The organism is Faecalimonas sp., from assembly GCA_029264305.1.
Classification (GTDB): Bacteria; Bacillota; Clostridia; order Lachnospirales; family Lachnospiraceae; genus Faecalimonas.
This window is the reverse complement of sequence record JARICA010000015.1, coordinates 1-57,671: the sequence shown is the minus strand read 5'-3', so window position 1 is coordinate 57,671 and position 57,671 is coordinate 1. Positions and strand designations below refer to the sequence as shown.

Below are 57,671 nucleotides of genomic sequence, written 5' to 3'. Positions count from 1 at the left end.
TCATTGGATTGGTATGGAACCATTTATGGACGAATTTAAATCAATTGGATTAGATGCGGTAGTAGGAAGTGTTGGTAATGGATCTACATTGCGTCTAATTAGTGATATTCCAAATGTAAAATATACAGAGGGACGTTTCCTTCCATATTTCTTCCCAGATACATTCCATGAGGGTGGAGATCCAGTGAAAGAAGCAAAAGTAAACTGGGTAACAGCACGTCGTGCTATTTTAAGAAAACCAATCGATAGAATCGGATACGGCGGATATTTGAAACTTGCACTTCAGTTCCCAGAATTTATTGATTATGTAGAAAGTGTATGTGATGAATTCCGTACATTATACGAAAATATCAAAGGAACAACACCATACTGTGTAAAAACAGTTGCTGTATTAAACAGTTGGGGAAAAATGAGAGCATGGGGAAATCACATGGTTCATCATGCTTTATATCAAAAACAAAACTATTCTTATGCAGGAATTATTGAGACACTTTCAGGTGCTCCATTTGATGTGAAATTTATTAGTTTTGATGATATTAAAGAAAATCCTGCAATTTTAGATGATATTGATGTAGTAATTAATGTAGGTGATGCGTATACTGCGCATAGTGGTGGAGCAAACTGGATTGATGAAACTGTTGTAACAGCTATTAAGAAATTTATTTATAATGGTGGTGGATTTATCGGTGTAGGTGAACCAACAGCATATCAATGGGAGGGTCGTTTCTTCCAGCTTGCAAATGCACTTGGAGTAGAAAAAGAGAACGGATTTAACTTAAACACAGATAAATATAACTGGGATGAACATGATCACTTTATTAAAGAAGATTGTACAAAAGATATCGACTTTGGTGAAGGAGAAAAGAATATCTTTGCATTAGATGGAACAACTATTTTAAGACAGATTGACAAAGAAGTACAGTTAGCTGTAAATGAATTTGGAAAAGGACGTTGTGTATATATCAGTGGACTTCCATATAGTTTTGAAAATAGTAGACTTTTATACCGTTCAATTATTTGGTCTTCACACGATGAAGAAAACTTACATAAATGGTTCAGTTCAAACTTCAATGTAGAAGTACATGCATATGTGAAAAATGGTAAATATTGTGTAGTAAATAATACATATGAACCACAGAGCACAACTGTTTATAAAGGAGACGGAACAAGTTTCGATTTAGATTTAGATGCAAATGAAATCATTTGGTATGAAATTTAAATAAGATAAAAAAAGTATTAGCGTGCAATTTCTATTGCACGCTAATACTTTTTTGTGTATTTAATTTTCTGCCAGTGCTTTAACTGAAGAAACATATTCTGAAGGGGTCATTCCAGTGATTTTTTTGAACTGCCTTGAAAAATAATGGATAGATGAATACCCCAAAGATTCAGAAATTTGTGTGAAGTTCATAAAATCAGTACGCATCATTTGTTTGGCAGCGTCTATTTTCATATGAGAAAAATATTCGATTACACCAAGTCCCGTTTTTTGTTGGAAAATTTTCTGTAATTGAGAACGGCCAACCATATTTTCTTTACATAATTGATCAATTGTTAGTCGAGAACTCAAGTGGTTTTCCATATATTCTAAAACTCGATTAAAAATTTCTGAGCTACCTTTTGATGCCATTGTTTTAGGAAATGAAGGTGCATTGGAATGTTGTGAACATCTAAGTAAATGAAGAAGAAAATGTTCCAACTGTATTCGAATCAATTGTTCTGAACCGATTGGCTGTTCTTCTTTTTTTGTCATTTCTGTTAGATACGGATCATCTAATCTACAGTTGAATAACAGTTTAGCTTCTTTAATGATATCCCCTAAAAGTGATTTCCCAATATCGTCTACAGTTAAAATTCGTTCTTTAAAGAAGTTCATGGCAGGGCTATCACAAGAAAAAGAGATAACAACAAGATTAGGCGCAGAACTTCCGGTTGCTTGTAGGCGATGGAATTCATTTGGTTTATGAAAAGCAATTTCTCTTTTCTTTAAGCGGGTATGAATAGTATCCATGTAAATATCAATTTCTCCTTTATCTACGAATACAAATTCCCAGAAATCATGTGATTCTCCAGCAAAAGAGAAGTCACTCATATACTCAAAATAGTGTATAGTAAATATATTTTCAATTGAAATGGTATCTTTGAGACTAACGCTTTTATAACTCATTTGTATACCCTCCGTTTTAGTGTAGATAAGATGCTAAGTGTTTAAAGATTTTCGGTATTCATTAGGAGATAAACCAGTTTCTTTGCGGAACACTTGAGAAAAATATGATTGGGATGAGAAACCGACTACAGAGGCAACTTTTGCAATAGGATAATTTGTTGTATTCAATAAATGCTTTGCTTCGGAAATCCTTTTTTCAATCAGATAATTGATAGGAGAAATTCCCTTATAGTGCTTAAAAGCATGTACAAGATAATACTTATTCAGATAAGTTAAATCGCTTAGTGTCTGTAGAGTAATGTCATCCATAAAATGTTCATCTAGATATTGTTCGATAAATCGGCATTCTTTTGTAATCTTTTTTGTTGGCGAAACGGAAAGTGTTGTTTGTGTTTTACGCATAATTGTCCAAATTAAAATTTCCAAAAGATTTTGACAAATAGATTCAAAATTTTCTTCTTTTCTTTGTACCTCATGTAATAAGGCCTTTAAATAAAAATAGACTTCTTCTCTATTATGTAGAAAATTGTGAATGCTATAATCAAATTTATCTTCGGTTTTGAATTGAAGACCGTTTATCCCAAGTACGATATATTCTAAAGGGGTGCCGTTTTTACCAGATTCAGTATGTGAAACATTGGGGTTCACAATAACTAAATCGTTTTCTTTAACTGGAAAACTTTGGTTTTCGATGATAAAGTTTCCAGAACCATGTGTTACAAAAAATAATTCTGTGAAATGGTGGGTGTGGACAATGCTATGCCAATCACTTCCATAACGTGCTTCTGTGATGTATAGTAGTCGAGCGTCAATTTTTTCTAAGGCTTTTTCTTCAAGACGATAGTTTTGATTGCTCATGTAGTACCCTCCTTTGCTACATAATTATATCGGGTTTTCAAAAAAAATTCAACAAAGGAATTGATACGCCAATTCGAAAATACCACATCCAATCATAACTGAAACGGGTTGTAATTTTGTTTTTCTAAGAAGAATAAGTGCCACAAGAAAAATTAATGTTCCACGGATGCTAAAATCCGTTTTGTTTGGAAAGAAAACAGAAAGTAAAATGGCAAGTCCTGCTATTGCAATCATAGAGACAACAACAGGGCGAAGGGTGCTTAAAATGTTTTGCATTATAGTTACATTACGGTATTTTATATATAATTTCGCCAGGAAAGTTACAATAATACAGGAAGGTAGAATACAGCCTAAAGTTGCACATAAAGCACCAAAAACTCCACCTACTTGTGTTCCTACAAAGGTTGCAGAGTTAATGGCAATTGGTCCTGGGGTCATTTCAGCAATAGTAACAAGATCGGAAAATTGACTTATTGTCAACCAATGGTATTTTTCAACAACTTGAGATTGAATTAATGACATAGCAGCATATCCACCACCAAAACTAAAAGCTCCAATTTGTAGATAACTGAAAAAAAGTTGAAGATAAATCATTATTGTTTCTCCTTTCTTGCAGTAAATATTGTTTTGCATACAGAAAACAGTATGCAGATAAAAATGATAAAAATAATATTGATTTTAAAATAATAATTGGCAATAAATGCACTGATCATAATAAAAATAGGAAGAAACTGTTTCCCTTTTACAATTCCGTATCCCATGTCCCATACAACAGAAACAATAACTGCCCCAACACCAGAGCGCATACCTGTAAGAAGGGATTGAACAATAGTATTGCTTTGGAATATGGTGTAAAATCCAGAAATAATTGAGATAATAATAAAAGGCGGAATAATCGCTCCAAGTATAGCAAGACCTACACCAGCGAGTCCGCAAAGTTTATAACCAACAACAATAGCACCATTTACGGCAACTGCTCCCGGTGAAGATTGGGCAATAGAAATTAAGTCCATCATTTCTGTTTCATCAATCCAATGAAGTTCATCTACAAATTTATTTTTCATTAAAGAGACGATGACGTAGCCTCCACCAAAAGTGAATGTACTTAAATATAAAGTGGAAAAAAATAATTTTTTTAAAATTTGTTTTTTTGTGAATTTATGTTCCATATATTTACAACCTCCTCATTCACATAGTATAATCTGATGCAAAACATAATTCAAATAATATTATTATATGTAAATGATAAGTAAAATGATATAAGGAGAAATTATGACACTTAGACATTTAAGGATTTTTATTACAGTTTATCAAAAAGAAAGTATTACAGGGGCAGCAGGACTTTTACATATGACACAACCAGCAGTAAGTCTTGCAATTAAAGAATTGGAAAACCATTATCAAATAAGACTGTTTGATCGCATAGGAAAACGGATTTATACGACAGCACAAGGAAAATGGTTATATGAGTATGCACTTCATATTGTTTCTTTGTTTGATGAAATGGAGGAAAGAGTAAAAACATGGAACGATAAGGGAGAATTGAGAATTGGATCAAGTATTACCATTGGAAATTTCATATTGCCGAAACTCGTATGTGAGTTTCAAAAACAATATCCAGAAATAGAAGTAAATGTATTTGTTCATAATACAGATACGGTAGAAAGAAAACTTTTAGATAATCAGATTGACTTTGCGCTAGTAGAGGGAAAAAATAATTATGAACAATTAAGAAGTGAACGTTTGATGGATGATCCACTTTGCTTTATTTGTTCGCCTAAGAGTGAATTAGCACAAAAGTCAAATGTGTCCTTGAAAGAATTAGAAAGATATCCGATGATTTTAAGAGAAAAAGGTAGTGCGGTTAGAGATGTAATTGATGAAAGTATGGGATATTATCAGGTGAACTATAAGGTAATATGGGAAAGTGTGAGTACACAAGCGATTACCCGTGCGGTTTCTCAAAATTTAGGAATTTCTATCCTTCCTTATTTACTTGTGAAGGACGATTTAAAACAAAAAGTAGTCTCTCTTGTGGAGGTTTCAGATTTTTCTATTTCAAGAGAGTTTTCTATTATTTATCACAAAAATAAATATTTTACACCAATGATAAAAGAGTTTATTAGATTATGCCGAAAAGAAATTCCAGATAAAATATAGAAAAGAAGGTGAAAAAATGAAGTATATATCATTCTTAATTAAACCGGCATCATCTCTGTGTAATCTGCGTTGTCCATATTGTTTTTATGAAGATGTAAGTAAAATGCGAGAAAAGAAAAGTTATGGGAAAATGGATGAGGAAGTCATGAAGATTCTCGTTTTGCGAGCTATAGAAGAAACAGAGGAAGATGCAACGTTAGTTTTTGCCTTTCAAGGTGGCGAACCGATGCTTGCTGGAATAGAATATTATAAAAAATTTGTGGAACTTGTAAGAGAGAAAAAGGGAAGTAGAAAAGTGCAATATGCTCTACAGACAAATGGAACATTGATTGATGAAGAATGGGCGAGATTTTTCTGGCAAGAGAAATTTCTTGTAGGGATTTCGTTAGACGGATATGAATCGAATACAAACCGATTCCGTGTGGATGAAAGTGGAAATGGAATGTATGAAAAGATTATAAGAGGAATCAATTTATTGAAAAAATATAAGGTGGAACATAATATTTTATCAGTAATTACTTCTCAGTTGGCAAAACATACCAAGGCTTATTATAAATTTTTGAAAAGTCAGAAGTTTTCTTATGTGCAATGTATCCCCTGTCTTGGGGAGTTGAATAGGGAAACAAAATGGCAATTAAGACCGGAAGAATATGCTGAGTTCTATAAAAAGTTGTACCGTCTTTGGCTTGCGGATTATTTGGCAGGTGAATATATGAGTATCACTTTATTTGATAATTTATTATTAATGTTGTCTGATAGACCGCCACAACAGTGTGGAATGCTTGGATTTTGTACTGCGCAATGTGTAGTAGAATCAGATGGAAGTGTATATCCATGTGATTTCTATGTGTTAGATTCGTATAAATGTGGAAATATAAAAAATGATCGTTTGGAAGAAATATTGAAAAGTGACCAAATGTTTCGATTTATAAAAGAGGAGAAGCACATTCCTACGGTTTGTAAAACGTGTCCATTTTGGAAAATATGTAGAGGTGGATGTAAACGACAAAACAGTGCTTTTTTAAGAGAAAATTGGTGTGGGCACCGAGAATTTTTAACAGAAGCATATCCAACTTTAATAAAGATTGCAAGAAGTATTTGTTAAATAAAAATAAAAGCAAATATATCCACATATTATTTTGTGGATATATTTGCAAAAAGTGTTGAGATTTATAAGAAAGAAAGGGAATTAACCGGAGTACAATTTGTCTGTAATGAAATTCCATCGCTATATCCTTCTTCACGATTTTTTAATTCCTGTATTAAAAGATTGCGAAGATAACTGATACGTTCTTGGTAATCGTCTTCCCCAATTAAATTGTGTTCTTCCCGGGGATCCTTCTTCAAATCAAAATATTGTTCAATGTTCTTCTCGCTGTACCAAATAAATTTATCTGTTTTTGTCACAATAAAGTGGCTTGATAATCCAGAATGGAAACTATGTTCACCATGTAAATATTCCCTATCGTTTTTATCTTTTCCTTTAATTTCAGGAACGAGAGAGAAACCATCTACACCTTCAGGAATTGGAATGTTCGCAAAATCTAAAATCGTCGGCATAATATCTCGTAATTCTACTAAAGTGTCACTTCGGAAAGGGATTGTATTACAAACATTTTTTCCAACATGAATAAGGAGCGGAATATGGCTACTACCTTCATATGCAAATACTTTTCGGTATAAGTGATGATCAAAAAGTAATTCTCCATGATCTGCTAAAAATAGAATAATGGTATTTTCGTATTCTCCGCTTTCCATAAGAGAAGAAATAAGTCGTCCGATTTGATGGTCCACATGAGTAATACAAGCATAATATCCTGCCATTGCATTGTGAATTTGTTCTTCATCATTACAACCAAAAATAGAATCTTTGCGATAACCAAATTTCTCAGTCATCTCAATATTATCCCAATCGCTGTAGGCTGGTTTGCGTAAGTCCTTATCTTTGTATAAATCAAAATAAGAAGCAGGTGCGTCAAATGGTTGGTGAGGACGCACATAAGAACTCATAAGAAAAAATGGACGAGTTCTATCACGTGTTTCTAAAAAACGAATACTTTCTTCTGTAACCCAGTTTGTTGGATGGAAGCGTTCTTCGTAAATCCAAGGATGTGTAACCCAAGAGTTACATTCAGGCCCACTGGCGTTAAAGTCTGCTTTTGTACCAAGAATGTTTTTTAAATCTCTTAGATAGTCATCTGTAATTTCTTGATGTTCATAATGAGGAATAGAACTATTTCGATAATATCCTAGATAACCGTCATGTAAACGAAGTCCTTGAAAACCACAATGTTTTCTTGAAGGATGTACATGCATTTTTCCAATGCATTGTGTTTGGTATCCATTTGCACTCATTTCTTCAGCAAGCATATGTTCGTAATTCCAATCAATTCCATCTTCATATCCGACACGTCCATGATGTTCTTGACTTTTTCCAGTAAATAGGGCAACACGTGCAGGAATGCAACTTGGACAAGAAGAATATGCGTGATCAAAAAATGCTCCTTCTGAGGCAAGTGTATCTAAATAAGGTGTTTTTACATCTGGGTGACCTGCGTAAGATAAACAATCTCCCCGGAATTGATCACACATCAAAAGTAAAATATTAGGCTGGTTCATAATATACCCCTTTCAGATTTCTATTATATAAGATTTTATATAGAATATAATAAAACGATAAAAAATAAAAGGCAAGATACTTTCTATACTTGATTTTATAGAAAGAAAATTTTTACATTGAAAGAATAAAATTGAAATTGAAAGAAAACAGAGTCAAAATCAAGGCTGATTTTTTATAAATTTAGTGTTTTATATATCCGATAGCAATATATATAAAAAGAAAGACAAGATTGCTATAGAAAAAGTGACGGAAGTGGTGTAATATAATGATTAGAAAATGAACAGAATTAACAAAAGGAGGAAGTTAATTATGAAAATGAAAAAAGTGACAGCACTTTTACTTTCAGTTGCCATGATTGCTACATTAGCAGTAGGATGTGGTAGCAAAGACAACAAAGATGCTAATAAGGATGGAAAAAAAGTTCTTAAAGTAGCAGCATTCGAAGGTGGTAACGGAGCACAAATTTGGAAAAATATTGAAAAGGCTTTCGAGGAAGAAAACAAAGATGTTGATGTAGAATTACACCTTTCTTCTGAATTAGACAAAGACTTAACAAAAGACATTAAAAATGGTAAAGTACCTGATGTTGTATACTACAATTTAGGACAGCAAAGCGGTTTCACAGAAACAATGTTGAAAGAAAAAGCAATCGCTGACATTTCTGATGTATTTGATGATGAATTAAAAGGAAAATTAGTTGCTGGTATTACAGAAAATGCTGCAGCACAGCCATATGGTGATGGTAAAATCTACTTAGCACCAATTATGTACACACCAACAGGTTTATGGTATAACAAAGATTTATTTGAAGGACCAAATAAAAAATATGATCTTCCAACAACTTGGGATGAATTCTTCGCACTTGGAGATAAAGCAAAAGCTGATGGAATTTCATTATTCACATATCCACAATCAGGATACTTTGATGCAACAATGTACCAGATGTTAGCACAGGCTGGTGGAATTGATTTCTACAACAAAGCTGTAAACTATGACAAAGATACATGGACATCAGAAGCAGGTAAAAAAGTAACTGATACAGTTGCAAAACTTGCTCAGCCAAAATATCTTCAAGCTGACACAGTTGCAAATGCAAATGCAGATGGTGGTTTCAAAATCAACCAGCAGAATGTAATCGACGGAAAAGCATTATTTATGCCAAATGGTAACTGGGTAATCGGTGAAATGGCTAACTCTACTCCTAAAGATTTCAAATGGAGCATGATGGCACCACCTAAATTCAGTGCAAATGATGAAAAACACTTCATTTACACATTTACAGAACAAATGTGGGTACCAGCAGAAGCAGAAAACATGGACTTAGCGAAAAAATTTGTTAAATTTATGTATTCAGATAAAGTTGTTGACTTAATGATTGCAAATGAAACAACAAACAAAGAAACAGGTGAAAAATCAGCAGCACCAATCGTAGCACCAGTTGTTGGAGCATCTGACAAATTACCTGCAGGAACAATTAAAGATACTTATACATTAGCAAACTCTGAAGGATATGAAACAGTATCAGGAGCATGGGCAACAACAAAACCAATCGAAGGTTTTGACATGAAAGCTACAGTATATGGAAAAATCGATGCTTTAAATTCAGGAGAAATGAAAGCAGCAGATTACAACAAATTATTAGTTGATACATGGAAAAAATTAGCAGAAAACGTAGAATAATTAATCGAGATAGTTATAGTTAGTTATTACAAACGGTGAGTTGTTATGACTCACCGTTTTTTAAAGGAGAAGGATAAGACCTATGAATAGAAAACGCTCAGAAAGACGATTTATCTTTGCTTGTTTGGCTCCAGCTACGATTTTATTAGTTCTTTTTATCTTTATTCCGACAATTGATGTATTTCGTATGTCTATGTACCGTATGGGTGGTATTACGAATAAAAAAGAATTTATCGGATTTGAGAACTTTAAAACTTTGATGGGAGACAAAAGCTTTTTGCAAGCTATGCAAAATACGATTTTAGTTATCGTACTTGTAATGCTTTGTACAATTATACTTGCTGTTTTATTTGCGGCATTGTTAAATAGAGGAACATTTAAAGGAAAGAATTTCTTCCGAATTATTTTCTATATTCCAAATATTTTGTCGATTGTTGTTATTGCGGGTATTTTTGGAGCTATTTATAATCCAAGCACAGGTTTATTAAATACATTTTTGGAAGCAATTCATTTAGATGGATTAACACATAAATGGATGGCAGAACCAAATGTTGTTATTTATTCCGTAATTTTTGCACTTGTGTGGCAGGCAATCGGATATTATATGGTTATGTATATGGCAAGTATGGCTGCAATTCCACCGGATTATTATGAAGCAGCATCACTTGACGGAGCTACAGAATTACAAATGTTCTTTAAAATTACATTTCCATTAATTTGGAGTAATATCCGTACAACATTAACATTCTATATTATTAGTACAATTAACTTAAGTTTCTTATTTGTACAAATTATGACAAATGGTGGACCAAATGGAAACACAGAAGTAGGATTAAACTATATGTATAAACAAGCATATGGTAACGGTGCATATGGTTATGGTATGGCGATCGGTGTAGTTATTTTCTTATTCTCCTTCGTTTTAGCTGGAATTGTGAATAAGATTACTGACCGTGAAGTATACGAATTTTAGGAAGGGAGAGCAAAAATGGGAAAGAAGAATAGAAAACCAACCAGTTTTATCTATAAATTATTTATCTATGTGGCTCTCTTTGCGTTAGCAATTTCAATTATTATACCGGTTGCATGGGTGTTTATGGCGAGTTTGAAACAGAACTCAGAATTTATCGGAGCAAATGTTAGTCCGTGGGCATTGCCAAAAGAATTTTTCTTTAAAAACTTTGTTGTTGCATTTAGAGATGCAAATATGGGAACATTTTTCTTGAACTCTGTAATTGTTACAGCGTTAGCATTGATTTTACTTCTTGTATTAGCATTGCCTGCATCTTACGCACTTTCAAGATTTAACTTTAGAGGAAAGAAAATTTTGAACATGGGATTTATGGCTGGTTTATTTGTAAATATCAGTTATATCGTAATTCCAATTTTCTTAATGTTAAGTGAAGTAGATAAAGCATTAGGAATGGAATTCCTTTTAAACAATCGTTTTGTATTAGCGTTAGTTTATGCATCTAGTGCATTGCCATTTACAGTATATCTATTAAGTGGATATTTCCAGACATTGCCAAAAGGATTTGAGGAAGCAGCTTACATAGATGGATGTGGATACTTTAAAACAATGGTTAAAATTATGATTCCAATGGCAAAACCAAGTATTATTACAGTTATTTTATTTAACTTCTTATCATTTTGGAATGAATATATCATTGCCTATACATTAATGGATGGAAATGATACATTAGCTATGGGATTGAAAAACTTAATGGCGGTTGAAAAAACAGCAACAAACTATGGTATTATGTATGCAGGACTTGTTATTGTTATGTTACCAACATTAATTTTATATATTGCAGTTCAGAAACGATTGACAGAGGGTATGACTCTTGGTGGATTGAAAGGTTAGGAGGTAAAAGTAATGAAAAATTCAGTGAGAAATATTATCATGTGTATTGTTTTTGTTATTTCCTTAGCCTTAATTATTATTGGCCAGAGAAATATTTCGGTTTCGGGATTGATGATGGAAGTAGTCGGTCTTATCGGACTTTTAACACTTTTATTTGTTTACAATCACAGATATAAATAAAGGAAAAGAGGTATTGCTAATTAAGCGATACCTCTTTTCTTTATAGGGCGAAAAGAGGACGATTGTACAAAGATAGGGAAAAATCACCTAAAGATTTATGAATTGAGTTGATATAAAATAATAGATAGTATAAAATATAGTTATAAGTAAAGTGATGGAGGCAGAAAGATGGAAAAACCAGTATTAGTAATTATGGCGGCTGGAATGGGGAGCCGTTACGGTGGATTAAAACAAATTGATCCAGTAGATGAACAGGGACATATCATTATGGATTTCTCAATTTTTGATGCGAAAAGAGCTGGATTTGAGAAGGTTGTATTTATTATCAAGAAAGAAAATGAAGTTGATTTCAAAGAGGTAATTGGAAAACGTATGTCTAAACATATGGAAGTTGCATATGCATTCCAAGATTTGAATAATCTTCCAGAAGGATTTGAAGTTCCAGAAGGACGTGTGAAACCATGGGGAACAGCACATGCTGTATTAAGTGCGATTAATGAGATTAACGGACCATTTGCAGTTATCAATGCAGATGATTATTATGGAAGAGATGCATTCCAAAGCATTTATGATTACTTATCGACACACCAAGATGATGATAAATATCGTTATACTATGGTTGGATATGAATTACAAAATACAGTTACAGATAATGGACATGTTGCAAGAGGAATCTGTCAGGTAAGTGCAGACGGAAGACTTGAAGGTATTCAGGAAAGAACACGTATCGAAAAACGTGATGGGAAAATTGCATTTACAGAAGATGAAGGAGAAACATGGACATATGTACCTGGAGAAACACTTGTATCTATGAATATGTGGGGATTTACAAGAAGTATTTTAGAAGAGATTCAAGTAGGGTTCCCAGCATTTTTAGAAAAGGGACTTGCTGAAAATCCAATGAAATGTGAATATTTCCTTCCTACAGTGGTAGATAACTTAGAAAAAGCAGGACGTGCTGAAGTAAGTGTATTATCTTCTAAAGATAAATGGTTTGGTGTAACTTATAAGGAAGATAAACCAGTTGTAGTAGAAGCAATTAGAAAAATGAAAGAAGACGGATTGTATCCAGAAAAATTGTGGGGAGAAGAATAATGGCAGTAGAAATAAATCAAGGACAAAGAGAAGCAATTGAAAGCTATCAGTTTGCAGGAGAACTAATAGATGTAAGAACATATGGAAGTGGTCATATTAATGATACATATTTAGTTACATTAAAAGAAGATGACAATGAGAAAAAAGTTATTCTTCAAAGAATGAACAAAAATATTTTTACAAAACCTGTTGAATTGATGGAAAATGTTTTGGGTGTAACTTCTTATTTAAGAGAGCGTATTATTGAAAATGGTGGAGATCCAGAAAGAGAAACTTTGAATGTAATTCCTACAAAAGAAGGAAAGGCATATTTTGTAGATTCAGAAGGTGAATATTGGAGAGCATATAAATTTATTACAGGTGCGACAAGTTATGATGCAGTAGAAACACCAGAAGATTTTTATCAAAGTGCAGTTTCTTTTGGAAACTTCCAACGTTTATTGGCAGAATATCCAGCTGAAACACTTCACGAAACAATTGAAGGTTTTCATGACACAAAAGCACGTTTTGCTGTATTTAAAAAAGCAGTAGAAAATGATGTTTGTGGTCGAGCAGCATCTGTAAAGAAAGAAATTGATTTTGTTCTTGCACATGAAGATGTGGCGAATGTGTTTGGTGATATGCTTGCAAAAGGAGAACTTCCTCTTCGTGTAACGCATAATGATACAAAATTAAATAATATTATGATTGATGATGAAACAAGAAAAGGTATCTGTGTAATTGATTTAGACACAGTTATGCCAGGACTTGCCATGAATGATTTTGGTGATTCTATCCGTTTCGGTGCAAGTACAGCTGCAGAAGATGAACAAGATTTAAGTAAAGTTAATTGTGATATGGGATTATTTGAAATTTATACAAAAGGATATATTGAAGGCTGTGGAGGACGTTTAACACAAAAAGAAATCGAAATGCTTCCAATGGGCGCAAAAGTTATGACATTTGAATGTGGAATGCGTTTCTTGACAGATTATCTAGAAGGAGATCATTATTTCAAAATCCATCGTGAAGGACATAATTTGGATCGTTGCCGTACTCAATTTAAACTTGTGGAAGATATGGAAGCAAAATGGGATACAATGCAGTCGATTGTAAAAAAATATAGTAACTAATTATATAACATTTAAAATATAGGAGGTAAAAATATGAAAATTTTAGTAACTGGTGGAGCTGGATATATCGGTAGCCATACATGCATTGAGTTAATTAAAGCAGGATACGATGTTGTTGTTGTTGATAATTTATGCAATTCATGTGCAGAAGCTTTAAATCGTGTAGAAAAAATCGTAGGAAAAGAAATTAAATTTTATGAAGCAGATATTCGCGATGCAAAAGCAATGGACGATATCTTTGCTAAAGAAAATATCGATGCAGTTATTCATTTTGCAGGATTAAAAGCAGTAGGCGAATCTGTTCAAAAACCATTAGAATATTATGATAACAATATTGCAGGTACATTAGTACTTTGTGATGCAATGAGAAAAGCAGGAGTAAAAAATATTATTTTTAGTTCTTCTGCAACTGTATATGGAGATCCTGAATTTGTTCCAATTACAGAGGAATGCCCAAAAGGACAATGTACAAATCCATATGGATGGACAAAATCAATGTTAGAGCAAATTTTAACAGATTTCCATACAGCAGATCCTGAATGGAATGTTGTATTACTTCGTTATTTCAACCCAGTTGGAGCACACAAGAGTGGAACAATTGGAGAAGATCCAAAAGGTATTCCAAACAATTTAATGCCATACATTACTCAAGTAGCAGTTGGTAAATTAGAATGCTTAGGCGTATTTGGTAATGACTATGATACACATGATGGAACTGGTGTGAGAGATTATATTCACGTAGTAGATCTTGCAGCAGGACATGTAAAAGCATTAAAGAAAATTGAAGAAAAAGCAGGTGTATGCGTTTACAATTTAGGAACAGGAAACGGATATTCAGTACTTGATATGGTAAAAGCATTTGGTAAGGCTTGTGGAAAAGAAATTAAATATGAAATCAAACCACGTAGAGCGGGAGATATTGCTACTTGTTATGCTGATCCTACTAAAGCAAAAGAAGAATTAGGTTGGGAAGCAGAACATGGATTAGATGAAATGTGTGAAGATTCTTGGAGATGGCAGTCAAATAATCCAAACGGATACGAAGGCTAAGAACCAGTTAAAAATAGATTGTGTTTTATTAAACACAGTCTATTTTTTTATTTCTTTAAAATTATGAGAAAGGGTGGTATAATAAAGTATCATATTGGATTTTATAGAGGGTAGGTATATGAAGAAAGAAATTCAGTTTAAAGGACAATTACGATTGTATATGCAATGGCCAGCTATTATGATGATTTTACTTATTGCGATGAATGTTTGGATTTATCAAATTGATAAAAAAGCTGGGTTTGTAATGACGGCATTTGTTTTAATTTATGGAGTGATTGTAGGAATATTATATTTTTACAATAAGTCATTACTTTTGTCAGAATTGGTAGAGTTTGCAGGACAATATGGAGCAATTCAGAATGTACTACTAAAGGAATTATCAATACCATATGTTATTCTTTTGGAAGATGGGAACATTATTTGGGTCAATGAACAATTTTCAGACTTAATGGGAAATCGAAGAGAAAATTATTTAAGTAAATACATTCCTGATTTAAATAGGGGATTATTTCCAGCAAAAGTAGGAGAAAAGACAAAGACAGAAATTTTTTACGGAGATAGAGATTATGAAGTGGAGTTCTCTAAGATTTCTGTGCAAGATTTCAATGAGGCGGAACCGCTTGTAGAAATTCCAAAAGGAAAAGAATATTTTATTACGGCATGTTTTAGAGATATTACAGAGTTAAAAACATACATTCGAGAGAATGAAAAACAACGACTTGTTTCTGGGTTGATTTATATTGACAATTACGATGAGATTATGGATAGTGTTGAGGAAGTAAGACAAAGTCTTTTGGTAGCATTGATTGATCGTAAAATTAACCAATATATTGCGAATGTAGATGGAATTGCAAAGAAATTGGAGAAAGATAAGTATTTTATTGTTATTAAAAAACATTTCTTTGAGCAAATGAAAGAAGATCGTTTTTCAATTTTAGAAGATGCCAAAAATGTAAATGTTGGAAATGATGTTCCGGCAACGCTTAGTATGGGATTTGGACTTAGTAATGATACGTATGCGCAAAGTTATAATTATGCTCGTGTTTCCATCGATCTTGCTCTTGCAAGAGGAGGAGATCAGGCAGTAGTTAAATCTTCAGAAGGAATTGAGTATTTTGGTGGGAAAAGAGAACAAACATCTAAGAATACACGAGTGAAAGCACGTGTTAAAGCAGAGGCACTTCGTGAATTTATTGCTGCAAAAGATTGTGTTATTATTATGGGACATAAAATTGGAGATGTGGATTCATTTGGTGCGGGAATTGGTATTTATCGAGCAGTAACAGAGATGGGGAAAGAAGCGCATATTGTTATTAATGATATTACACGATCTGTGCGTCCTCTTTATGAATCTTTTACAAAAAATCCGGCTTATCCAAAGGACATGTTTCTTACTTCTAAAAATGTAGAAGATTATGTAGATAATAACACGATGGTAGTTGTTGTAGACACGAATAAACGAGAACTGGTAGAGTGCGAAGATTTACTTGATTGGGCAAAAATGATAGTTGTTTTGGATCATCATAGACAGGGCAGTGACGTGATTGAAGGGGCGGTTCTTTCTTATATTGAACCGTATGCTTCCTCATCCTGTGAAATGGTTGCAGAAATTCTACAATATATTGTAGATGATGTAAAACTTCCATCTATGGAGGCAAGTAGTTTGTATGCAGGAATTATGATTGATACCAATAATTTCATGAATCGTGCAGGTGTTCGTACATTTGAGGCGGCTGCATTCTTAAGACGATGTGGAGCGGATATTACATTTATTAGAAAGATGTTCCGTGAGGATATAGAAACATATCGTGCAAAAGCAGGAATAATAAGTAATGCAGAAGTATATAGAGATATTTATGCCATTGCACGTGGTGAAAATATGAAAATTGATAGCCCGACAATTATCGGAGCACAGGCAGCAAATGAATTGCTTGATATTGGAAAAGTAAAGGCATCGTTTGTTTTGACAAATTATAATGGAAAGATTTATGTTAGTGCAAGGTCTATAGATGAGGTAAATGTGCAGATTATAATGGAAAGAATTGGCGGTGGTGGTCACATGAATACCGCTGGAGCGCAGTTTGCACATACAGATATGGATAGGGCTGTTGATGTATTGAAAGAAACTATTGATGTAATGATTGAAGAAGGAGATATTTAAAATGAAAGTAATATTATTAGAAGATGTAAAATCACTTGGAAAAAAAGGTCAAATTGTAAATGTAAATGATGGATATGCAAGAAATTTTATTTTGCCAAAGAAATTAGGATTAGAAGCTACAAGTAAAAATTTAAATGATTTAAAATTGCAGAATGCAAATAAAGAAAAACTTGCACAGGAAGCATTGGAAGCAGCACAGGAACTAGCGAAAAAGATTGAGGCAGGAAAGATTGTTGTTCCAATCAAAGTTGGTGAAGGTGGAAGAACATTCGGTTCTGTTTCTACAAAAGAGATTGCAATTGAAGTAAAGAAACAGATGGGATACGATATTGATAAAAAGAAAATTCAGTTGAAAGATGCGATTAAAACTTTGGGCACACATATTGTTCCAGTTAAATTACATCAGAAAGTAGTTGCAGAATTAAAAGTAAATGTAACAGAAGGCTAGGAGGAAGATCCCATGGATGAGGCACTCATCAAAAGAGTTTTGCCACATAGCGTAGAGGCAGAACAATCCGTTGTCGGTGCGATGTTGATGGATAAAGATGCAATTATGACAGCAGCAGAGATTGTTAGCGGTGAAGATTTTTATCAAACAGCATATGGAGTTGTTTTTGACGCGATTGTAGAATTGTTTAATGAGGGAAAACCGGTAGATTTGATTACTTTGCAAGAGCGATTGAAAGAAAAAGATGTTCCTGCAGAAATTAGTAGTTTAGAGTTTGTAAGAGATTTGGTGACAGCAGTTCCGACTTCGGCAAATATAAAATATTATGCAGAAATTGTATCTGAAAAATCAATGTTGCGGAGATTGATTAAATTAAATGAAGAAATTGCAAATACTTGTTATTTAGCAAAAGAACCCCTGGAAGCAGTTCTTGAAATGACGGAAAAAAAGGTGTTTGAACTTGTACAAAAAAGAAATTCTGGTGATTTTGTTCCAATTAAACAGGTTGTTTTAAATGCCCTAGAGAGAATTGAGAAGGCATCTAAAAATAAAGGTACGGTTACAGGTATTCCTACAGGATTTTTGGATTTAGACTATAAAACTTCGGGATTACAACCATCAGATTTGATTTTAGTAGCTGCTAGACCATCTATGGGGAAAACAGCGTTTGTACTTAATATTGCACAGCATGTTGCATTTAAAGAAAATAAATCTGTTGCCATTTTCAGTTTGGAAATGTCTAAGGAACAGTTAGTTAACCGTTTGTTTTCTCTTGAATCTCAAGTGGATGCACAATTGTTAAGGACAGGAAATTTAAAAGATTCAGATTGGGAGAAATTAATTGAAGGTGCTGGAATTATCGGAAAATCAAATTTAATTATTGATGATACTCCAGGTATTTCTATTTCTGAGTTGAGATCCAAATGTAGGAAATATAAATTAGAAAAAGGTTTAGATATTATTATCATTGACTACTTGCAGTTAATGACTGGTCGTGTAGGTGGTAGAAGTGAGTCTAGGCAGCAAGAAATTTCGGAGATTTCTCGTTCTTTAAAAGGGTTAGCAAGAGAACTAAATGTTCCTGTTATTGCTTTATCTCAGTTGAGCCGTGCAGTAGAACAAAGACCCGATCATAGACCAATGATGTCAGATTTGCGAGAATCTGGAGCGATTGAACAAGATGCCGATGTTGTCATGTTTATTTATCGTGATGACTATTATAATAAAGATACTGAAATGAAGAATGTGGCAGAAATTATTATTGCTAAACAGAGAAATGGTCCGATTGGTACAGTTAATTTAACATGGTTACCAAATTATACAAAATTTGCAAATTATTTGAAAAAAGAATAAAGGGAACTCCTGATGATTTCATCAGGAGTTTTTGTATTTTATATAGCGTAGAATGAAAAAGAAAAGTGGCATTATTACTAAAAAAATAGAGTGGTTTAGTATAGAAGAAAAGATAAAATGTATATTTTCATAATAGAATAACACTAAAAGACGTTGATTTGTATAATATGCATAAATCAAATTGAATTTAACTGGTGAAAAAGCACAAAAATAAGATGATAATACAAAAAAATCAGTGAAAAATGCAAATAATAAATTTTGGAACAGAGATATACTTAACATAGTATTTCAAAAAATATAAAAAAGGAAGGCAAAAATATGAAAAGGAAAAGTTTGAAAAAGGTTTTAGCAGGGATGTGTGCACTTGCGTTAACTGCAACTTCTATTCCGTTTTCGATGCAGACAGAGGCAAAAGAAGCACCAGTGAACAAAAGCAAATTACGTCTTTGGTATGATGAACCTGCGTCAGAAGGAAAGAATATCCTAAGTGGTGGTAGCTTTGGTACTACACCAGAAGATAACACATGGCAACAGCAGACACTCCCAATCGGAAATAGTTTTATGGGAGCAAATGTTTACGGGGAAATCGGTCAAGAAAGATTAACATTCAATCAGAAAACACTTTGGAATGGTGGACCAAGTACTCAAAGACCAAATTATAAGGGTGGAAATAAAGAAAAGGCAGACAATGGAAAGAAAATGTCTGATGTTTATAAGGAAATTATAGATTTATATAAAAAAGGTCAAGATGAAGAAGCAAATAAACTTGCAAGTAAGTTAGTCGGAGAAGAAGCGGGTTATGGTGCATATCAGTCTTGGGGAGATATCTATGTTGATTTTGGATTTAAGAAAGAGCAAGTTAAAAACTACAATAGAGATTTAAATCTAGAAAATGCAGTAGCATCAGTTGATTTTGATTATAACAATACTAAGATGCATAGAGAATATTTTGTCAGTTATCCAGATAATGTAATGGCAATGAAATTCACAGCAAGCGGGAATGAAAAATTGAATTTTGATATTTCTTTTCCAATTGATAATGCAGAAGATGTAGTGAAGAACAAATTAGGTAAAGATGTTCAAACAACGGTAAAAGATAACACTATTACAGTTGCTGGTGAAATGCAGGACAATCAGTTGAAATTAAATGGAAAAGTAAAAGTAGAAGCGAAAGATGGAAAAGTAGAAGAAAAGGGTAAAGATAAACTTCAAGTTTCCAATGCTTCAGAAGCAATTGTGTATGTTTCTGCTGATACAGATTACAAAAATGTTTATCCAAAATACCGTACAGGTGAAACAACAGAACAATTAGATGCCAGTGTACAAAAAGTGATTGATCAAGCAAGTAAAAAAGGATATGAAAAAGTAAAAGAAGATCATATTGCTGATTACTCAAAAATCTTTTCACGTGTACAGTTAGACTTAGGACAAAATGTACCAAGTAAAACAACAGATGTTTTATTAAGTGATTACAAAGCAAAGAAAAATACAGAAGCAGAAAATCGTGCATTAGAAGTATTGTTGTTCCAATATGGAAGATATTTAACAATTTCTTCATCACGAAATGGAGATTTACCAGCTAACTTACAAGGAGTATGGCAAAATCGTGTAGGTGATGCTAATAGAGTTCCATGGGGGTCAGATTATCATATGAATGTAAATTTACAGATGAATTATTGGCCAACATACTCTACAAACATGGCAGAATGTGCTACACCATTGGTAGATTATATTAATTCTCTTGTTGAACCAGGTAAAGTTACAGCAAAAACATATTTTGGTGTGGAGAAGGGTGGATTTACAGCCCATACACAGAATACACCATTTGGTTGGACTTGTCCGGGATGGAATTTTAGTTGGGGATGGTCTCCAGCGGCACTTCCTTGGATTTTACAGAACTGTTGGGAATACTATGAATATACAGGTGATGTAAAATATATGGAAGAACATATTTATCCAATGTTAAAAGAGGCAGCTCTTTTATATGATCAAATTTTAATTGAGGATAAAAAGACAGGAAGACTTGTTTCAGCACCAGCATATTCTCCAGAACATGGACCAATTACAGCAGGAAATACATATGAACAATCTTTGATTTGGCAGTTATATGAAGATGTTTCTACAGCAGCTGAAATCTTAGGAAAAGATGAAGCGAAAGTAAAAGAATGGCGTGAAAGACAAGCAAAATTAAAACCAATTGAAATTGGTGATAGTGGACAGATTAAAGAATGGTATACAGAAACAACTTTAGGAAGTATGGGTTCAAAAGGACATAGACATATGTCACATTTATTAGGACTTTTCCCTGGAGATTTGATTTCTGTGGATAATGCAGAATATATGGATGCTGCAATCGTATCACTTAAAGAAAGAGGAGATACAAGTACAGGCTGGGGAATGGGCCAGAGAATAAATGCGTGGGCTAGAACAGGGAATGGAAATCAGGCACATAAATTAATTCAAAACTTATTCCGTGATGGTATTTATCCAAACCTTTGGGACAGTCATGCACCATTCCAGATTGATGGAAACTTTGGTATGACATCAGGTGTAGCAGAGATGTTATTGCAGAGCAATATGGGCTATATTAATATGCTTCCATCATTACCAGATGTATGGGCAAACGGAAGTGTTCAAGGGCTTGTTGCACGTGGTAATTTTGAAGTAAACATGAAATGGGCAAATAAAAATGTAACAGAAGCAACAATTTTATCTAAAAATGGTGGAAAAGCAACTGTTCAAGTGAAAAATGCTTCATTAGCAACTGTTTTAGATGAGAATGGAAAAGTAGTAGAAGTAAAACCAATTTCAGCAGATAGAATTTCTTTTGACACAACAAAAGGTCACAAATATACAATTAAAAATATTCCAGCAGGTGTAGAAATGCCTACAGGACTTACTGCAGAAAGAGTAGATGCGAATAACGTAAATCTAACTTGGGATGAAGCAAAAGCAGAAGGAAGAACATTTAATGTATATCGTAAAGTAGAAAACGGTGATGTACAGTTAATTGCAAGCAATGTAAAGACAAATTCTTATAAAGATATTACTGCAGATAAAAAACTTGGGGAAATGAAATATCAAATTACAGCAGTAGTAGCAGGACAAGAATCAAAGAAAACAGAGTTTGTTTTAGTAAATGATATGAGTGATATGGCAGGTATGATTGATGATAGAGATAGTCGTATACAATATCATGGGGCATGGGCAAATTGGGATGAAAATGTAAATCACAATGGCACAATTAAATACTTAGAAACACCACAAGGTGGAGAAACAGCTTCTCTTACATTTGTTGGAACAGGAATCGAAGTGATTACTTGTACAAACCACGATAGAGGAAAAATCGAAGTATTTATTGATGGTAAATCACATGGAGAAGTAGATACATATAGTGCGTCAACAGAACGTAAGAAAACGGTATTTACAAAAGATAATTTATCTAAAACTCCTGAAAAGCATACAATTGTTTTAAAAGTATTAAATAAGAGTAGCCAAGGCGAAGGAAAACGTACAAAAGTAGAATTAGATGCATTCAATGTATTAGATCGTACAACTGCAAAACCTTCTTCTGTGAAAGTATCTACAGTAGCTGGTATTACAACTGTAGGAAAAGCAAACAGTACTGTACAAATGAAAGCAGAAGTTTTACCAAAAGAAGTGAAAGATCAGAGTGTAACATGGACATCTTCAGATGACTCTATTGCAACAGTAAATGAAGCTGGTCTTGTGACAGTGAAAGATAAAAATGGTGAAGTTAAAATTAAAGCAGTGTCAAAAGCGGATAAGACAAAATCTGGAGAAATGACATTAAAAGTAGCCATTAAGAAAGACAATGAAGTTCAGGAAACAATTGTAGAAGATGGAACAAAGACCGGAGATAAAGGAACTAGAAATGATAAAATAACATGGCATGGAAATTGGTCTACATGGGCTGGAGAAGCTGATCGACATCATGGTGGAACGAAAACAGAATGTGGAGAGGAAAATGCATATTTTGAATATACCTTTAATGGAACAGGAATTGAAGTGTATGTTCAAAAACATACTTCTTGGGGAAGTTTAGAAGTATTTATTGATGGTCAAAGTCAAGGAATAAAATCTTTAGAAGGTTCTGCAAATGGTGATGACCAACAATTATTATTTAAAAAGATGGATTTGAATCAAGGCTCACATAAGATAAAATGTGTAGTGAAATCAAGAAATGGTAAGAAACAAGTTAATCTTGATTATTTAAAAGTTTTATCTTCTACAGAAGGTGTTAAAGTAGATAAAGCTCAATTACAAGATACAATTACAAAAGCTTCAAAACTTTCTGAATCAGCTTATGCACAAGATAAATGGACAACATTTAAAAAAGTGTACGATGAAGCTGTGAAAGTTATGAATAAAGATGATGCAACACAAGAAGTAGTTAATAAAGCACAAAAAGATTTAGAAACAGCAATTACAACATTAGGAAAAGCACAAGCTCCTGTTGTAAATGATGAAAAAGGAAAAGCGATTCTTGTTGAATCAAAACTAGTAGCATTAGAATGGGATGCTGTTCGAGGTGCAACTTCTTACGAAATCGTAGATGCAGAACACAATGTAAAAGTAGAATCTACAGATACATTTATAAAAGTAAAAGGATTGAAACCAGGAACAACATATAACTTCAAGATTTACGCAGTAAATGAGGGCGGAAAATCAGCAAAAGCAATTGAAGTCAATCATGTGACAACAACAGACCCAAATGCAGACAATACACTTCCTTCAGTAACAGATATTGTAAAAACAATTTCTGGAAAAGATAGTGTAAAATTAACATGGAAAGCACCAGCAGCTACAGAAGTGGCAGGTTATATCGTATATGTAGATGGTGTGAAAAAAGGAACAACAGATAAAGAAGAATTTACTTTAGCCGGACTTGAAAAAGACAAAACATATGTTGTAAAAATTATTGCATTTGATAACAAAGGACATCAGTCACTTCCAGCACAGTTTGCCTTTGTGTTTAGTGAAGAAAAGGCAGATCAGGTAATCGTAAGTGTAACAGAACCTGAAAGTTTAACAGTAGAAAAGGGAACCGCATTTGCTCAATTAAATTTACCAAAGACAGTTATGGTGCAGTTGGAATCAGGATTAGACAAAGAACTTTCAGTGAAATGGGAAAAAGGCGATTATAATAGCGATGAAAATGGAACTTACACACTACATGGAGTATTAGAGTTAAAAGATGGTGTGATCAATCCAAATGATGTTTCTACTACAATCAAAGTAATTGTAAAATCGGAAACGATTACTCCTCCAAATCCTGATGGAAATGGAGATAACAATGGTGGAAATAATAATGGCGGAGATCATGACAATGGAAACCATGACGGAAATACGAGTGGAAATAATAACGGAACTGTAAATGGAAATGGCAGTCAGAATAGTAATCAGAATAGTTCTGTAAAAACAGGCGATACAGCACCTATTGTATTATGGGGAATCATTGGATTGTGTGCTATTACAGGTATAGGGATTATTATTAGAAGAAGAAAAATGAAATAATAACTTAATAAGAAAACGGGGAGGTAACAAATGTTATCTCCCCGTTTTTTAGATTTCGCCGACACCAAGAAGACGACGAAATTTTCTGGTTGCAGAAGATTTTCCAGCTTCTTTTCGCAAGGTTTGTTGTTGTCGAATAAGTGAATCTAATTTTTTGAAACGTTCTTCTTCTTGTCGTTCTTTTGCTTCTAGAAGAAAACTGATTTCTTTTGAGACTTTTTCGCTGACAGCTTTTGTAACAGAGGCTTCTAATGCTTTGTTATTTTGTTCAAGGATATGTTGAAAAGCTTGTCCAAGAAGAGTTTGTAATTGCTCATGTTTATGGTCTTGTACAATTTGAGCCTTGGAAACAGTCATTTCCGTCTGCTCCTTTGTCTGCGCCATTTTCTGTTCTTTTAGACGAAGAATATCAGGTATCATATTTTTTAAATCTTTTAAAAACATTCCTTGTGCCTTTAGTTCTTTGATACAACGGAATAGTTGTATGTTCTCTTCTGTATAGTACCGGTGTCCCATTTCTGTACGTCCAATAGGTAATTCCAACTCTTCTTCCCAATAACGCAAAACATGTGTTTCTACGTTGACACGTTTAGACGCTTCAGAAATCATATAATGGACTTCGCCCATACAATCGCCTCCTAAGTTGTTTTATATCGTTTTAATACATCTTAATCATACCATAGAATATGGTATGAGATGAAAAGTTTTGACCGCAAGTTTTGACAATATTCGAGAATATAAAAAATAAAAAGAGTATAGTGAAACGAATCTAGTTTCACTATACTCTTTTAGACTGATGTCCAATATATAATGTGTTATTATTGAGCAGAGATTGCTCCTGTTGGACACTGTGCTGCACAAGCACCACAGTCTACACAAGCGTCAGCATCGATTTCGTAGTGTTCAGCACCCTGAGAGATTGCTCCTACTGGGCATTCTGCTTCACAAGAACCGCAGCTTACACATTCATCACTAATTACGTGTGCCATAGTATGTATCCTCCTTTTTGATCTGGTAAAAATGGTTCTACCATTTATAAGATTTATTCTAATACAAAATAACAAAAGATACAAGAGCATTTATGCTCTGAATTTAGTACATGTTTTCTGTTTTCCCTTTTTTGTAAGCAGAAAGAATAATATTTTTAGCAGCAGCAGCTTCTTCCTTTGTTGCTTCTCGAGTATCTTTTAAAGGATAATCCATGCCTAAATTTTCATATTTTACTTTGCCCATAGAATGATATGGAAGAACATCAAGTGCTTTTACATTATTTAATGTACTTATAAACTTGCCTAAACGTTCTAAATATTCTTGATAAAGTGTAATTCCTGGAACAACAACATGACGAATCCACACAGGAATATTTTTTTCATCTAGATATTTTGCAAAAGCAAGAATATTTTTATTCGATTGTCCAGTCAGAGTTCTATGTTTTTCATCATCAATGTGTTTGATGTCAAGCATGATTAAATCAGTTAGTCCAAGAAGAATATTTAATTTATTCATGAAAATTTTGTTATGTGGTTGAAACATAATTCCTGAAGAGTCAATACAAGTATGCACACCATCTTTTTTTAACTGGGTAAATAACTCAATTAGGAAATCCATCTGCATCATTGGTTCACCACCAGTAACAGTTACTCCGCCATTTCGGTAAAAAGGTCTATTGGTATAAAAACCTTCTAATACTTCTTCGACAGTAAGTTGTTTACCTACATTAACTTTCCAAGTATCTGGATTATGGCAATACTGACATCTCATAGGACATCCTTGAAGAAAGACAACATAGCGAATTCCAGGACCATCAACTGTTCCACAACTTTCTATAGAGTGTATATAACCTTTTGTCATAATAAAACCCCCTTTTATATACAGGCACTAATGAAAAACCGGACAAATCCTCATGAAAGCATGAAGTTGCCCGGTTTGATTCATATCTGAACTTTATTGTCTACATACCTTCGTGGAATGTACGTGAAATAACGTCGTCCTGTTGTTCTTTTGTTAATTTGATAAAGTTTACTGCGTATCCAGAAACACGAACTGTTAACTGTGGGTAGTTTTCTGGGTGTTTCTGAGCGTCTAACAATGTTTCTCTAGTAAAAACATTTACATTTAAGTGATGTCCACCTTGTTCTACATAACCGTCTAACATATTTACTAAGTTATCGATTTGCTGTTGATTTACTGCCATAGTGATTTCCTCCTATATTGTTTTATTCTTATTCGTTATCAATACTTTCCATGATGTTTGGAATGTTACAAGCTTGATTTCCGCATTCTTCGATTCTGTCAATGTCAAGATCTCCTGCAAAAATCTGATCTTCTTTTCCTAATGCTCCAGGAATAATAGAGAATGTATTTGAAATACCATCCTGAGCGTGTCTGAAAGGAATTTTAGCAACTGATGCAAGTGAAGCTAATGCTCCGTGAGAATCACGACCGTGCATTGGGTTTGCTCCTGGTGCTAATGGTTCTCCCATTTTTCTTCCGTCAGGTGTGTTACCTGTTTTCTTACCATATACTACATTAGAAGTAATTGTTAAAATAGAAGTTGTTGGAACACCGTGACGATATGTGTGGTGTTTTCTTACTTTGTCCATAAATGTACGAACAATTTCAACTGCGATTTCATCAACACGGTCATCATTGTTTCCGTATTTAGGGAAATCTCCTTCTACATTGTAATCTACTACTAATCCATCTTCATCTCTTACAGGTGTTACTTTTGCATATTTAATAGCACTTAAAGAGTCAGCAACTACTGAAAGTCCAGCGATACCTGTAGCAAAGTAACGTTTAACGTCTCTATCATGAAGAGCCATTTGAAGTCTTTCGTAAGAATATTTATCATGCATATAGTGAATGATATTTAATGTATTTACATAAAGTCCTGCTAACCATTCCATCATATCATCAAATTTTGACATTACATCATCATAATCAAGTACATCGCCTTCTACTGCACGGTATTTAGGTCCAACCTGAATTTTAAGTTTTTCATCAATACCACCGTTGATAGCGTATAATAAACATTTTGCAAGGTTAGCACGTGCTCCGAAGAACTGCATTTCTTTACCAACTCTCATTGAAGATACACAACAAGCAATTGCGTAGTCATCACCGTGAGTAGGACGCATTAAGTCATCATTTTCATATTGAATAGAAGATGATTTGATTGACATTTTAGCACAGTATTCTTTGAATGCGTGTGGTAAACGTGTTGACCAAAGAACTGTTAAGTTTGGTTCTGGAGCAGTTCCTAAGTTATCTAGTGTGTGTAAGTAACGGAATGATGTCTTTGTAACAAGTGGACGTCCGTCAACACCAACACCACCAAGAGATTCTGTTACCCATGTTGGGTCACCTGAGAATAATGCATTATATTCAGGTGTACGTGCAAATTTAACAAGACGTAATTTCATAATAAAGTGGTCAATGTATTCCTGAGCTTGTTCTTCTGTAATTAATCCTCTGTCTAAGTCACGTTGAATATAGATATCAAGGAATGTAGATGTACGTCCAAGACTCATAGCAGCACCGTTTTGTTCTTTAACTGCTGCAAGGTATCCAAAGTATAACCACTGGATAGCTTCTTTTGCGTTTGAAGCAGGTTTTGTGATATCATATCCGTAAATTTCACCTAATTTAGCTAATTCGCCAAGTGCTCTAATTTGTTCAGATAATTCTTCGCGAAGACGGATATTATCTCCTGTCATTCTTACTAAAGAAGTTGCTAATTGTTGTTTTTTGTCTTCGATTAACCAATCTGTTCCGTATAATGCAACACGACGGTAGTCACCGATGATACGTCCACGTCCGTAAGCATCTGGAAGACCTGTGATAATAGCAGATTTTCTTGCAAGTCTCATTTCTGGTGTGTAAGCGTCAAATACACCCTGATTGTGTGTTTTTCTGTATTCTGTAAAGATTTTTACGATTTCAGGATCTACTTCGTATCCGTTTTCATGACAAGCATTCTGTGCCATACGAATACCACCAAATGGCTGAAGAGAACGTTTGAAAGGTTTGTCTGTCTGGAAACCAACGATTTGCTCTAAATCTTTGTTTAAGTATCCAGGTCCATGAGAAGTAATTGTAGATACGATTTTTGTATCCATATCTAATACTCCACCTGCTTCACGTTCCTGTTTAGAAAGGTCCATTACTTGAGCCCAAAGTTTTGTAGTTGCTTCTGTTGGTCCAGCTAAGAAAGAATCATCTCCTTCATATGGAGTGTAGTTCTCCTGAATAAAGTTGCGGACATTTACAGATGTACGATTCCAACGGCCAGGTTTAAAACCGTCCCAACTAGAATTCCAGTTTTTTTCCATTTTAAAAATCCTCCTAAATTGTGTTTGCTTTATAATGCTACTAGAGAAGTGTACATATACACTAGTCTTTAGTTTGTTAAAATATTCACTACGCCTAAATTATAAGGAAAAAAGGGGCAACCGTCAATAGTATAAAGGTGGTTAGATTGTACTAAATTGAATACAGTATACAAGTTGAGAAGGTTTTGGATAAGTAATTTATAAAATTAAGAAAAAATTTATTCTTTTTTCACAAAATTAGTGTATAGTAACAGTATCAAAAATAATGTGAAATAATTAGGAGTGTATAAAAAAGATGAAAAGAAAGTTACAAGTGCTTTTAAGTTTAGTTTGCACTGCGGTATTGTTTTCTTCATGTGCTTCATCGGATACACAGAAAGAAAATATCGTATTAAAAGATGGTGAAAAGCAAATAAATGAAAGACAAGGAAATCTTGATGTTTTAAATCCAATTGCGTATAGTGATGTATCAGGAATCAAACTTGAACCAGGTTCTTACATATCTATAATAGGAAAGAGTAGCGATAGTGAATTTTGGAATGAAGTAAAAAAAGGAGCCGAAAAGGCAGAAGAAGATTTGAATAATGCCTTAGGATATAAGGGTGAAGATAAAATTAAAGTGAATTATAGTGGTTCTGCCAAAGGTGAGAATATCGAGGAGCAGATTAATATTTTAGATGAAGAGTTGGCTAGAAATCCGGTTGCAGTTGGAATTGCGATTATTGATTCCACAGCTTGTGAAGTACAGTTTGACTTAGCGGCAGAAAATGGGATTCCAATTGTTGCTTTTGATTCGGGAAGTGATTATAAGAATATCCAAGCAATGACTTCAGCTAATAACAGCGAAATAGGGAAAATGGGAGCTACAAAATTAGCATCTATAGTAGATGATGCGGGAGATGTGGCATTGTTTGTACATGATAAGGAATCTACAAGTGCAAAACAACGTGAACAAGGATTTTTAAATGAATTAAAAGAGAATCATCCGAATATAAAAGTGCCTCTTGTATATCATTTAGATGATTTGGAAGAAGTGTCAAAAGTGATTGCTGCTGAAAGAAACAAGAATAAAATGGAGGGAGGAAAAGATGTCCTTCCAGAAGAAATAACACAGACAGAAGCCATTCGCTATATGATGAAGAAAAATCCAAATATTAAAGGTGCTTTTTCTACGAATGTTACGGTGAATGAAGAGTTGCTAAAGGCGTTACAAAAAGATAATGAGTTAAAAATTGTTTCTGTAGATGGTGGAGAAAATCAATTAAAAGCATTGAAAGATGAAAGAGTAAGTGGACTAATTGTGCAGAATCCATATGGAATGGGATATGCTACAGTTATTTCAGCAGCAAGAGCATCTCTTGGTATGGGAAACCAAGCATACATTGATTCTGGATTTATATGGGTAACAAAAGATAATATGGGTAAGAAATCTATTAAGAAAATGTTATATTAAAAGTCAGGGGGATAATTTATATCTCCCTGACTTTTACTTTTTGGAAAGCGAAAAAATAAATTCTGTTCCAACACCTTCTGTACTAATGACATTAATGCTTTCTCCATGAGCATTGATAATTTCTTTTACAATTGCAAGGCCAAGTCCTGTCCCTTTTTTGTCCTTCCCACGGGATAAATCAGTTTTATAAAATCGTTCCCAAATTTGCGAGATACATTTTTTAGGGATGCCAATCCCTGTATCTTTTACAGAGATAAAGACTTTTCCCCCATGTTCAGTTGTTTCTATATAAATATTCGATTCGCAAGTACTAAATTTGACTGCATTATCCAGTAAATTGTATAAAACTTGTTGAATTTTTCTTTTGTCTGCGTAAACCAAAAGTGTTTTGGAAGCAAATAAAAGTTCAATGGAAATTTTCTTTGTGGTACATCTTCCTTCAAAAGAAACTGCAGTAGTGCGAATGATTTCATGGATATCAAAAGAAGATTTATCTAAGAGAAGTTCCTTTGTATCAAATTCATTTAGAGTAAGTAAATCTTGTGTCAAATCTGTTAAACGCTCTGTTTCGAATAAAATAATATTTAAATATTTTTCGTACATTTCTATTGGAATTGTTCCATCTGCAATTGCATTAACATATCCCTTGATAGATGTGAGTGGAGAACGGAAATCATGAGAAACATTTGCAATAAATTTTTTCTGATAATTGTTCATATCTTTTAATTGACTTGACATATAGTTGAGTGATGCAGATAGATATCCGATTTCATCATTTGTGTTAATATGTATTTCGTGTTCCAAATTTCCAGATGCATATTGTTTGGCTGCCTCTGTAATTTTACGTAATGGACAGTAAATAAAAAAGTGTAGTCCCAACAAAATTGAAAAGGATAAAATATAAATTACTAATAAAGTAATGTATCCAATATTTAACATAGAATTTTTATCTTTGATTAAATCAGAATAAGGTTTGTGGATTAAAATATATCCTTTTGTATAAAAGCCTTGTGTAATTGGGGCAATAACCGTAATCATTTCTTCTGGAAAAGAATGGTGGTAATCTCCAATAAGGTACTGATCACTACCTGCTTCTGCAGGATTGAAATTTTCAATTTTTGCAGAAATAGGACTAGATGGGTTGAGTTGTGATGAAAGAAGGATTTCTCCAGTTGGGTTTGTAACCCAGACATCGGCATTTAAGTAAGTGTTCATTCCATCTAGTTGAATTTGTGTATCATTTAGAGATAATGTGTTTGTGAAAAATCCAGGTAAATAGTCTTTTCCCATTAGATTAGCCTCTTTATATAATTCACCGCCGATTTGTTTTTCTAAATTTGCAGTAAGAAGAGTAGAACCTAAGGTGGCTACAGTAAAAATGCTTAGGAAACCAAATGCAATATAAATTAAAATAAATTTTAGATAAAGTGTACTACGCATGCTATTTAACCTCGAATTTATAACCGATTCCCCAAACTGTTCCGAGACTCCAAGTAGGATGGTCTTTTATTTTGGCGCGTAAGCGTTTTATATGTACATCTACGGTTCGAGTATCGCCGACATAATCATATCCCCAAATTTGATCTAGTAATTGTTCGCGAGTGAAAACTTGATTTGGAGATGAAGCAAGGAAAAATAATAACTCCAATTCTTTTGGTGGCATTTCTACAGGAATATTGTCAACAGTTACAGAATAATTTGTTAAATTGATTTCGATTCCAGGATAAGAAACACATTTTCCTTTATCTGCTGTAGTAACCTCCGGCTTAATAGGTTGATAACGTCGTAGAACGGCTTTTACTCTTGCGACTAATTCTTTGGCATCGAATGGTTTGATCATATAATCATCAGCCCCAAGCTCTAAACCAAGTACTTTATCAAAAACTTCACCTTTTGCAGATAACATAATAATTGGTGTGTTAGATTTTGCGCGAATTTCACGACAAACTTGATAACCATCGATACCTGGAAGCATAAGATCGAGTAAAATTAAATTTGGCTGATAAGTCTCGAAAGCAGTTAGAGCATCTTCTCCATCATGAACCATCATTGTGTTGAAACATTCTTTTGTTAGATAGAGAGAAATTAGTTCTGCAATATTCTCATCATCGTCAACAATTAGAATTTTTTGTTTATTCACCATATATATCTCTCCTTTTCTTTTATTTAAATTCAACGATAGTTACACCTGCATCCCCTTCGCCAAAAGCACCAAGACGATAGGATTTTACATATTTCAGACGTTTTAGATAATTGTGTACTGCCTGACGTAACGCACCTGTTCCTTTCCCGTGTACAATTCGTACAGGGCTTAAGTGAGCAAGATAAGCGTCATCTAAATATTTATCCAATTCTGCAATTGCTTCGTCAACAGTTTTTCCGAGTAATTTGATTTCCGGACTAACTGAAAGTGATTTTTGCATTTTCATTTTACCGTTTGATGTTCTGCGCATTTGTTTTGCAGTAATTGTCATTGGTTCTTCAATGATTTCTAAGTCAGAAATATTTACTTGAGAGCGAAGAATACCCATTTGTACAAATAGATTTCCTTTGGCATCTGGAAGAGAACTAACTGTTCCAGTTAAGTTCATACTTAAGACTTTTACAGATTCTCCAAGTTTAAAATCACTTGGTTTATGTTGTTTCTTCGGTTTTCTTGGCTGTAAAGAGGTTTTTTCCTGTGTTTTGGAAATCTTTTTTCGAAGACGTTCTCGTTCTCGTTCCATTTCGGAAACAGAAATATTTTCTTTTCCAAATTTGCGGAAGTTTTTCATTGTTTCATCGGCAACCTCTTTTGCTTCGCGTAAAATAACATTTGCTTTTTCGTTTGCTTCGCGAAGAATACGCTCTTTTTGTTCATCTAAGCGGACTTGTTTTTTCTCCACACGAGATTTTAGTTGTTGGATTTCTAGTTTATACGAGGCAATTTCAGCTCGTTCTTTTTCAATTGTTTTTCTACTTTCCTCAAGATCAGAAAGTAAATCTTCAAAGGATTCGTCGTGTTCTGATAATTGCAATTTAGCTTCATCAATAATGTAATCTGGTAGTCCAAGTTTTTTTGATATAGCAAAAGCATTACTTTTTCCCGGAATACCGATTAGGAGTCGATAGGTTGGTCGTAGCGTTTCCACATCAAATTCACAGCAGGCATTTTCTACTCCTTCTGTAGAAAGAGCGAATACTTTTAACTCACTATAATGCGTTGTTGCCATTGTACGAATACCTCGTTGGTGTAAATGAGAAAGTATAGCGGTTGCTAAAGCTGCTCCTTCTGTTGGATCAGTTCCTGCGCCTAATTCATCAAATAAAACAAGAGAATGTTCGTCTACATCTTGCAAAAAGGATACGATATTTGTCATATGAGATGAAAATGTACTAAGACTTTGCTCAATACTTTGTTCATCTCCAATATCTGCATAAACTTCATGGAATACAGCAAGCTCAGAGCGATCCAATGCAGGAATATGAAGACCTGCTTGTCCCATTAAAGTAAATAATCCAACTGTTTTTAGAGAAACTGTTTTTCCGCCTGTATTTGGTCCAGTGATGATTAGTAAATCGAAAGTATCTCCCAAAGTTAATGTAATGGGAACGACTTTTTTCTTATCTAAAAGGGGATGGCGACCTTCGCGGATGTGAATATATCCTCTTGTGTTGAAAAGTGGTTTACTAGCATTCATAGATAATGCGAGCATTCCTTTTGCAAAAATAAAATCTAATTCTGTAAGAATAGAGAAATTCGTTCGCAATTCTTGTACATATTCTCCAGTTTCATTGCTTAGTCTTGCAAGGATTACTTGAATTTCTTCTTGTTCTTTTCCATATAATTCTTTTAAATCATTATTTAATTTGACAATAGCCATAGGTTCGATAAAAAGTGTAGAGCCAGTAGAAGATTGGTCATGAATCATACCAGGAACTTGACTTCTGTATTCCGCTTTTATAGGAATACAATACCGGTCCCCACGCATTGTAATAAGAGAATCTTGCAAATAAGATTTTAATGAGCCATTAACAAGTGAATTCAATGTAGAGTGGACACGTTCGTTTAGTAATTGAATGCTTTTACGGATATGCTTCAAAGTACTGCTGGCATCATCACTGATTTCATACTCTCCTAAAATGCAACGAGAAATTTCGTTTGATAAAATGCTTAATGGTTCTAATTGATTGAAATAAGGATCAAGGCAATCTTCTGAATCATCAACAGTATCATGACGACCAAAGGATTTTACTTTATTTGTTACTTGTAGAAGTTTAGCGATGTGTAAAAGTTCATTACAAGTTAAAACACCACCGACTTCTAGACGCATTAGAGAATCTTCTATTGGATAACAACCGCTAAAAGAGATACGTCCTTTTTTAACAATTCTTGTAAAGGCAGACGCCGTCTGCTCTTGTGCTAACTGAATATCTTCAATCTGTACCATTGGATTTAACTTTTTACAGCGTTGTTTTCCACTTGGAGAAGAAGCTTGTTCTTCTAATAAATCAATAATTTTATTGTATTCTAATTTTAATTGTGCTTTTTTATTCATATTCCACCTCAATATTTTAGCAAATTACAAAGTCCTTTGAGTTACATTTTACCTTATTTAAAGAGCAATGAAAAGGAAAATATTGAACAATGAACATCAATCATGTATACTATAGAAAGGAAAATGAAGGAGTCAATGAATGTCTATGGAATCAAACAAAATCCCAGAGGAATATTCAAAGGAACAAAGAGAGGAAAAGAAGGAATTTTCCTTTTTACAAGAGACAATAAAGTCGGAGCAGATGACAGGCAGAAAATTGGCAGGTCGCGTGATTATGATAGTGGCTTGTGGGCTTCTTTTCGGCTTGATGTCATGTGTTGGTTTTTTTGCGCTAAAACCATGGGCAGAATCGATATTTCATCAAGACACAAAAAAAGTTACCATTCCAAAAGATGAGGAAAAGAAAGAACAAATAACAAAAACAGAACAAGTGCAATCAGATACCCGGGAGATGAATTTAGCTAACCATGAGCAATTAAATGAAGCTTTATTTGAAGTAGCAAAAAGAGCAGAAAGAGGCGTCGTGGAGATTAGAGGAATTCATGGGAAAGAGGGATGGATTAAGGAAACATATGATACCGTGAATAGTGTATCAGGTGTGATTGTTGCAGATACCGGAGCGGAAATTCTTGTTTTGGCGGATAATGGTGTGTTAAAAGATGCAGAAAGTTTAGAAGCTACATTTTGTGATGGAAATACATACAATGTAGAAGTGAAAAAGCAAGATAAAAACGTAGGTATTGCCATATTTCGAGTGAAAAAGGCAATACTGAAAAGCACAACAACTCGTCAAATTATAACACTTAAGCTTGGAAATTCTAATTTAGTGACGCAAGGAGATACGTTAATTGCGCTTGGAAAGCCATTTGGATATTCAGATGCGATTAGCTATGGCATTGCAAGTGCAGTGGGTAAAAAAATTTCTTTTGCTGATGGGAAATACCATATGATTTTATCTGACATTGCTGGAAGTAACAATGGTAGTGGTATTTTTGTTAACACAGCAGGAGAAGTTGTTGGATTAATTAAATCTAATTTGTCAGGAAGTGGGAATGTATCTACAACAACAGCATTGGCAATTTCCGATTTAAAAACAGAAATTGAACTTTTATCAAATGGGAAAAGTGTTTCGTATGTAGGGATTACTGGAGCAGAGATTACAGAGCGCATAGAAACCGAACAGGGTTTACCACAAGGTTTGTATGTTAAAAATGTAGAGGCGGATTCTCCGGCGATGGCAGCAGGTATTCAATGTGGAGATATTATTACAAGTGTAGGAAGAACAAAAATAACTACGCAAGAAGAATATCAGAAATCTGTTTTAGAGAGTACGCCAGGAACGCAGATAGAATTAAATGGGAAAAGAAGAAGTAACAATGGATATGTAGAAATTAAATTTAATGTAACGGTTGGAAGTAAAGAATAGAAAGAGGAAAGAAATGAAGTATATTAATACATTGCATGAAGGGGAAACAGTTAGGGATATTTATTTATGTAAGACAAAACGTTCAGCGGAAACAAGAAATGGGAAACCATATGATAATTTACTTTTGCAGGATAAAACAGGAACGTTAGATGGAAAAGTATGGGATCCAAACTCAGGTGGAATAGCAGATTATGACGAAATGGATTTCATTGAAGTTTTTGGAGAAGTGATTAGTTATAACGGGGCTTTACAGTTAAATATCCGTCAAATTCGAAAAGCATTTGAAGATGAATATAATCCGGCAGACTATATGCCTACGAGCGAAAAAAGTGTAAATGGAATGTATGATGAGCTACTTGGCTACATCAAGAAAGTAGATAATGTATATTTACGACAAGCGTTAGAATATTATTTTGTTCAGGATGAAGTGTTTATCAAACAATTTAAAGGACATTCGGCTGCGAAAACAGTACATCACGGTTTTGCTGGAGGATTGTTAGAACATACATTAAGCATTGTGAAATTATGTGAGTACTATGTGGGAGCATATCCTATTTTGAATAAAGATTTATTGTTTACAGCAGCAATTTTTCATGATATTGGAAAAACAAAAGAATTATCAGCATTTCCAGAAAATGATTATACAGATGACGGCCAATTATTAGGACATATTATAATAGGAGTGGAGATGATTCAAGATGCAATTCGCACGATTGATGGTTTCCCACAAAAAATAGCCAGTGAATTAAAACATTGTATTTTGGCACATCATGGAGAATTAGAATATGGTTCGCCAAAAAAACCAGCACTTGCTGAGGCTGTTGCATTAAATTTTGCCGATAGTACAGATGCGAAGATGCAGACGTTAACGGAGATATTTAAAGATAAACAAGGAAGCGAATGGCTTGGATATAATCGATTGTTTGAATCTAATTTAAGAAGAACAAGTTTGTAAAAAGTGTGAACGGGGACGTAGTAAAATTGAGAAATGCTATGTCCCCGATTGAAGTTTATTGTATTCCAAAATGAAGGAGTAAGTATGAAAAAGAATGAAACGGCAGTAGTTAAAATAGAAGATATCGGTGTGAATGGTGAAGGAATAGGGAAAGTTGATGGTTATACACTTTTTATTAAAGATGCCATTATTGGAGATGTTGTAGAAGCTAAGGTAATGAAGGCGAAGAAAAATTATGGTTATGCTAGACTGATGCGTATTTTAGAGCCTTCAAAAGATCGTGTGGAAGCAAAATGTCCAGTTGCAAGGCAGTGTGGAGGGTGTCAGATTCAAGAACTTTCTTATGAAGAGCAATTAAGATTTAAAGAAAAGAAAGTTAGAGGGAACTTGGAAAGAATTGGAGGATTTGCTTCAGAACTTTTGGATTCGTTGATGGAAGATATTTGTGGAATGGATAATCCGTTTTACTATCGAAATAAAGCGCAATTTCCATTTGGAACAGATAAAAATGGTCAGATTATAACTGGATTTTATGCAGGGAGAACGCATCAAATTATTCCCAATAGGGAGTGTTCTTTAGGACGTAAAGAAAATGAGAAAATTTTAGATATTATTGTAGATTTTATGAATGAATATCATATTAGTGCCTATGATGAAACTACAGGAAAGGGACTTGTGCGCCATGTTTTAATTCGATTTGGATTTACTACAAAGGAAATTATGGTTTGTCTTGTAGTAAATGGGGATAATTTTCCTCACAGCGAAAAATTGGTGGATAACTTACGAAAAATTGAAGGAATGACGAGTATTACTTACAGCATTAATAAGGAAAATACAAATGTGATTATGGGAAAAAATATTCGTTTATTATGGGGACAGACCTATATTACAGATTATATTGGAAATGTAAAATATCAGATTTCTCCTCTTTCTTTTTATCAAGTGAATCCAAAGCAAACAGAACAGTTGTATCAGTATGCACTTGATTATGCAGGACTGACTGGTGAAGAAACTGTATGGGATTTATATTGTGGAATTGGCACGATTTCTTTGTTTTTAGCTCAGAAGGCGAAAAAAGTGTATGGTGTGGAAATTGTTCCACAAGCAATTGAAGATGCAAAACGAAATGCAAATCTTAATGAAATTAAAAATACTGAGTTTTTCGTGGGAAAAGCGGAAGAAATTTTGCCGGAATATTATGAAAATTATGCTAGAGAGCATGATGGTGAAAAAGCGTATGCAGATGTGATAGTAGTGGATCCTCCACGCAAGGGTTGCGATGAAACATTACTTTGTACAATGGTGGAAATGAGTCCAAAAAGAATTGTGTATGTGAGTTGTGACTCGGCTACTCTTGCAAGAGATTTAAAATATTTGTGTGAGAATGGATATCGTTTGGAGAAGGTTCGAGCAGTGGATATGTTTCCGAATACCGTGCATGTGGAGACAGTCTGTTGTTTAGAAAGAGAAACAGTGTAGAAATCTTTAATTTCAGATATTTTTCAAGCATACAGTCTTGGCGAGTGAGGAGAATAAAATCAGAAACTAAATATTTAATTTGAGGGGGACTTGTAAAAAGTATTCCCCTTTTCAATGTAAGGCGTTTAGAAATGAGCGCCTGTTTTTTAAATTAACTATTAAATTTTATTTCAAAACATTATCGAATATTTTATGTTTTTTACTTGTTTTTTAGATTTGTTTAGAATATATAGTTATTGCATATAAATAAAGTTCTTGATTCATATGTTTATGTGTAGTTGTATTGCTAATGGCACATTGCTTTCATAGCCATCTTAAACAAAATAAATTTTTATGATTATCAATGAATCTATACGTCATTAATTGATTTCTAACGCAAAGAATGTCGCTACTTTTTAAGAAAACAATTGTTTCCTCTTTCTCGTTAAGAAGTTATACTTGTGGTATAAAGTTGTTCTTCTGTACTGGTTTATCCATTAGCTAACAGTACTATTGTCAATAAAAGTAGAGGGAGTAGAAATCAGAAATATGAATTGTCTCTTGATAGTTGTTGAATAAAGCTTGATTTGAAAGCAGTAAAAGAAATGGTTTTATTTATTCGTGGGTGCAATAACAATTCAAATCAATACATAAAAAGTCAATGAAATACGAAGTATTTCTGCAGAAGATATTCATGACTTACAGATTTGCTTGGAAGAAATATAGGAAACATTTAAGGAGATACAATGAATACACAGCAGGCACCAGTAAAAACAGGAATGTTGGATTTTTTGCGTATGAGCTCTGGAAATCAATTGGTAATTCCCGTGTATCAGCGTAATTATACATGAATTGCCAATAAGGAAGTAAAACAATATTTTGAAGATCTTACCTATGTTGTAAATGGAACTTATGATAAAGAAAATGATATTATTAAAGAAGAAGTCGATGGACTAGCAAACTTTTTTATAAATATTTTCGACTCCAAATTAAGGATTGTCTGAAATTAAAAAAACTACCGCCAATCCTTAATTTGGAGTCGTTTTTATATAGATTTATGTAGTTTACATTCTCATAATTTTAATTTTTTGACTTGAAATACTATAATTTCTTTTTTATTTTTTTAAGAACTTTAATATTAGTATTATTATAAGTACCACTATAATAATGGAACCTATCACTGCAACTACTCCAGTCATATATTTTCAATTTCCTTTCTGTTTGATTTAATAAATTGTTAAAAATTGTAAGTAACTTTTATATCATTATTTTTCCCTGTCACTTTTCCTTGTAGACATCCATTAAACTTAACTAAATCCAAAAGTGTCGTGATGTTCATTGACAATCTAGCATATGTTGAAATCTTAGCAAGCTTATCATTGGAATAGGAACAACCAATAGTCATAATTTTCTTATTATATGCACTAATACATTTATTATTTGATACCTTCATATAAAAATGACAATTGATTACGCCGGATGTATATGATACTTTCCATGTACGAACAGATTTCCTTTCTGGTGTTGCTACTTCTGTAATTTCGAGAATTCCTTCATTTCCCTTGCTATCTACTACAGTCTGAGATATTACAGAATCATTGGTTATATTTTCTGTAGATAAAACAATTTGATTTGTGTTCGACTTTTCTGCAGCTTTAACAATTGTAGTGTTAGATATCCCTGTTGCTACAACTAATGTTGCTAATAATCCAACAAAAAATTTTTTACTTTTTCTCATTTCTTTTATTCCTTGCGGATTCATTGAATAATATAAGTTCCTTATGAATTTCTTCTCCTTTCTGAATATATTTTGAAAGTAAAGCGATGCCTCGTTTACAAATGCACCATAAACCACTAAACAAGATAATCCATATAATAACAATTACAGTTGTCGCAAGAAAATGTAGTTGATAACTTATCATAAGAATCATAGTTAGTATAAAAGATATGATCAAAACTGTTTTGATATATATTTGCTTTTTACATTTTTGATTTATATTTCTGTCAAAATCCCGTTGAGTATTGCGTTTGCTTTCTGGCTCGTTTATATCTCTAATCAAGTAATCTAACGAAACATTAAACAAATCACTTATGTGAATCATATTTTCTATATCTGGAATAGCACTTCCGGTTTCCCATTTAGAAATAGTCTGACGTGATACCAGCATTTTTTCAGCCAAATCTATTTGTGTCATACCAGTATTCTTTCTTAACTTTTGCAATTTTTCCTTAAACTGCATTTTTGCTCCTTTCAATGGTTTCAATATAGTGTTTCTATTTTCTAAAGTAAACCATTTGTAGTTTACATCTATGCTACTTTCAGTTGCAGAAACTATTTTGTTTTCATAGCATTAGGATGAAACTGTCATTTATGTCCTTCAATATATTTTAAAACTAAAAATAAGCGGTGTAAATGGAAAATAACAAAAAAGTGAAAGTTAGGTTGCTCAAATATGAGTACCAGTATATTGTCTGGTGGATATAAATAATGAAGTAGCTACAGAAACCTTACACTTGACGGTTCCTATAAATCATAGTATGATTTTATATACTAAATTTAGCAAGAATGGAGGCAATGTTTTATGAAAAAGGCAGGATTTATTGATCTCGATTTCTCTTTGTATTTTGAACCTGAAGGCGGTATCAACACCCCAGAGGAATTCACAAAGGAACTTATGGATTGGGCTAGAAAAGAAGAAAAACACTTGTGTATTTTGGAAGAAACAATGGAGCCAATTATTGATTTGGACGGCGAAAAATATGTGTGTAAACTGGCTGATGCAGAAGTGGCATCCCAAAATAATCCATTGTGGAAACTTTTTTGTAAACAAGGTGTTAACCATTCTGTTGGTAAATTGCTAGGTTATAAGTGGGTATATCTTTATAAAATATAAATAAAGGAAAATAAGAAGTAGTATTTATTTTCGGCTGAGAATGAATTATCTCAGCCGAAAGTGAATACTATTTTTCTTTTTTTAATAATTTCTTATAACTAAATTCCATGCCAAAAGCACCTAAAGGAGCAGTGATTAAAATTGCAACGACAGCTATTGTTAATACCATATTACCACATGCTAGTCCCATAGATAGAGGGATTCCACCAATGGCAGCTTGTACAGTCGCTTTTGGGGTGTATGCAATCATACAAAAGATTCTTTCTTTTATGGTAAGGTTTGTTTTCAATAAGCAGATGAATACACCAAACATTCTAAATAAAACAACGCCTAAAATTAAAATAATAGATACAATACCTGCTGATATTGCATATTTTAAATTTACAGTAGCCCCAACTAATACGAATAAAACAATTTCAGCTACAACCCAAAGTTTATTGAATTTCATAGACAATCTATTTGCAACAACTTCACGTTTTTTTTGCAAGGCAATACCAATTGCCATAACTGCAATTAAAGAAGAAAAAGGAATTATATTTGTAAATGCATCTTCAAGAGTAACCAGAATAAAAGCAATACACAAAATAATTACCACTTTAGAAGTATCTCTAATATGAATCTTTTCAAAAAAACTTGATAAAATGATTCCGATAACTCCACCGATAACAACGCCCATAACAATAGAAAGAGGAATATTAACAAAACTTTTAATAGAGAAACTATTTCCTTGTGCAAGACCTGTAAATGCAGTGAATAATACAATTACAAATACATCATCAACAGATGCACCGGCAAGTATTAACTGAGGAATACGGTGTTTTTGTCCGTATCCATTGTCCATAAGTTTTAACATCTGTGGAACAATTACAGCGGGAGAAACGGCTCCAACAACCGTTCCCATAATTGCAGCATCTAAAATAGATATTCCTAGTAACTTGGGTGCTAATATAATCATTCCTAAAATTTCAAAACAGGCAGGGATAAAGCACATTAAGATGGCGGGACGCCCTACTTTTTTTAGATCATTTAAGTCTAAAGAAAGACCTGCTCTTGTTAAAATGATTATTAAAGCCATTTTTCTTAAATCAGCAGATATGCTTAACAGAGATTGGTCAATCATATTTAATAAATGTGGACCGAGGATTATACCTGTTAAAATCATTCCAGTTAAACTGGGAAGATGGATTTTTTTGCATAGCCATCCCATAAACATTCCTATTAACAATATTAGTGCAACACTCATTAACATATTTTTATTTCTCCTTTTTACTTTATTTAGACACAAAAAAAGTTGATAATTTCTGCCTTTAAAAATGCAGAAGTCATCAACTAGTAATAGTGGTTTTAGTTTATTCACTATGGGAGAACTTCATTCCCTATGAGAGAATGATAGCAAAAGCAAGCATGTTTTGTCAATACTTAGAATAATATCATTTTCCATTGGTTTTATGTCTGAATTATGGAAAAATAAAAATGTTTGACACAAGAAAAACTGAAGTTTATAATGAAACGAAATAATTATTGTTGAATGGGTGTTTAAAGTGAAAAAAGATTGGCAAAGGTGTGATAAAGTGAGATATATTAGACAATATTTTGGCATGCGTAAAGAACTTTATATTTTATTTTGGGGTAGGGTTGTAACAAATATGGGGGCACTTATTTGGCCAATGATGACCTTGATATTAAAGAATAAATTGGGGTATTCGGCATCGCAGATTGCAAGTATTCTTATTATTCTTGGTATTGCACAATTTCCTTTTACAGTAATAGGTGGGAAATTAGCAGATCGATACAATAAAAGAAATTTAATTATTCTATGTGATATGGTAACAGTTATAAGTTATTTTATATGTGCATTTTTGCCAGCATCAGAGAAATGGATACCACTTTTGGCTTTAGCGGCTATTTTTGCACAAATGGAATGGCCAAGTTACGATGCTTTAGTAGCGGACTTATCTTCGTCAGAAGAAAGAGAAAAAGCATATAGTTTGAATTATTTAGGAGGAAATCTAGGATTGGTATTAGCACCAATAATAGGCGGATTTTTATTTGCAAATCATCTTTCGCTTGCATTTTTAATCAGTAGTTTTGCGACACTTTCCTCTACTGTATTGATTTGGATTTTTATTAAAGATATTACACCAGTGAAAACTGAAGCAACAGTAGAAAAATATGAAGGAACTCGAGATGGAGATAGTGTTTGGAAAATTTTGAGGGAAAATAAATTGTTGATTTTATTTATGCTATGTGGAGGGGTTTGGACGTTTGTTTATAGACAATTAGATTTCCTTATCCCTTTAAATCTAGAACAATCTTATGGGGAACAGGGGGCAGTTTTGTTTGGCACACTTACAAGTGTAAATGCGTTAGTTGTCATTGTTGGAACACCGATACTTACAAAGGTTATGGAACGTGTACGAGATGTGGAACAACTTTTGATAGGACAAATTTTGATTACACTTAGTCTTTCGGTATACGCAATTGTACAAAATATTTTTATTATTTATTTTGTTTCTATGGTGGTTTTCACAGTTGGAGAGATTAGTACTACACTTGGAAATAATCCTTATTTGACAAGACGTATTCCGGCATCTCATAGAGGAAGGTTTTCTTCTTTTTATACAATGGTTGCGGGAGCGTTTCAATTAGGAGGACAGAAGGTTGTTGGAAGTATGGTAGATGCAATGGCGTTACAAACAGTATGGAAGTACATAGTAGTTGTCGGTATATTGAACATAGTAGGATATCTTATCTTGTGTAGAAGAGATAGAAAGATCTTTTCGCTATTTTATCAATAAAAAGAGTTATAACATAAAAGAATGCTCCGATAGGCATATGCCTATCGGAGCATTCTTTTATATATATTCTAGTCGTATTTGTTCATCCAGTTAATAAGTTCTACACAGTAGTCATCATGTCTATCTACGAAGCAAGTATGTCTTGCACGTTCCCAAAGAATCCATTTAGAATTTGGAATTCCATCTGCCATTGTTTTAGCGATGACTGGAGAGCAAAGATCTGAGATACCACTACAGATTAATGAAGGGATTTTAATTTCTCCAAGTCTGTCGATGTATTCAAAGTCTCTAAGAGTTCCTGTAGGTGCAAATTCATTTGGACCCCATCCTTCAACATAAGATTCAGAACCTGATTTTTTAGGTCTCTTACAACATTCAGGAACATCATCACCAAGCCAGTAGTTGCAGTATCTATCCATATATTCAGCAACAGCTGCATCGTATGCTTCTCCTGTGAAGTCGCCTGTTTCAAGTGCGTGGTTGATAGCATCTTGCATATCTTGTGGCATCATTTTGATACGGCGAAGTCCTTCTCTCTCCCAAAGAGAACTACTTGGGTGTCCACTGGAAATGATGAAACTTTTAACCCCTTCTGGTTTGTAGTCTAATGCGTATGCAATTTGCATCATACCACCCCAAGATTGTCCGATAATGTGACATTCATCTAATCCAAGATGTTTTCTTAATGCTTCAAGTTCGTCTAACCAAACTTTTTGATTCCAAAGTTCAGGATGTCCATCAAGGTAAGAGTTACCACAACCAATTTGGTCGTACATAACGATCATACGATCATCATCATCAGCAACATTGTCTAATACTTCATAGTAATTGTGAGTAGAACCTGGTCCTCCGTGAAGACAGATTAAAGGTGCCTTTCCATTATTTTTTCTTTCGCCAACTATTCTATAATATGTTTGATATCCAAGATATGGCATATATCCTTCTGTAATTTTTGCCATGATTTTTCTCCTTTCTGACAAGTTTTTCACTAATATCTAGTATAATACATTTTTGTTAAAAATGCATCAATTTTTGCATATATTTTTTGTGAAAATGAAATTGGGTTCTAATTTCACGAAAGACATTCAGAATGATGAAAGAAGAAAAAAGAAAAATTGTGCAAAGTAAACAAAGAAACAAGAAAATAGTACAAAAAATGTTGACAAATGAACAAAAATAGAATATATTCTTATCAAATTATACAGTGTATGAACGTAGTAAGGAGGGATTGAATGAAGAAAAGAGTTGTAGCAAGTATGTTGACAGTTGCAATGCTTGGAATGTCGTTTAGTGGTTTGCAGGTGCAGAATGTACAAGCAGAGGAAAATTTGGGAAAAGTGGAGATGCATGTAGTGGCAAAAGAGGGAGGATATGATCAAGTTTTGTCAGATTTACAGTTTAAGAAAGCAGATCCAGCCAAGAGTAGTGGATATGTGAAGGTATATCCAAAAGAAAAAAGACAGACCCTGTTAGGTGTTGGTGGAGCGATGACTGAATCAGCAGCATATAATTTACAAAAACTAAGTAAAGACAAACAAGAAGAAATCTATGAGGCATATTTCGGGGAAAGCGGTGCAAAATATTCTGTTTTACGTTCAACGATTGGTTCAGCAGATTTTTCTACAAGATCCTATAGCTATAATGATACAGAAGAGCCTGATCCACAATTAAAACACTTTAGCATCGAAAAGGATTGGGATTATATTATTCCGGCGGTGAAAAAAGTGCAATCATATAGAAAGGATATTAAGTTTTTTGCGGCACCATGGGCGCCACCAGCATGGATGAAACAAAGTGGGGTTAGAAGAGGACAGACAGGAACAGCAGGGTTGAATCTTGTAAACAACTCAGTTAAGCCAGAATATTATGAAAGTTATGCAAATTATTTTGTAAAATATATCCAAGAATATAAAAAAGCGGGGATAGATGTGTATTCATTATCAATTCAGAATGAAGCGCAAAACAATCCAAAATGGGAGGCTGCCACATGGTCTACAGATGCAATGATTAATTTTGTAGGAAATCATCTTGGACCAGCATTAGAAAGAAATCATTTAGATCCAAAAGTGCTTATTTGGGATTGGGATAAAGGAAACGATCCAATGCATCATGATGGTTTTGTGAAATTTAATACGAAAGTATTAAGTAATGAAAAAGCAAGAAAATATATCGACGGGATTGCATTTCACTGGTATGCAGGAGATTTGTGGCACGAAATGGAAGGTGTCCCAATGTGGTCAAAAGATTTTGATAGTTTGGACAAAGTGAAAGAAAAATTCCCAGATATCCATTTATATGCTACAGAAGCCTGTCAAGAAAAAGGGCCATGGTTTGGAAGTTTTGATCCAGCAGATCGTTATATTTATGACATTTTAAATGATTTTGAACATGGAACAGAGACATGGATTGATTGGAATCTTTTACTTGATAGACAAGGTGGTCCAACACAGGGAGTAGTGAATAAATGCCATGCGCCAATCATGTTAGATGAAAACAATCAGGTGCACTATCAGCCTTCTTATTATATTTTAAAACAAATTAGTCGTACAGTACAGCCAGGAACAGTTAGTATTAAAACAACAACAGATACAGATATTGCGAAGACGGCAGTTATGGATGATGAAGGAATGGTTTCGGTTATGCTTGGTAATGTTACTGATCAGGCAAAGACGGTCACTGTTATAGATGATGACAGAAGTGTGGAAGTTACATTACAGCCACATTCATTAACAACCTTGAAATATAATAGTGATTACCAACCAGATGAAGAAATTGATGTGACTCTTCCTGATAGAGAGGTTAAACCAATTGCTGCAACAGCAAGTAGCTACGAGAAAAATCCAGTTTATAACTATCAAGCATCTTCAGCTATTGATAATAATATGAAAACAAGATGGGCAAGTGATTGGACAAATCATGAAAATATTACCTTCGAATTATCATCAAGAGCTACGGTATCCGGCATACAGTTGTATTTTGAAAATGGATATGATGCATTGTATCATATTCAAACATCTGATGATGGGAAGAATTTTAAGACAGTCAAAACGGTAATGATAGAGGAAATGAAGTCTCCAAATGTAACGGTAAAATTTACACCTACAAAAGCAAGATATGTAAGATTGCAAGGGGTTCAAAGAAATAACAAGTACGGATATTCGATTTATGATGCAAAGGTTTTTGTAAAATAAGGAATAAAGAGGACGTGATTTTTGAAAATCACGTCCTCTTTAAAGTTTCTTTTCAATCATCTTCCTGTATTTTCCGGGAGGCATATTAATTATTTTATAAAATAACCTAGAAAAATGTTGGGCATCGTTTAATCCAATTGATAATGCAATATCGATAAGTGGCATATCTGTTGAACTCATTAGTTGGATTGCTTGGTTAATGCGATAAATATTAATATAGTTGGCAAGGGTTAGATTCATGTGTTGTGAAAAAAGCTTACCAAGATAACGTGTAGAAATATTTAATTCCTTTGCAATATCAGGAATAAGAATTTTTTCGTGAAAATGCTCGGCAATATATTGGAGAGTATAGGAAATATACCGGTTTTGTATATGCACGCCTGGGGTTAACGGTTCATCTTTAGAAACTTGTTCTAAAACATAAAGCATTAATTGGGCAACATACAAATTGTTGGATATAGCAGAGTAGGAATGGGGTGTTTGATAAACACTTACAATAGAAGTCATTAAATTAAAAAGAGTAACATTTGATGTTTGCTTATAATAAAAATTAGAATGAAATGATAAAGCGTCTGATAAAGATATAGAAAATTCAGGCGTTTTTTTAACTAAAATATGAGCAAATAATTCAGGTTCAAAATGTACATGAAGAAATTCACATTTCTCTTTCTCAGCTACTTCAAAAGAATGCACTGTATTTGGTAAAATCATAATGAAATCATCTTTTTGGCAAAAAATATCTTCTCCATTAATGTTCATTGAACAAGTTCCTTGGGTGATTAAGTAGGCTTCAAAACTGGTATGAATATGACGTTCAAAGAGATAAGGACCTGAGTGGCTTTGTAAGCAACCACCTGAAACAGCACAGGCGGAAATATCAAAATAATCCATTGTAGACCTCTTTTCTGCCATGAAACTGGCGATTTTTCTATCTACAGTATATAAAGAAAAAATGGCAATGTAAAGAAGGAAGTTCCGAATTATACAAAAAGAAGAAAACTTATGGTACATATATACAAGCATTTTTTGAAAAGAAATGATATGATAGAAGTATAAACAAAGAAAGTGATTAGGAGAAAATAGATTGAAAAAGAAAAAAATGTTGGTAATAAGTACTTGTATTATCATTATTATGATTGGTATTTTGGTTATAAGTCAAAAAATGAAGCAAGAAGAAAAAGAAGATGCTTCTCAAGTGGTAACAACGATATCTCAAGAAGAATATAATTTTTATTGTGAAATTGTACAAAAAGATTATAAAGGGAAAGACAAGAAAAAACTGGAAAAATTAACAAAAGAATATGCAGAGAGTGTCTATGCACAATATGCACTTGGACAAAAGTATGGAGTTTGTGAACCATATTCATATGAATATTTGAAAATGAAAATGGAGACAGAAAATCAACAGCGAAAGGCAAAACATGAAGCTGGAGAAGTAGTTTATGGCATATTAGAATACAAATTAGACGGGTATTTACAATATCAGTTAAGTAATGTAAGGCTTTCTGTTATTGATCAGATAGTAAAAAGTAGTGATGAAAAATTAGAGAAAAAGGCAAAAGAATATTGGAAAGAAAATCAGGTTAAATTTAAAAGAATTGATTCTGTGGAATATCAACTTGGTCAAGAAAAGAAAACTGTGACATGGAAAGATTTTCCTACATTAGAAAAAATAGATAGTCAGTTATTTACATATTTATATGAAGGCAAAGAAGGAGATGTATTTTCTATTGAAAAAGAAGGTGATACAATCCAAGGGAAAATTATAAGAAAAACAATGAAAAACCCAAAGTTTGAGGAAAATAAAGTGGAAATAATTAAAAATTATGTTGCAACGGTTTATTATGATAAATTGACTGAGGAATTTAAGAAAGAAAATATACTTGAGTATGAATAAAACAAAAATAGAATTCAAACTATTTTTGATTTAGGATAAAAGATAAAAAGGAGGAAAATTATGAAAGGGAAAAAAGTAAAACGTCTTATTGCGATTGCATTAGCAACAGCAATGACAGTAACGATGTTTCCGGAAATAACACCGGGAAATCTAAGTGCAGGAAAAGTGAAAGCTGCATCTACGGTAACAAATGAAAATTTGTTAAAGAATCCAACTTTTGAGGAGGACAAACCTTTTACAGAACATTCAGAACAAAATCAAAATAATAAAGTAGGAAATTGGTTTAATTTTCAAGATTCTGTAAAAAAAGAAAAAGGGAATGCACATGCAGGGGAATGGGCAGCATCTTTAGAAAAAACAAATGATGCATTAGAACAGGATATACCGAATTTGCAAAAAGGGGCAACTTATAAAGTTTCCGTATGGGCAAAAAATACAAATCCAAATGGAACAAAAGCATATTTATGTGTGAAATCATATGGTGGAAGTGAAAAGAAAGTTCAGATTACATCTTCAGACTATAAAAAGTATGAAGTAGAATTTGTTTACACTGGAGATAGCACAGGAAAAAATACTAGAACAGCAATCTGGGTAGAAAGAGCAAATGCAGGAAAGATTTATGTGGATGATTGGTCTTTTACAATCTCAAGTGATTTAAAAAGTCTTAGTGTAGAAAATGGAATGTTAACTGCAAAGTATAACGAAGATTATACAGGGAAAATTAGTGCAAGTGATTTTGATTTTTCTTATACATCTTCATTGGACAGTGAAAAGGTAGAAAAATTAGAAATTACAGAAGAAAATGTAAATGGAAAAACATTAACAATGAAATTTGCACCAATTGCAAAGCAACCTGTTGAACAAAAAATTACTGTAACAGCAACTTATAAACCTAAGAAACAGCCATTAGAAGTTGATTTTACAGTAGCACCATCTGGAGAAGCCGTTACAGAAGCAAAATTAGTAGGAATATCAGCAGAAAACGGGAAAGTAATTGGAAATTTAGATGTAGTTCCAACAGTAGCACCTGCGAAAAAAGATTTTTCTTTAGAATATAAAGTAAATGAAGGTGTATTTACTAAAGCAGATATCAAAGAATTTACATATGACAAAGCCAATAAGAATGTATCTTTAACATTTGAGAAAATTTCAAGTGCAGTGAATGAAAAAAAAGTAACTGTAAAATTAACTTATAAAAATGTTGAAAAGACAGCACAATTTGTTGTAAAACTTGGAAGTGGCGTAAAATATTATGTAGATGCAACAAAGGGTAAAGATTCAAATGATGGTACAAGTCCTGAAAAAGCATGGAAAAGTATTGATAGAGTAAACAAAGAAACATTCCAGCCAGGAGATCAAATCTTATTTAAAGCAGGAGAAGAATGGACAGGGGCATTAAAACCACAGGGATCAGGTGTAGAAGGAGCTCCTATTGTGATTGCAAGCTATGGAGAAGGAGCAAAACCTCTTTTCAAACCAGGAAAAGACTGGAAAATATCTCATATGAATATTGCAAATAAAGTGGTTTCTTCACCTACAGTAAATAATATTATTACATTTTTCAACCAAGAATATTGGGAAGTAAGAGATTTAGAGCTTTATGATCCAACATATAGTCAAAATGCTCAAACTAGAATTTTCCGTAGAGGAATTAATGTTTCGGCAGAAGATGCTGGAGATTTACATTACTTTAAATTTGATAATTTAACAATTCACGGTTTTAGAGGACCTAATGATAATGACGGAAAATCATCTGGTGGTATTATTATGACAGTCAATACAAACCTTACGGATGCATCTAAACGTGTAAGAACTGCTGTTCATGATATTAGTGTTACAAATTGTGAAATGTATGATTTGGGAAGATCTGGAATCAACTTCATTTCTCCTTGGACAACAAGAGAAGGTGCTGAATGGAATAAATATGGACGTTTTGATTATGTTGGAAAAGGAGCATGGAAACCATATGAAAATTTCCGTTTGAGTAATAATACAATTTATAATATTGACGGAGATGGAACAATTGTAGATGGATGTAAAGATGTAATTGTAGATCATAACACAGTATATCGTACAGTATTAAATTGTTGGTATGGAGTTGGTTTATTCAACTGGAATTCAGATAATGTTGTATTTGAATACAATGAAGTATATGAAGCATCACCTGCAGACGCACTTTTAGGAGCTGGAGATGGACAGGGAATAGAAATTGATGCTTTAAATAAAAATACTTTAGTACAGTACAATTATTTACATAATAATGCAGGTGGAATATTTATGTGGTGTTGTACAGCAACTTTAAGAGGATTTAATGGAATTTACCGTTATAATATCAGCCAGAATGATGGAGCCAAACATGGAGTAATTGACTGGAGACCAGGTCATGAAGGAAGTATGGCTTACAACAATACTATTTATTTAGACAATAGTGTAGAAAGAGAATGGTTGAAAAACGGATATACTGGTGGAAAGAGCGAAGCAAAATTCTGGAACAATATTATTGTAAATAGAGGAAAAATGAAAGCATCAAACTTTAATGAACAAGAAATTGATTACGAAAGAAATATTTTTGTTGGATTTGATGCAGTTCCATCTAATGATGAAACAGTTATACAAGAAGATCCTATGTTTGTAGCAGAAGGTACTGGTAGTAAAGGAATTGATAGTTTAAAAGGTTACCAATTACAGAAAAACTCTCCAGCGATTGATGCGGGAATTCATATCGAAAATAATGGTGGAAAAGATTACTTTGGTACAAAGTTAAGCGATGGTAAAACGGATATCGGTGCAGCAGAATATGTAGAACCTACACCAGAAAAACCAGAAAAACCAGAAAAACCGGAGGAACCAGAAAAGCCAAGTAAACCAGAAAAACCAGAGGAATCAGAAAAGCCAAGTAAACCAGAAAAGCCAAGTAAGCCTCATACAGAAAACACACAACAGACAAAACCACAAACACAAAATGAGGTTGTAAAAACAGCAGATGTATCTCCTGTTTTGCCACTTTTGGTTATGTCATTTATGGCACTTGGAGTAGTTATTTTCTTAGAAATGAAAAGAAAAAAGAATAAATAAGAAATAAACGGAATAAAGACTATTGCGAATAAGAAATACTTATAGCAATAGTCTTTTTTGTTAATTCGCCCATTGACACTTTTCTGTATATATTTTATTCTATTCAAAACAAATTAATTAAAGAAAAAAGGAGAAGATATATGGGATTTTCATTTGACGTAAGTGTACCAATAGTTACGGTGTTTTTTCAAGGATTATTGAGTTTCTTTTCGCCATGTGTATTGCCGTTAATACCGATTTATATTAGTTATTTATCCGGAGGAACGGGAGTAAAAGGAAAGGATGGGAAGATACATTTTAAAAAGAGTAAAGTAATGCTTCATACGTTGTTTTTCGTTTTGGGAATTAGTTTTACTTTTGTCGTTTTGGGATTAGGTGTTTCTGCATTTGGAAGTTTTTTCAAAGAGAATCAGCTGATTTTTGCAAGAATTGGAGGCGTTCTTGTTGTAGGATTTGGATTGTATCAATTAGGTGTTTTTGGAAAGAGTTCTTTACTTGGAAAGGAACGAAGATTGCCAATGAAGGCAGATGTTCTTGCAATGTCTCCAATCGTTGCGTTTATTATGGGATTTTCGTTTAGTTTTGCATGGACACCATGTGTTGGTCCAGCACTTGCTAGTGTACTTTTAATGGCAGCATCTGCGACAACAAAGTGGGCTGGATTAGCATTGATTGGTGTTTATACGATTGGGTTTGTTCTTCCTTTTTTAGTAGTGGGATTATTTACAACTACTGTCCTAGAATTTTTTAAAAATCATATGAATGTAGTGAAATATACAGTGAAAATAGGTGGAATATTAATGGTCCTTATGGGATTGTTGATGTTTACAGGGAAAATGAATGCATTTACTGGATATTTATCAGGAACAACTTCTAAGTCGGAAGTAAAGAAATCGGAGAAGGCATCCGAAGAGAAATCGAAAGAAAAAGAAGATGAAAAAGAAGATGAGATGTCTGCTATTGATTTTACTCTGTATGATCAATATGGAAAAAAACACTCTTTATCAGATTATAAGGGGAAAACAATTTTCTTGAATTTTTGGGCTACATGGTGTCCGCCATGTAAAGCAGAAATGCCACATATACAGAAACTTTATGAATCTTATGGCGATGATGGAGAAGTAGCTATTTTAGGTGTTGCTGCTCCGAATTTTGGGAATGAGACAGATGAAGAAGGAATTAAGGCATTTATGAAGGAAAATGGATATACTTATCCTGTTCTTATGGATACAACAGGGGAATTATTTATGCAATATGGAATATCTTCTTATCCGACAACATTTATGATTGATAAGGAAGGAAAGGTTTTTGGATATGTAAGTGGACAGTTATCAGAAGATATGATGAAAAGTATTATTCGTCAAACAATAGAGGGGAAACGTGAATAAAAGTTAGGAGGGATTGTTATGCCAGCACTTTATGCACATAACCAATTTGGAAATCGTGTTTTACAAAAACTTGATGTAAAGAAAAGAGCGTTTTTATTGAAAAACTTAAGACAATTTAGAATAGGGTTACATGGACCAGATTATTTATTTTTTTATAAGCCTTTATCACCAAATCCAATTAGTCAGATAGGATTTCAGATACATGAAAGACCAGCATCAGAATTTCTGGAATATGCACGAAAGGTGATTTGGGAGAATGGAACAGAATCACCAGAGTATGCATATATTCTTGGATTTATTTGCCATTTTGCTTTAGATAGTGAGTGCCATCCATTTGTTGCAGAAGAAATGAAGAGAACAGGAATTGGTCATGTAGAATTGGAAAGTGAATTTGAGAAGTTTTTAATGCGAAAAAATGGGGAAGATCCACTTTCCTATCCAGTAGGGAAAACATTTCCAACGGATAAGGATACAGCAAATTGTGTAGCGAAATTTTATGAAGGTGTGGAACCAAAGGAAGTGTATAAAGCGCTAAAGTCTATGCGAAAATATAAAAGTATTCTTGTAGCGCCAGGAAAGTTGAAAAGAACAATTTTAGATAAAGGGATGAAGTTGGTTGGTCAATACGATGCCCTTCAAGGACACTTATTTAAAGTGGAGGACAATCCAAATTGTATAGAAAGCAATGAAGGGTTGTATGAGCGATTTAAGAATGCGGTTCCAATAGCGGAATACCTTATTCAAAAATTCGATGCATATTTGGAAGGAGGCATATTGGACCAACGGTTTGAACGTGATTTTGAGTAGGAGGAGGAAAAGGAAGTGAAAGTAAAAAAATTAAATGTAGAGGACAATATAGGAATAGGTGTTTTCTCTTCGTCTTCGCCTATATCAAGTACAACACCTATTCGTTATATGAATGGGAAAAAATATTTAGAAGAAAAGGGCTATAAAGTTATCGATGGATTATTATTTCAAAAGAGAGATTTTTATCGTTCAGGTAGCATTTTAGAAAGAGCAAAAGAATTTAATGATTTGCTTTATCGAGATGACGTGCAAATTTTGATGTCCTCTATAGGTGGCAATAATACAAATTCTATTTTACCTTATATTGACTATGCCTATTTGAAAAAACATCCTAAAATGATTGTTGGATATTCAGATACGACAGCATTGTTATTAGCAATTTATGCAAAGACGGGATTGATAACATTCTATGGACCTGCATTGGCTGCATCTTTCGGAGAATTTCCTCCATTTGTGGATATGACATATGGATATTTTGAAAAGTTACTTCAACACAAAGAAGATGTATTTTCCTATCAACAGCCTCGATATTGGACAGATGAATTTATTGATTGGAGTATTCAGGATCGTTCTAAAGAAAAAAGAGATAATGAATGGGTGTGTGTGAATGAAGGGAACTGTATAGGCAGGATTATAGGAGGGAATCTGAACACGATAGAAGGATTTTTCGGAACAGAATATATGCCAGAAATACGAAAAGGAGATATTCTTTTTATTGAAGATTCATTGAAAGATGCTTGTACCATTGAGAGAAGTTTTTCGCTATTAAAATTAGCAGGAGTGTTTGATAGAATTGGTGGATTGATTTTAGGAAAACATGAAAAATTTGATGATAATGGGACGGGAAGAAAGCCGTATGAAATTTTAATGGAAGTAATTGGAAAAGCAGATTTTCCGATATTGGCAGAATTTGATTGTTGTCATACACACCCTATGTTTACTGTGCCAATAGGATGTATGGTTCAGTTAGATGCAACAAAAAAAGAGGTAACGTTGTTAGAAAATCCATTTGATTTGTAAAAAATTCTCTTTCATTTCAAAAACTTTTGCAGTTTAAAGCATAAAAACGTTGAAGAATTGCAGAAATGAAGTTATAATGAGTTGGAAGAAAATGAAAGAGGATTTGAGTATGAGAATAATTAGTACATTATATAATTTGATGTGGGGGGATTTGGTTACGATACCACTCCCAGGTGGAAGTTCTATAGGATTATCTTTGTTGGTAATGATATTAGTTCCAGTAGGAATCTTTTTCACAATTAAAACAAGATTCATTTTATTGAGAAAGTTTCCACATATTTTTCAGATTGTAAAAGAGCAGAAAAATGAAACACAAAAAAATAGTATTTCGGGTGTACAAGCCTTAATTGTATCAACAGCAACTAGAGTTGGAATGGGAAATCTAGTTGGAGTAGTAGCAGCAATATCAGCAGGTGGAGCAGGTGCAGTATTTTGGATGTGGCTTTCTGCTTTGATTGGTTCATCCACAGCATTTATAGAAGCCACATTGGCACAAATGTATAAAGAAAAAGATCCGTTATATAAAGGATATCGTGGTGGTCCGGCATACTATATACATGCATATATGACACAAAGAAAAGAGAGAAGATATAGTTTGATTGCTGTTTTATTTGCAATTTCAGGATTGGTGTGTTGGTGTGGAATTAGTCAAGTTATTAGTAATTCTGTAACAACTTCAATGGAAAATGCATTTCATATTCCTCCAATTTATACGACGATAGCACTTGTTTTGATTTCGGCAATTATTGTTTTGAAAAAAAATGCGACAGTGAAAGTATTAGATATTGTTGTCCCAATTATGGCAGGTGGATATTTATTGATCACACTGTTTATTATTGGGAAAAATATAGGAATGATTCCAAGTGTTTTTGGTAGAATTTTTGCAGAAGCATTTGGATTCCGTCAGATAGTAGCAGGTGGATTCGGTGCAGTTTTAATGAATGGTGTGAAAAGAGGACTTTTTTCTAATGAAGCTGGAAGTGGTTCTGCACCTTGTGCAGCTGCGGCAGCAGATGTAAGCCATCCAGCTAAAGCAGGACTTTTGCAAGCGTTTGGTGTTTTTATTGATACAATTGTTATTTGCAGTTGTTCTGCAATGATTATGCTTTTAGTACCACAGGCAAAAGTGGAAGGGCTTGTAGGAATGGAATTTTTACAAAAAGCAATGGAACATCATCTAGGAGAATTCGGAGTAATCTTTATTACGGTAACGCTAGTGTTGTTTAGTTTTTCTACATTTATCGGAGTACTATATTATGCAAGGTCAAATGTTGCATATTTGTTTGGAGATAATTGGACTTCCCAGACGCTTTATAAAATCGTAGCATTGGCAATGTTATTTGTTGGAGGTTTAGCTACATATACATTTGTATGGGACTTAGGAGATGTAGGTGTTGGCTTGATGACGATTTTTAATATGATTGTGTTACTTCCAATGTCAAAACAAGCGATAAATATGTTGAAAGATTATGAGAGAAAAGTATAAAGAATGGAGGAAATATGATATCTCCTCCATTCAGAGCGTAGACAAAGTTGGTGTTGGAGCGTTAGCTCCAACGCCACTTTTCTTTTTGGGGATAAATTTTTAGTTTTTTGAAAAATTGCACATACAAACTTTTAACATTGAATAAAAACTGACTATTCAAGTCCATTCTATCCATCATTTTTGCTAACTTCTTTAAATTCATGTATGCAAATGTAAGCACTGCTTTCATGTTCATTAGCGCTTTTCCTTTATATTGAGTATATCTGAAACCATCCACTTTCTGGATCAGTAACACTTGCTTTTTTGATTTTCACATTTTTAGCATTTTCAGATATGTTTTTATCATCGCTATCTACTAGGCCTTCACCTGATGATGTTGGAGGTGAATTATCATCCTCTTTGTTTTTGAATGGCTTTTTTCCATGACGTCGTGATCTGCATTGATTTCTTTTTGTAATTCTTCTTCATACCAGACTTCATACCAGAGTGCTTCTTGCACTGCAATTCGTTTTCGCATTTTTTTACTATTAGTTGTAGCTTATATTTCATGCACTGCTCTAATATATGTCCAAAGATTTGTTCAAATAAATCTGTATCTTTAAAACGACGTGTATAGTTTTTACCAAATGTAGAAAAAGGTGGAACTGAGTCATACATATCTAATC

Annotated in this window: 46 protein-coding genes, 1 pseudogene and 1 riboswitch (1 of these 48 running past the window's edge); of the genes and pseudogenes, 27 read left to right on the top strand and 20 right to left on the bottom strand. The window is 33.5% G+C overall.

Features of this window, described 5'->3' with window-relative positions:
* On the top strand, positions 1-1,219 hold the 3' portion of the coding sequence (gene gnpA, locus ACY2U7_RS04270) for a 1,3-beta-galactosyl-N-acetylhexosamine phosphorylase (protein ID WP_461812923.1). It extends 947 nt beyond the left edge of the window; the window shows 1,219 of its 2,166 coding nt (coding positions 948-2,166); the start codon falls outside the window, past its left edge; its stop codon occupies positions 1,217-1,219.
* A 60-nt stretch (positions 1,220-1,279) separates the two neighbouring features.
* On the opposite strand, the gene ACY2U7_RS04265 is transcribed toward gnpA, so the two are convergent.
* From ACY2U7_RS04265 to ACY2U7_RS04250, 4 genes are read right to left on the bottom strand one after another with little or no spacing between them, the layout of a single operon-like run.
* Positions 1,280-2,167, bottom strand: a complete 888-nt coding sequence (locus tag ACY2U7_RS04265) for an AraC family transcriptional regulator (RefSeq protein WP_461812922.1) — start codon at positions 2,165-2,167, stop codon at positions 1,280-1,282.
* A 33-nt stretch (positions 2,168-2,200) separates the two neighbouring features.
* Complete coding sequence (locus ACY2U7_RS04260) at positions 2,201-3,025, bottom strand: helix-turn-helix domain-containing protein (RefSeq protein WP_461812921.1); 825 nt, start codon at positions 3,023-3,025, stop codon at positions 2,201-2,203.
* Positions 3,026-3,073: 48 nt separating this feature from the next.
* On the bottom strand, positions 3,074-3,619 hold the full coding sequence (locus tag ACY2U7_RS04255) for a chromate transporter (protein ID WP_461812920.1): 546 nt from the start codon (positions 3,617-3,619) through the stop codon (positions 3,074-3,076).
* Positions 3,619-4,194, bottom strand: a complete 576-nt coding sequence (locus ACY2U7_RS04250) for a chromate transporter (RefSeq protein ID WP_461812919.1) — start codon at positions 4,192-4,194, stop codon at positions 3,619-3,621. Before ACY2U7_RS04250 ends, ACY2U7_RS04255 begins: the two co-directional genes overlap by 1 nt.
* Positions 4,195-4,297: 103 nt before the next feature.
* Between ACY2U7_RS04250 and ACY2U7_RS04245 the strand changes: the two genes are divergently transcribed.
* Positions 4,298-5,185, top strand: a complete 888-nt coding sequence (locus tag ACY2U7_RS04245; protein WP_461815953.1) for a LysR family transcriptional regulator — start codon at positions 4,298-4,300, stop codon at positions 5,183-5,185.
* A 16-nt stretch (positions 5,186-5,201) separates the two neighbouring features.
* Complete coding sequence (locus tag ACY2U7_RS04240) at positions 5,202-6,290, top strand: anaerobic sulfatase maturase (RefSeq protein WP_461812917.1); 1,089 nt, start codon at positions 5,202-5,204, stop codon at positions 6,288-6,290.
* Positions 6,291-6,355: 65 nt separating this feature from the next.
* On the opposite strand, the gene ACY2U7_RS04235 is transcribed toward ACY2U7_RS04240, so the two are convergent.
* On the bottom strand, positions 6,356-7,804 hold the full coding sequence (locus ACY2U7_RS04235) for an arylsulfatase (RefSeq protein ID WP_461812916.1): 1,449 nt from the start codon (positions 7,802-7,804) through the stop codon (positions 6,356-6,358).
* A 310-nt stretch (positions 7,805-8,114) separates the two neighbouring features.
* On the opposite strand from ACY2U7_RS04235, the gene ACY2U7_RS04230 reads away from it, so the two are divergent.
* The 11 genes from ACY2U7_RS04230 to ACY2U7_RS04180 all read left to right on the top strand — a co-directional run bounded on the left by ACY2U7_RS04230 (position 8,115) and on the right by ACY2U7_RS04180 (position 24,286).
* Complete coding sequence (locus tag ACY2U7_RS04230) at positions 8,115-9,485, top strand: carbohydrate ABC transporter substrate-binding protein (protein ID WP_461812915.1); 1,371 nt, start codon at positions 8,115-8,117, stop codon at positions 9,483-9,485.
* Positions 9,486-9,567: 82 nt separating this feature from the next.
* The gene (locus tag ACY2U7_RS04225) at positions 9,568-10,458 is read left to right on the top strand and encodes a carbohydrate ABC transporter permease (RefSeq protein ID WP_461812914.1); all 891 of its coding nucleotides are present in this window, start codon (positions 9,568-9,570) and stop codon (positions 10,456-10,458) included.
* A 15-nt stretch (positions 10,459-10,473) separates the two neighbouring features.
* Positions 10,474-11,349: a carbohydrate ABC transporter permease gene (locus ACY2U7_RS04220; RefSeq protein WP_461810352.1), complete on the top strand. Its 876-nt coding sequence runs from the start codon at positions 10,474-10,476 to the stop codon at positions 11,347-11,349.
* Between the two features lie 12 nt (positions 11,350-11,361).
* Positions 11,362-11,529: a DUF6903 family protein gene (locus tag ACY2U7_RS04215; RefSeq protein ID WP_461810353.1), complete on the top strand. Its 168-nt coding sequence runs from the start codon at positions 11,362-11,364 to the stop codon at positions 11,527-11,529.
* A 168-nt stretch (positions 11,530-11,697) separates the two neighbouring features.
* Complete coding sequence (locus ACY2U7_RS04210; protein WP_461812913.1) at positions 11,698-12,624, top strand: nucleotidyltransferase family protein; 927 nt, start codon at positions 11,698-11,700, stop codon at positions 12,622-12,624.
* Positions 12,624-13,736 (top strand): phosphotransferase enzyme family protein, encoded by a 1,113-nt coding sequence (locus tag ACY2U7_RS04205; protein ID WP_461815952.1) that lies wholly within the window; start codon positions 12,624-12,626, stop codon positions 13,734-13,736. Before ACY2U7_RS04210 ends, ACY2U7_RS04205 begins: the two co-directional genes overlap by 1 nt.
* A 33-nt stretch (positions 13,737-13,769) precedes the next feature.
* Positions 13,770-14,786 carry a UDP-glucose 4-epimerase GalE gene (gene galE, locus ACY2U7_RS04200; protein ID WP_461812911.1) on the top strand — a complete coding sequence of 339 codons (1,017 nt, stop codon included), beginning with the start codon at positions 13,770-13,772 and terminating at the stop codon, positions 14,784-14,786.
* Positions 14,787-14,904: 118 nt separating this feature from the next.
* Positions 14,905-16,947, top strand: coding sequence for a DHH family phosphoesterase (locus tag ACY2U7_RS04195; protein ID WP_461812910.1), 2,043 nt, complete (start codon positions 14,905-14,907; stop codon positions 16,945-16,947).
* Position 16,948: 1 nt separating this feature from the next.
* Positions 16,949-17,395 carry a 50S ribosomal protein L9 gene (rplI, locus tag ACY2U7_RS04190; RefSeq protein WP_461812909.1) on the top strand — a complete coding sequence of 149 codons (447 nt, stop codon included), beginning with the start codon at positions 16,949-16,951 and terminating at the stop codon, positions 17,393-17,395.
* Between the two features lie 12 nt (positions 17,396-17,407).
* A complete protein-coding gene (gene dnaB / locus ACY2U7_RS04185; protein WP_461812908.1) occupies positions 17,408-18,748 on the top strand; it encodes a replicative DNA helicase in 1,341 nt (446 codons plus the stop codon).
* 318 nt (positions 18,749-19,066) lie between these two features.
* Positions 19,067-24,286 (top strand): glycosyl hydrolase family 95 catalytic domain-containing protein, encoded by a 5,220-nt coding sequence (locus ACY2U7_RS04180; protein WP_461815951.1) that lies wholly within the window; start codon positions 19,067-19,069, stop codon positions 24,284-24,286.
* 48 nt (positions 24,287-24,334) lie between these two features.
* On the opposite strand, the gene ACY2U7_RS04175 is transcribed toward ACY2U7_RS04180, so the two are convergent.
* The 5 genes from ACY2U7_RS04175 to pflB form a co-directional block, all read right to left on the bottom strand.
* The gene (locus ACY2U7_RS04175; protein WP_461811717.1) at positions 24,335-24,913 is read right to left on the bottom strand and encodes a MerR family transcriptional regulator; all 579 of its coding nucleotides are present in this window, start codon (positions 24,911-24,913) and stop codon (positions 24,335-24,337) included.
* A 191-nt stretch (positions 24,914-25,104) separates the two neighbouring features.
* On the bottom strand, positions 25,105-25,365 hold the full coding sequence (fdxA, locus tag ACY2U7_RS04170) for a 4Fe-4S ferredoxin (protein ID WP_461811718.1): 261 nt from the start codon (positions 25,363-25,365) through the stop codon (positions 25,105-25,107).
* Positions 25,366-25,378: 13 nt separating this feature from the next.
* Complete coding sequence (pflA, locus tag ACY2U7_RS04165; protein WP_461811719.1) at positions 25,379-26,137, bottom strand: pyruvate formate-lyase-activating protein; 759 nt, start codon at positions 26,135-26,137, stop codon at positions 25,379-25,381.
* 100 nt (positions 26,138-26,237) lie between these two features.
* Complete coding sequence (gene grcA3 / locus ACY2U7_RS04160) at positions 26,238-26,480, bottom strand: autonomous glycyl radical cofactor GrcA3 (protein WP_009462180.1); 243 nt, start codon at positions 26,478-26,480, stop codon at positions 26,238-26,240.
* Between the two features lie 28 nt (positions 26,481-26,508).
* Positions 26,509-28,620: a formate C-acetyltransferase gene (gene pflB / locus ACY2U7_RS04155; protein ID WP_461811720.1), complete on the bottom strand. Its 2,112-nt coding sequence runs from the start codon at positions 28,618-28,620 to the stop codon at positions 26,509-26,511.
* A 295-nt stretch (positions 28,621-28,915) separates the two neighbouring features.
* Here pflB and ACY2U7_RS04150 point away from each other — a divergent pair, with 295 nt between their 5' ends.
* Positions 28,916-30,073 (top strand): substrate-binding domain-containing protein, encoded by a 1,158-nt coding sequence (locus ACY2U7_RS04150; protein WP_461815950.1) that lies wholly within the window; start codon positions 28,916-28,918, stop codon positions 30,071-30,073.
* A 33-nt stretch (positions 30,074-30,106) separates the two neighbouring features.
* On the opposite strand, the gene ACY2U7_RS04145 is transcribed toward ACY2U7_RS04150, so the two are convergent.
* The 3 genes from ACY2U7_RS04145 to ACY2U7_RS04135 are packed head-to-tail and all read right to left on the bottom strand — an operon-like array spanning position 30,107 to position 34,611.
* Positions 30,107-31,513: a sensor histidine kinase gene (locus tag ACY2U7_RS04145; protein WP_461811722.1), complete on the bottom strand. Its 1,407-nt coding sequence runs from the start codon at positions 31,511-31,513 to the stop codon at positions 30,107-30,109.
* Position 31,514: 1 nt separating this feature from the next.
* Positions 31,515-32,216, bottom strand: a complete 702-nt coding sequence (locus tag ACY2U7_RS04140) for a response regulator (protein WP_461811723.1) — start codon at positions 32,214-32,216, stop codon at positions 31,515-31,517.
* A gap of 19 nt (positions 32,217-32,235) precedes the next feature.
* Positions 32,236-34,611 (bottom strand): endonuclease MutS2, encoded by a 2,376-nt coding sequence (locus ACY2U7_RS04135; protein WP_461815949.1) that lies wholly within the window; start codon positions 34,609-34,611, stop codon positions 32,236-32,238.
* Between the two features lie 139 nt (positions 34,612-34,750).
* Here ACY2U7_RS04135 and ACY2U7_RS04130 point away from each other — a divergent pair, with 139 nt between their 5' ends.
* From ACY2U7_RS04130 to rlmD, 3 genes are all read left to right on the top strand, one after another.
* Positions 34,751-36,037, top strand: a complete 1,287-nt coding sequence (locus ACY2U7_RS04130) for a S1C family serine protease (RefSeq protein WP_461868057.1) — start codon at positions 34,751-34,753, stop codon at positions 36,035-36,037.
* A 13-nt stretch (positions 36,038-36,050) separates the two neighbouring features.
* Positions 36,051-36,992 carry a 3'-5' exoribonuclease YhaM family protein gene (locus ACY2U7_RS04125; protein WP_461811726.1) on the top strand — a complete coding sequence of 314 codons (942 nt, stop codon included), beginning with the start codon at positions 36,051-36,053 and terminating at the stop codon, positions 36,990-36,992.
* An 84-nt stretch (positions 36,993-37,076) separates the two neighbouring features.
* The gene (gene rlmD, locus ACY2U7_RS04120) at positions 37,077-38,471 is read left to right on the top strand and encodes a 23S rRNA (uracil(1939)-C(5))-methyltransferase RlmD (protein ID WP_461815948.1); all 1,395 of its coding nucleotides are present in this window, start codon (positions 37,077-37,079) and stop codon (positions 38,469-38,471) included.
* Positions 38,472-39,687: 1,216 nt separating this feature from the next.
* Here the strand turns inward: rlmD and ACY2U7_RS04115 are convergent.
* On the bottom strand, positions 39,688-40,188 hold the full coding sequence (locus ACY2U7_RS04115; protein ID WP_461815947.1) for a DUF5626 family protein: 501 nt from the start codon (positions 40,186-40,188) through the stop codon (positions 39,688-39,690).
* Complete coding sequence (locus ACY2U7_RS04110) at positions 40,175-40,690, bottom strand: helix-turn-helix domain-containing protein (RefSeq protein ID WP_461815946.1); 516 nt, start codon at positions 40,688-40,690, stop codon at positions 40,175-40,177. The genes ACY2U7_RS04115 and ACY2U7_RS04110 overlap by 14 nt, the downstream gene beginning before the upstream one ends.
* A 342-nt stretch (positions 40,691-41,032) precedes the next feature.
* Here ACY2U7_RS04110 and ACY2U7_RS04105 point away from each other — a divergent pair, with 342 nt between their 5' ends.
* Positions 41,033-41,344, top strand: a complete 312-nt coding sequence (locus ACY2U7_RS04105) for a hypothetical protein (RefSeq protein ID WP_461815945.1) — start codon at positions 41,033-41,035, stop codon at positions 41,342-41,344.
* Between the two features lie 67 nt (positions 41,345-41,411).
* On the opposite strand, the gene ACY2U7_RS04100 is transcribed toward ACY2U7_RS04105, so the two are convergent.
* On the bottom strand, positions 41,412-42,593 hold the full coding sequence (locus tag ACY2U7_RS04100) for a cation:proton antiporter (protein ID WP_461815944.1): 1,182 nt from the start codon (positions 42,591-42,593) through the stop codon (positions 41,412-41,414).
* 60 nt (positions 42,594-42,653) lie between these two features.
* A riboswitch (Fluoride riboswitch) is annotated at positions 42,654-42,730 on the bottom strand.
* A 185-nt stretch (positions 42,731-42,915) separates the two neighbouring features.
* Between ACY2U7_RS04100 and ACY2U7_RS04095 the strand changes: the two genes are divergently transcribed.
* Positions 42,916-44,142: an MFS transporter gene (locus ACY2U7_RS04095; protein WP_461815943.1), complete on the top strand. Its 1,227-nt coding sequence runs from the start codon at positions 42,916-42,918 to the stop codon at positions 44,140-44,142.
* Between the two features lie 68 nt (positions 44,143-44,210).
* Here ACY2U7_RS04095 and pepI read toward each other — a convergent pair whose 3' ends face one another.
* Positions 44,211-45,101: a proline iminopeptidase gene (gene pepI, locus ACY2U7_RS04090; RefSeq protein ID WP_461811761.1), complete on the bottom strand. Its 891-nt coding sequence runs from the start codon at positions 45,099-45,101 to the stop codon at positions 44,211-44,213.
* A 273-nt stretch (positions 45,102-45,374) separates the two neighbouring features.
* Between pepI and ACY2U7_RS04085 the strand changes: the two genes are divergently transcribed.
* The gene (locus ACY2U7_RS04085) at positions 45,375-47,333 is read left to right on the top strand and encodes a discoidin domain-containing protein (protein ID WP_461815942.1); all 1,959 of its coding nucleotides are present in this window, start codon (positions 45,375-45,377) and stop codon (positions 47,331-47,333) included.
* Positions 47,334-47,372: 39 nt separating this feature from the next.
* On the opposite strand, the gene ACY2U7_RS04080 is transcribed toward ACY2U7_RS04085, so the two are convergent.
* Positions 47,373-48,224 (bottom strand): AraC family transcriptional regulator, encoded by an 852-nt coding sequence (locus ACY2U7_RS04080; protein WP_461811759.1) that lies wholly within the window; start codon positions 48,222-48,224, stop codon positions 47,373-47,375.
* 193 nt (positions 48,225-48,417) lie between these two features.
* Here ACY2U7_RS04080 and ACY2U7_RS04075 point away from each other — a divergent pair, with 193 nt between their 5' ends.
* From ACY2U7_RS04075 to ACY2U7_RS04050, 6 genes are all read left to right on the top strand, one after another.
* Positions 48,418-49,230, top strand: coding sequence for a hypothetical protein (locus tag ACY2U7_RS04075; RefSeq protein ID WP_461811758.1), 813 nt, complete (start codon positions 48,418-48,420; stop codon positions 49,228-49,230).
* 60 nt (positions 49,231-49,290) lie between these two features.
* A complete protein-coding gene (locus ACY2U7_RS04070) occupies positions 49,291-52,305 on the top strand; it encodes a right-handed parallel beta-helix repeat-containing protein (RefSeq protein ID WP_461811757.1) in 3,015 nt (1,004 codons plus the stop codon).
* A gap of 140 nt (positions 52,306-52,445) precedes the next feature.
* Positions 52,446-53,693: a redoxin domain-containing protein gene (locus tag ACY2U7_RS04065; protein ID WP_461811756.1), complete on the top strand. Its 1,248-nt coding sequence runs from the start codon at positions 52,446-52,448 to the stop codon at positions 53,691-53,693.
* Positions 53,694-53,711: 18 nt separating this feature from the next.
* Positions 53,712-54,500, top strand: a complete 789-nt coding sequence (locus tag ACY2U7_RS04060; RefSeq protein WP_461811755.1) for a zinc dependent phospholipase C family protein — start codon at positions 53,712-53,714, stop codon at positions 54,498-54,500.
* 15 nt (positions 54,501-54,515) lie between these two features.
* Positions 54,516-55,520, top strand: a complete 1,005-nt coding sequence (locus ACY2U7_RS04055) for a S66 family peptidase (protein ID WP_461811754.1) — start codon at positions 54,516-54,518, stop codon at positions 55,518-55,520.
* Between the two features lie 109 nt (positions 55,521-55,629).
* Complete coding sequence (locus ACY2U7_RS04050) at positions 55,630-57,006, top strand: alanine/glycine:cation symporter family protein (RefSeq protein WP_461815941.1); 1,377 nt, start codon at positions 55,630-55,632, stop codon at positions 57,004-57,006.
* 61 nt (positions 57,007-57,067) lie between these two features.
* Here ACY2U7_RS04050 and ACY2U7_RS04045 read toward each other — a convergent pair whose 3' ends face one another.
* Both ACY2U7_RS04045 and ACY2U7_RS04040 read right to left on the bottom strand, forming a co-directional pair.
* Entirely contained in the window at positions 57,068-57,241 is a 174-nt protein-coding gene (locus ACY2U7_RS04045) for a hypothetical protein (RefSeq protein ID WP_461815940.1), read from the bottom strand.
* Between the two features lie 28 nt (positions 57,242-57,269).
* Positions 57,270-57,671 (bottom strand): annotated as a pseudogene (locus tag ACY2U7_RS04040) (hypothetical protein); the annotation flags it as partial.

Bases quoted from the DNA above. Each gene is read 5' to 3' on its own strand.
- ACY2U7_RS04130 (WP_461868057.1), top strand. From the start codon at position 34,751: ATGTCTATGGAATCAAACAAAATCCCAGAGGAATATTCAAAGGAACAA.
- ACY2U7_RS04240 (WP_461812917.1), top strand. From the start codon at position 5,202: ATGAAGTATATATCATTCTTAATTAAACCGGCATCATCTCTGTGTAAT.
- ACY2U7_RS04115 (WP_461815947.1), bottom strand. From the start codon at position 40,188: ATGAGAAAAAGTAAAAAATTTTTTGTTGGATTATTAGCAACATTAGTT.
- ACY2U7_RS04230 (WP_461812915.1), top strand. From the start codon at position 8,115: ATGAAAATGAAAAAAGTGACAGCACTTTTACTTTCAGTTGCCATGATT.
- ACY2U7_RS04175 (WP_461811717.1), bottom strand. From the start codon at position 24,913: ATGGGCGAAGTCCATTATATGATTTCTGAAGCGTCTAAACGTGTCAAC.
- ACY2U7_RS04135 (WP_461815949.1), bottom strand. From the start codon at position 34,611: ATGAATAAAAAAGCACAATTAAAATTAGAATACAATAAAATTATTGAT.
- ACY2U7_RS04180 (WP_461815951.1), top strand. From the start codon at position 19,067: ATGAAAAGGAAAAGTTTGAAAAAGGTTTTAGCAGGGATGTGTGCACTT.
- ACY2U7_RS04045 (WP_461815940.1), bottom strand. From the start codon at position 57,241: ATGAACATGAAAGCAGTGCTTACATTTGCATACATGAATTTAAAGAAG.
- ACY2U7_RS04265 (WP_461812922.1), bottom strand. From the start codon at position 2,167: ATGAGTTATAAAAGCGTTAGTCTCAAAGATACCATTTCAATTGAAAAT.
- grcA3 (WP_009462180.1), bottom strand. From the start codon at position 26,480: ATGGCAGTAAATCAACAGCAAATCGATAACTTAGTAAATATGTTAGAC.
- ACY2U7_RS04050 (WP_461815941.1), top strand. From the start codon at position 55,630: ATGAGAATAATTAGTACATTATATAATTTGATGTGGGGGGATTTGGTT.
- ACY2U7_RS04245 (WP_461815953.1), top strand. From the start codon at position 4,298: ATGACACTTAGACATTTAAGGATTTTTATTACAGTTTATCAAAAAGAA.
- ACY2U7_RS04250 (WP_461812919.1), bottom strand. From the start codon at position 4,194: ATGGAACATAAATTCACAAAAAAACAAATTTTAAAAAAATTATTTTTT.
- ACY2U7_RS04140 (WP_461811723.1), bottom strand. From the start codon at position 32,216: ATGGTGAATAAACAAAAAATTCTAATTGTTGACGATGATGAGAATATT.
- ACY2U7_RS04210 (WP_461812913.1), top strand. From the start codon at position 11,698: ATGGAAAAACCAGTATTAGTAATTATGGCGGCTGGAATGGGGAGCCGT.
- ACY2U7_RS04195 (WP_461812910.1), top strand. From the start codon at position 14,905: ATGAAGAAAGAAATTCAGTTTAAAGGACAATTACGATTGTATATGCAA.
- pflB (WP_461811720.1), bottom strand. From the start codon at position 28,620: ATGGAAAAAAACTGGAATTCTAGTTGGGACGGTTTTAAACCTGGCCGT.
- ACY2U7_RS04105 (WP_461815945.1), top strand. From the start codon at position 41,033: ATGAAAAAGGCAGGATTTATTGATCTCGATTTCTCTTTGTATTTTGAA.
- ACY2U7_RS04070 (WP_461811757.1), top strand. From the start codon at position 49,291: ATGAAAGGGAAAAAAGTAAAACGTCTTATTGCGATTGCATTAGCAACA.
- ACY2U7_RS04060 (WP_461811755.1), top strand. From the start codon at position 53,712: ATGCCAGCACTTTATGCACATAACCAATTTGGAAATCGTGTTTTACAA.
- ACY2U7_RS04080 (WP_461811759.1), bottom strand. From the start codon at position 48,224: ATGGATTATTTTGATATTTCCGCCTGTGCTGTTTCAGGTGGTTGCTTA.
- ACY2U7_RS04215 (WP_461810353.1), top strand. From the start codon at position 11,362: ATGAAAAATTCAGTGAGAAATATTATCATGTGTATTGTTTTTGTTATT.
- ACY2U7_RS04145 (WP_461811722.1), bottom strand. From the start codon at position 31,513: ATGCGTAGTACACTTTATCTAAAATTTATTTTAATTTATATTGCATTT.
- dnaB (WP_461812908.1), top strand. From the start codon at position 17,408: ATGGATGAGGCACTCATCAAAAGAGTTTTGCCACATAGCGTAGAGGCA.
- ACY2U7_RS04260 (WP_461812921.1), bottom strand. From the start codon at position 3,025: ATGAGCAATCAAAACTATCGTCTTGAAGAAAAAGCCTTAGAAAAAATT.
- ACY2U7_RS04110 (WP_461815946.1), bottom strand. From the start codon at position 40,690: ATGCAGTTTAAGGAAAAATTGCAAAAGTTAAGAAAGAATACTGGTATG.
- ACY2U7_RS04085 (WP_461815942.1), top strand. From the start codon at position 45,375: ATGAAGAAAAGAGTTGTAGCAAGTATGTTGACAGTTGCAATGCTTGGA.
- ACY2U7_RS04065 (WP_461811756.1), top strand. From the start codon at position 52,446: ATGGGATTTTCATTTGACGTAAGTGTACCAATAGTTACGGTGTTTTTT.
- fdxA (WP_461811718.1), bottom strand. From the start codon at position 25,365: ATGCTCTTGTATCTTTTGTTATTTTGTATTAGAATAAATCTTATAAAT.
- pepI (WP_461811761.1), bottom strand. From the start codon at position 45,101: ATGGCAAAAATTACAGAAGGATATATGCCATATCTTGGATATCAAACA.
- rlmD (WP_461815948.1), top strand. From the start codon at position 37,077: ATGAAAAAGAATGAAACGGCAGTAGTTAAAATAGAAGATATCGGTGTG.
- ACY2U7_RS04225 (WP_461812914.1), top strand. From the start codon at position 9,568: ATGAATAGAAAACGCTCAGAAAGACGATTTATCTTTGCTTGTTTGGCT.
- ACY2U7_RS04235 (WP_461812916.1), bottom strand. From the start codon at position 7,804: ATGAACCAGCCTAATATTTTACTTTTGATGTGTGATCAATTCCGGGGA.
- ACY2U7_RS04255 (WP_461812920.1), bottom strand. From the start codon at position 3,619: ATGATTTATCTTCAACTTTTTTTCAGTTATCTACAAATTGGAGCTTTT.
- pflA (WP_461811719.1), bottom strand. From the start codon at position 26,137: ATGACAAAAGGTTATATACACTCTATAGAAAGTTGTGGAACAGTTGAT.
- rplI (WP_461812909.1), top strand. From the start codon at position 16,949: ATGAAAGTAATATTATTAGAAGATGTAAAATCACTTGGAAAAAAAGGT.
- ACY2U7_RS04150 (WP_461815950.1), top strand. From the start codon at position 28,916: ATGAAAAGAAAGTTACAAGTGCTTTTAAGTTTAGTTTGCACTGCGGTA.
- ACY2U7_RS04125 (WP_461811726.1), top strand. From the start codon at position 36,051: ATGAAGTATATTAATACATTGCATGAAGGGGAAACAGTTAGGGATATT.
- ACY2U7_RS04220 (WP_461810352.1), top strand. From the start codon at position 10,474: ATGGGAAAGAAGAATAGAAAACCAACCAGTTTTATCTATAAATTATTT.
- ACY2U7_RS04205 (WP_461815952.1), top strand. From the start codon at position 12,624: ATGGCAGTAGAAATAAATCAAGGACAAAGAGAAGCAATTGAAAGCTAT.
- ACY2U7_RS04100 (WP_461815944.1), bottom strand. From the start codon at position 42,593: ATGTTAATGAGTGTTGCACTAATATTGTTAATAGGAATGTTTATGGGA.
- galE (WP_461812911.1), top strand. From the start codon at position 13,770: ATGAAAATTTTAGTAACTGGTGGAGCTGGATATATCGGTAGCCATACA.